We start from the raw sequence: 56,601 nt of genomic DNA, 5'->3' as shown, positions 1-56,601 counted from the left end.
CGTCGGCGTCGGTCTGCATGTTCGGCTTGCACCGCACCTGAGCGGCCAGGCTCTCCAGACTGCCGGTCGCGGTGGGCGGCACCTTCTCGCCGCCCTCGCCGCCCTCGCCGCCCGCGCCGCAGCCCGCCAGCGCCAGTACGGCCGCGGCGCCGAGCACCGCACGTGTCAACCTCATCGTTCCTCCGGTCCTGGTACGCCCCAGCATGCCGCGCGGGGGCACCGGTACGGGACCCCCGCCCCACGGATACGGCCACGGGGCCCGGTGCGCTCAATCCCGTGTGGCGACGGGCACGGGTGTGCGAGGGTGATCCGGTGGACAAAGACTGGGAAGACCGTGTGACCGCCGCCTGGGCCTCCTTCGACGACTACCCGGAGGAGCGCGCGCAGGAGTTCCGCGACCTGATCGGCAAGCTGGTCGCCGAACTGCCCGAGGGCAGCGCGCTGGGCCCGTTCGAGCAGGCCTGCGCCTGGGACTCCACCGGCCACTCGGACCGCGCGGTGCCGCTGTACCGGGAGGCTCTGGCGCGCGGCCTGGACGGCTACAAGGGCCGCCGGGCGCGGATCCAGCTCTCCAGCTCGCTGCGCAACGTCGGCCGGGCGGAGGAGGGCGTCGCCCTGCTCACCCCCGAACTCGACGCTCCGTCCGACGAGTTGGACGACGCGGTACGGGCCTGTCTCGCCCTGTGCCTGTCCAGCCTGGGCCGGGACCGCGAGGGCCTTGCCCTGGTGCTCGGCGCCCTCGCCCCGCATCTGCCCCGCTACCAGCGGTCGATGGCCCGCTACGCCCGCCTGCTGGTCGAACCGGAGGACTGAGCCGCCCGCCCGGCGGTGACCTGGCGAAGGCTCACTCGTTCACCGGGATGTGCAGTCACAGGATGTAGCCCAGCGTCACACAACCACCGCCGCCGGTCCCGGCATCGGCGTGGACCAGGCCGAGGCGGCTCTCGTCGAGCACTACCCGCGGCTGGTCCGGCTCGCCTACCTGATCCTGCCACCCGACCTCCACCGCGGCCGCCGGGTGCTGACGGCACACTCCCTCGCCCAGCGCGCCCTGCCCCGCGGCCGCCGGCGGAAGTCCGTGATCCCGGCCCAGTCCGCGGGCCGGGACGGCGACCCGGGGTACGCGTTCGTGCGGCAGGAGGTCGTGCGCACCGCGCTGGCGGCGACCCGCACCCGCCGGGGCCGGCCGCGCCGGGCGCAGCTCCCGCCGCTGCTCCCCCGGGTGTGGGGGCTGCGGCTGTTCCCGCGCTCCGGCGGGGCCGACGAACTCGCCCTGGACCAGCGGCTGTCCGCCCTGTCCGCCCCGGCCCGCGCCGCCTACGTGCTGCGCGGCCTGGAGCGGCTGCCGGACGCCGGCGTGCGCGGGATCCTCACGTCCGCCGGGGTCGTCCGGCCGGAGGCCGCGCTGTCCGAGGCCAACGGGGTGCCCGTGCAGGACGCCCTGCTCCGCTCCCCGGAGTTCGACCCCTGCTCGCTGCAGGCCAGGCCCACCGACCTGGTGCGCCGCCGCCGGCACGCCAAGGCGGCGCTCGCCGCGGCGGCCGCGCTCGCGGTGTGCGGGGCGCTGGTGACCCTGCCGGGCGACGGCTGGGGCCCCGACGGCGCCGCCGCGCCCAGCTACGCCGAGAACCCGGCCGCCCGAGCCGCGCTGGACCCCGCCAAGCTGGTCCGGATCGCCCCGGCCGCGTGGAAGTCCTCCTCCCGCACCGACTTCTCGGTGTGGCCGGCGCGCGGCACGCTCACCGGCGACCGGGCGCTGCTGCGCCGCGCCCTCGCCGTCTGGGCCCGGCCCGGCGACACGGTCCGCGTCTCGGCGACCCCGGGCACCCAGACGGGCGGGCCGGCGGGCCCGCCCCAGCTCCTCTACGCGGGCGACGTGGACAGCGCCCGCGTGGTGATCCTCTACGACGGTCTGCGCATCACCCGGTACGCCGAGCCGAGGGACGGCACGGCGGGCGCGGCGCTGGACTTCGCCCGGGTCGACGGCGCGACCGGCACCGAGGCGAGCGCGCTGGTGCTGGGCCGCTCCGACGGCAACGTGCGTTATCTGACGGCTCCCTGGGTGACCAGGGCCGCTCAGCGCGACCTGATGAAACCGGACGCGGCCCCGACGTCGCTGCCCCTCACCGACGGCGTCACCGCGCCGCTGGCCAGTCCCGCCCTGCGGACCGGCGACTGCACCTCGTGGAACGTGCTCCAGCTGACCGGCGTCTCGGGCGATCAGCTCCACACCGATCTCGGCGAGCTGGTGCCCGCCCATCTCACCGCCGGGCGTCCGGGGACCACCGCCGAGGCGGCCGGGGCGGAGGGGCTGCGGGCCTGGGCGCCGTTCGCCTGCTCGCTGGCGACGGAGCGTTCGGCGGGGGTGCGCGGTGTCAACGCCTGGGCGTTCGCCGAGCAGTCGCTGCCCGACGGGAGCGGTGCCGGCCGCTGGGCGTGTACCAGGGCGGAGACCTGGCGCGGCGGCGGTACGGCGGTGCTGGCGCAGTTCCGGACGCCGGGCCGGACCTCCGGGGCGGTGGTCGCCAAGGGCGCCGATGTCGCGGCCTGCGGTCCTCGCGATCCGCAGGTGCTGGCCGGGGTGCTGTGGAAGGCCAGGACCGGGGACTGGTACCTGCTGGCCGCGGGCGGGCCGGACGTCACCGGGATCCGGGCGAGCGGCGGGATCGCCGCGGCCGGTCAGGGGCCGCTGCTGGCGGTCAAGGCCGGGCAGGGGGCGCGGGCCGATCTGTCGGGGGCCCTGAAGGACCGCCGGACGATCGGCGGACTGCGCTAGCAGGCATCCGGCCGCGGACCCTAGTTGACACCGGCGTCAACAAGGCGGCGGCAAGGGGTTCTCAGGCGGACACCGCCTACTCCTGCGAGCAGGGCTTCTGCGGGACCTGTCAACAGCGGGTCCTGGAGGGCGAGGTCGACCACCGGGACGAACTGCTGACGGGCGCGGAGCGTGCCGACTCGATGCTGATCTGCGTGTCTCGGGCCAGGAGCGACCGGATGGTGCTCGACATGTGAACGCCTGCGGCCGATTTCGATCGGTAAGGTGTTCGTATGGGTACCGGGGTTCGCCGCAGGATGGGCGTCGATGAGCGACGGCAGCAACTGATCGCCGTCGCCCTGGAACTGTTCAGCAGGCGCTCGCCCGACGAGGTGTCCATCGACGAGATAGCGTCGGCGGCGGGCATCTCGCGCCCCCTGGTCTACCACTACTTCCCCGGCAAACTCAGCCTGTACGAGGCGGCGTTGAAGCGTGCGTCGGAGGACCTGGCGAGCCGCTTCGCCGAGCCGCACGAGGGCCCGCTCGGGGCCCGGCTGCTGCGGGTGATGCGCCGCTACTTCGACTTCGTGGACGAGCACGGCCCCGGCTTCTCCGCGCTGATGCGCGGGGGCCCGGCGGTCGGCTCCTCCACGACCAACGCGCTCATCGACTCGGTACGGCAGGCCGCCTACGAGCAGATGCTGGCGCACCTGGGCGTCACCGACGCTCCCCCGCGCCTGGAACTGGTGGTGCGCAGCTGGATCTCGCTCGCCGAGTCGACGGCGCTGATCTGGCTGGACGGCCGGCGCGTCCCGCGTGCCGAACTGGAGGTCCAGCTCGTGCACGACTTCGCCGCGCTGGCCGCCGTCAGCGCCACCCACGACGAGGACATGGCGCTGCTGCTGCGCACGATGGTGCGCGACGAGCCGGCCGACGGCCCCTTCGCGGAGCTCGTCGGCCGGCTCGTCGCCCTGGCCTCCTAGGCCGGTCCGTACAGACCCTTACCGGTCGAACTTCCGGTAGGAGGCGTCCAGGTCGCGGATCTCGGCGGACCCGTGCACGCTCGGGCCCCCTTCGCCGATGTGCTCGCGGAGCAGCTCCAGCACGGCCTCGGTGAGCCGCGCCTTCGTCTCGTCGCTGCGGCCGGCGAGGAGCCCGATGGTCACGTGCACGACGGCGTGCCCGTGTTCCGCCGGGTCCTCGTACCCGTACGCCGTCTCCGCGCTCGGCCGGAACTGCGTCTTGCAGGCCGCCGGCTTGGCCGCCGCGATGTCGACGGCCGCCTCGTGCAGCGCCCGGGCGAACCCGGCGCGGTCGAAGGCGTCCTCCAGCGTGCGGGAGTAGTCGACGGTGATCTGCGGCATGAGCACTCCTGTTCTCGGCGTCGGCCCTCACCCTAGGACCTGTGCCCGATCACCCGAGCCGGCACCCCTACAGCCACACTGTGCGCCGGTATGTCACGCGTTACCACGGCCCCGGCTCCGACCACCACACCTTCACCAACTTGCGCTCCCGCCAGGACGGTGACATGTGCGCCGAGCCACGTATCCTTGCCGATGGTGATCGGCGCGAGATCGTGCCCCTGATCACGGATGCGCCGTTTGCCGTCCGCGAAGCGATGATTGCCGCTGTTGATCACCGTGTAAGGGCCGATGAGGCAGTGGTCGCCCAGGGTGACCGGAGCCGGCGCCGTGATGTTCACCCCTCGGTTGATGAATACCTCCGTGCCAATGAGGATGTTCGATGGGTAGTGCATGGTGACGTCCGGGAACACACACAGCAGATCACCACAGCCGGGCAGTGTCCGGCCGTAGAACCACGACCGCATCTCGAGGTCGAGACCGACCGACGAGGTCCGGGCCAGGCGGTCCTGCAACAGGTGCCAACTGTGTGATCCAGTGCGCACCGATGCGATCAGCCGGCGCAGAACCAGGAATTCGAGGCGCCGCCGGACCTGATGTGCCTGATAGAGCGGTTGTCGCGGATGGCGGCCACTCTCGTAGGCGGCCATCTCCTTTCTCACGGGGACGGGATCCTGCCGACCGTGAGAGGCCGCAGATCGAGGCACAGCGGCTCAAGGAACGGAACTCCCTCGGTGAAGATCTCCTCGACACCGATCCGACCCAGGACGTACAGGGCCGTCCGGATCCATCCGTTGTGGCTGACTGCGGCGGGGCTGCCCTCCTGACTGACACCCGCCAGATCCCGGAGAAATGCGCGGATGCGCCTCTCGAAGGTGGCCAGGTCCTCACCACCGGGCGGAGTGAAACGCGGGTCGAGGACACCGTTGTCAAGGAAGGCCGCAGGATAGTCGGCTCGCACCCGCTCCTGGGACTGGCCGGCCCACTCACCGAGATCCCGTTCAGCGAGTCTGGAATCCGTCCGGATGAGTCCCGTGGGAAAGAGCGCCCGCGCCGTCGCCGAGGCCCGCTGCAGGGGTGAGGTGAAGATCGGTGTGCAGCCCAGTGCACTGAAGGCGGCCGAACGTGCCGCCGCCAGCCGAAGCCCGTCCGCCGTTGCCGGGACGTCCTTGCTGCCCATGAAGACATGAGCACCGTTGGACTCCGTGGGGGCGTGACGCACCATGGTGAGCGACTGACCGGTCATGAGCGGTCCCCCGACTTCGTCCGGAAGCCTGCGGCGAGGTGGGCCGCCACATCCTCGACCGCCTTCCGCGCCCGCGCGATGGCCCGGGTCTGCATGGCGAAGCCGTGCATCTGGTCGGCGAAATGCCAGTGCTCCGTCCGCACTCCAGCCTCCTTGAGTCGTTGGGCGTAGGCGATTCCCTCGTCCCGCAGCGGATCGAACTCGGCGGTGAGTACGAGCGCCGGAGGCAAGCCCGCCAGGCTGAGGGCTCGTAGCGGGAACAGGTGAGCGTCGTCCCGTGACCAGGTCGCCGGCAGGTAGTTGTCCCACGACCACTGCATGAAGGGCAGGTTGAGCGAATAGCCTGTTGCTCGTGTGACGTACGAGGCGGTCCGCGGGTCGAGGTAGTCGGTGACGGGGTAGAACAGCACTTGTTGGGTGATTGCGGGGCCGCCGTGATCGCGGGCCTTCAGCGCCAGCGCCGCGGCAAGGGTGCCCCCCGAACTGTCGCCGACCACCGCGATCCTGCTGCGGTTCACGGCCAGTCCGTGCTGGTCACCGGCAGCCCACAGGAGGGCAGTCCAAGCGTCGTCTGCGGCGGCGGGATATTTGTGTTCGGGTGCGCGCCGGTAGTCGACGGCGAGGACGACGCTGTGCGATCCGTTGGCAAGCAGAGTGCAGAGTCTGTCGTGTGTGTCGAGGTCGTTGACGGTCCAGCCACCGCCGTGGAAGAAGAGCACGAGCGGAAGGGTTTCGGCGGGAGCCGGATGATAGAGACGCGCCGGGATACCGCCGTGCTCCGCAGGGATACGGAGATCCTCGATCTTGTCGATGGGTTCCGGATCACCCTTGATGAAGGCGGCTCGCATCCTTTCGCGTGCCTCTTGATGCGGCAGTGTGTAGACGGGTGGCAGGCCGCTGGCCGCCGCCGCGTCGAGGAGTGCTTGGGCTTCTGGGTCGAGCGTGCTCATCGTTCCTCTTGGGTGCGGTGGTAGGAGTACACCTGGTGGAGTTCCGCCTCGACAGTGCCCGGGCAGTCATCGAGGATTCTCGGCAGATCGGTGTCCCGGTCGAAGTCTCGGATGGCCACGAAGTCGCGACCTGCGAGGGACTCATCCAGCTTCAAGCGCCGGCCGCCCATGACGAGGTGGTCGTCGTCGTAGGCGAGGTCCAGCGGTTCCAGCGCCCGGACTCCTAGGCCGTGCGGCGTCAGTGTCACCGGACCGTTCAGCGTGTTCGTGCGGTTGTCACCGTCCGTGTGGGCGCGAATCAGATAGAGCGGGGCGCCGGGGCGGGTGAGTAGCAGCGACCGCGGGTTGTCGTCGGACAGCCACTGACACCCGATGGCGACGGACGACGTATCCGGCATCCCGTAGTGGAGGATGGAACAGATCTCCTCTGTGATCCGGGCCTCCGCGCCGAGGATCAAGGCCGCGCACACCCGCTGCCGTTCATGCTGGTAATGCTCGATCATGGCGACCATGCGGGAGAAGCGTTCGGCAGGCTTTCCGCTGAGGTAACGCAGATACCGGCCATTCTTCCCGGAGAAGACACGCACCTCGTCGTGGTACCAGTTCCCAGGGGAGGGGTATAGGCCGTTGTACTGGTTCTTGAATTCTGCGGCCGATGCGTGGAGAACCAGGTAACGCCCTTCGGGCAGGACCCCCGGTGTGCGATTTTCCGCGAGTATCACGAAGTGGTTGCCGGTGGTGAAGTTCCACACGTAACTGGATTTATCCACCAAAACGGCCCGGGCGGCCTCCACACGCTGCCGGAAGTCCTGTTCGTCGGCGAAATCGTCCTCGACCCGAAACAGCGTCACACCGCACAGGTTGACGGTGGCGTCGACCGGCACCATGGGCACCACACTATCCCACCGATAGTAGGCACCCGTGAAGAACCCGCCGTGAATCCTACGCACGTTGTGCGGGAGCCCGAGATCAGGCATTGGGATGATTTCTGCGTCGCAGTCATGACCGGATACCAGGGTGGCCACCTGGGCCAGCAGGTGTTCGGTGGTACGAAGATGCCCGACAATCTCACGCTGGGTGGCATCCGGAGCCTGCAGCATTTTCACGACTGCCTCCTAGTGGGAGTTGCGCAGCTGATTTCCAGGGTCCGAGCTTGCGCGGCGCGTTCGACAAGACCGATTTTGCTGTAGAGATCGGCCGCCTGGCGAAGGAAGGCGCTGGCCACTCGGTGATTCTCCAACCGGTGGTGAGCCTGACCAAGTAGCCATTTATGGTCGGCTTGGTAGCGCTGATCCGCCACGTTGTCGAGCTGTGCGGTCCGCTCGTCGAGATCGCTGAGAATCTGCAGGGTGGCTTTTGGACTGCTGTCCATTGCCAGGCGCAGTTCTGCGACTTGCAGGTCAATGAGCAGTTCCGCGCGTCGGTAGCCGTGCCGCTGCGCGTGTGCCCGTGCCTGTTCGAACAGGTCGAGCGCTTCCTCGTTGCGGGTGCCTGTGCGGGCTAGGCAGACGGCGAGCCAGCGCAGATTCGCACTGTAATTCGCTGGTCCTAGCGCATCCGGGTTGGAAAGGTTGGCACGCCATTGCCGTTCGGCTTCGAGGAACCGGTACTGTGAGAGGAGGTGAAGAGCGAAGGCGTGTCGATATTCGCCGACTTGCTTCTCGTCAAGGCAGTCCGGATGATCCGACAACAGCTCGCGTACTCGCGACAACACTGACTGGGCACGTGCCTGGTTCTCCTGTTTGGCGGCGATGTTCATGTGGTAGACGAGGGCGTCGAACTCCTCCCCCGTATCCGCGATCCCGCGGGCGGCTTCCGCGCGCAGCATGTGGATGTCGGGCTGCGTCGCCCACAGCCCCCGTACGTAGTAGTAGTAGCGGGCACCCTTGGCGATGTCGATCACTTCTTGGTGGTGTTGGTGCTGGGCTGCCCAGGTGAGGGCGAACTCCAGGTTCTGGCGCCGACCGGGCACGTCCAACCGCCGTAGTCGGCTGACGTCGTCCGGGCAGAAGCCGATTTCCCCGGTGAGCTCAATGAAGTACCTCAGCCAGCGCTCTCTGACAGCCGTCATCTGCGGGGTCTGAAGTGTGGCTAATCTGCTCGCCGCCAGAGGGTAGGCGATGTACTGAGGCTCTGTGCAGTCGTTGTTCACTTGCCGGGAGACGAAGCAGTAGTCGGTGAGTTCGGCCAGTGCGTCTTCCAGGTCATCACTGCAGCCCGATACCTGGCGCAGGGCCTCGCGCTCCGCTCCGTAGGGGAAGCAGGCGAGCGTCCCGAGGACGCGGCGGGCCGGGCCACTCAGAGACGTCCAACTCTCTCGGAACAGATCACGTAGGACGACGTCACCACTGCGGTCACCGCCTGGTGCGTTGCCAATCTCCTCAGCCACCTCGCTCAGCGAACGGCCACGTCGCTTTACCTGCCCGATTCCCCACTCGATGAGTCGCGGATTGCCCTGGGCTACGCGCCACAAGACGTCGAGTTCCTTACGTTTGGCCAGAAGGTCGTGCAGTCCCATGCGGTTGAGACACTGTGCGTAGAAGTCATCAGCCTCCTCGGCCGTCAGCCCTGTCATCTCGACCTGGAAAGTGTGTGGGCTCAGGGCGCTCGCGTGCGTGATGCTGGTGACGAGCACCTTGCTCGGCTCTGGAACGGTGATCAGCCAGTCGTCGAGTTCCGGATCTTCGATAGTCTCGTGGTTGTCCACAATGAGCAGCACCGGGACGCGCCGTAGCAGACGACGCACCTGATGCTTTTTCTGCGGGATGTCTAGGGCGACGAGTCCGGAGTAGTCCGCGGTCAGTGCGATGGTGTCGAGCACCCTGCTCAGGGTGGTCGAGCCGGCCTGTTCCCCGTCCGAGACCCATACAGCGCCCTTGAACCGCGACGCTTCCTGCAGTTTCCGAACTGCGAACTCACGTGCGATGGTGGACTTGCCGGATCCCCCGATACCGAGCAGGCTGACCACGGGTAGCCCTTGAGCGACGGCTTCCTCCAGCCGCGCCCAGACCCGCTGGCGCATGACGAACTGCGCGTACGTCGCGGGCGGGATGTTGTCGAGCAGCAGACCGCCGCCCGATGCGTCCTGCGGCACCGGTTCAGACCGACTGGACGATGGCGCCTGTGCGACTGACGGCACGACCGGAAGCTCGTGATTGAGGACGCGTGAGGCCAGCGCCTTCCATTCGGGGGACGGATCGAGCCCCTGCTCGGCCATGTCCTCGCCGAACTGCCGCATCAGAGCGGAGGCGGCATGGCTTCCCCGAACCTGGTACAGCGCCTGAACCTTGATGTGGAGGACTTCCTCCCAGTAGGGGTCCTCCACGAGCAGTTGTTCCGCCGCGCCGAGCACCTCGCCGTGCGCGCCCAGCTCCAGCAGGGTTCTCATCCGTCTCAGATGGGTCGCGCGTCGCTGGTGTTCCAGTGCGGTGATCTCACTGCGGATCAATTGATCGGTCAGCTCGGGCAGTATGTCACCACGCCACAACTCAAGTGCTCGTGCGTAGATTTCGGCTGCACTGCGGAGTTCTGCGGCTGCGCCGTGGCTTTCCGCACGTCGTACCAGGTCGTGGAAGTGCTGGATATCGGTATCGGCCTCCAATTGGTAGGCAGAGCCCCGCGTTGTGATCACCTCATTAACGCCCAGCCTGAGCTTGGCTCGCACCACCCGGACCTTGCCCTCTACGACGTTGAGTCCGCCCTGACCGGACCAGATGATGTCGTGCAGCCGCTGCTTCTCCACAGGGCGCGGCGAGTGCAGTGCGAGCACGCCCAGCAATGCCGCCGTCTTCCCCCGCATGGCGACAGTCCCATCGGGTCCCCGTGCCTCGACCGAGCCAAGAATGCAGATTTCCACGCGCGTTCGCCTCCTCCAGCCCCCCAGGCATGGAACGTCGCGGCGGGAGGACCTGACGCTGCCATGTGTAGGCCGTGGCGCTGTCGGTTCGCTGACGATCGGCTGTCGCTACCCGCGCGAGTGAGGGGACATATTACCGTCCATCAGGGCGACGGCACCCTCAGTAATCGACAAACGCCCGGAACTCTCGCCCCAGCGGGTCACAGAGGCCACTTCCGCCGCCGAGTCAGCGATACGTCAGCCTGACCCACCGTCTCCGACAGCCACACGCAAGCAACCGGCGGCAGGCTGATCTGACCCTCGAACCGCCAGCAGGAGGAACCATGTCCCCCAAGCGCGCGGGCCTCAACGACGCGGCCACGCCTCAGCACAGCGACGACCACCGGCGCGGCAAGGAAGTGCGCATACACTTCCCGGTGCCCAGTTTCCGTCCGCCCGTCGGCACCGGCGTGGTCGGTGCCGGCACCCTCAGCGGGGTGCTGATCCAAGGCGGGATCCCCGCCGACTCCCCCGTCATCTGGCCGCTGGTCGCGCTCGTTCTCGGCAGCATGGCCTACGACGTCGCCCTTCGGGCCGTGAAGCGTCGGGACAGGGGCGTGCGCTCGCGATGAGACGAGGGGCGGACCGTACGGTCCGCCCCTCCGGGTGTGGCCGAAGTACCAGCCGTCAGCGTTCCGTCATGCGCCTCGGCTGAACACCGCCACGGTCCGCGCCGGGACGCTGAACGTGCCCGATCCGGTCGCGTAGGAGGCGGACCTCACCACCGGGTCGGCGCCCTTCGCCTGCACCGGGTGCAGCCGGAAGTGCGTGCCGGCGAGGGTGCCGACGCGCTGCTCCTGCCGCTCGGGGGTGGCGTTGAAGACGACGACCAGGTCACCGAGGCGCATGGTGATCACGCCGGGCGTCTCGTCCTTGCCCGACAGCGGGAAGGACAGCCGCTCCTGCACCCGTGCGGCGGTGCCGAGCGAGAAGGCCTGCTCCGAGGTGCGGATGCGCAGCAGGTCCTGGTAGGCGGCCGAGGCGCCGGTGATCTGCGGGCAGCCCACCTTCACCGTGCTGAGCAGCGGCTTCGCGTACGGCCACTTGGACTCGTTGTCGGCGGCCATGGGCAGTCCGCGCCCGAAGCCGTTGCCGTCCGCGCAGTTCCAGTGGATGGCGTTGAACCAGTCGCCGCTGTCGAAGGAGTTGCGGTCCAGCGACTTCGAGCGGAGCAGGTCGGTGCCCGCCTGGGAGAGCGCCGGGCCCTGCGAGAGGGCGGCCGTGGCCATCGCCAGGACCTGCATGCGGGCCCGGTCGGACGCGGAGGTGTCCTTGGGCAGCTTGTAGGCCAGGGCGTCGAACAGCGACTCGTTGTCGTGCGCGTCCACGTAGGCGAGGGCGTCGCCGGGCGCTTCCGCGTAGCCGGCCGGAGCGCCGTTGTAGTCGACCCCGGCGCCGGTGACCTCCTTGCCCGCCGAGTCGGTGAACCGGTACCCGGCGAGGTTGCCGCTAAGGCCGACCTTGATCAGGTCCTGGTAGTGCAGCAGCCTGGCCTTCTGCTCCTCCTTGGTGCCGTTGGCGGTGGAGGAGTTGGGGTCGGTGTACAGCCCGGAGGCGAAGCCCTGGACACCGGGGTCGGAGTCGAAGGGGCTGCCGCCGCGCACGGCGTCACGGGCCCGGTCGGAGAAGGTGGCGATGCCGGTGCCGGCCATGTTCTTCTGCGTGGCCTGCACGAAGCGCGCGTCGTCCGCGACCTCGCCGAAGTTCCAGCCCTCGCCGTACAGGATGATCTTCTTGCCGTCGACGCCGTCCTTCTTGGGGGTGAGCGCGTCGAGGGCCTTGCGGACCGCGAGGATGTTGGCCTTCGGGTGGTGGCCCATGAGGTCGAAGCGGAAGCCGTCGACCTTGTACTCCTTGGCCCAGGTGACGATCGAGTCCACGACCAGCTTGCCCATCATCGCGTTCTCGGTCGCGGTGTTGGCGCAGCAGGTGCTGTTGGCCACCGAGCCGTCGGCGAGGAGCCGCTGGTAGTAGCCGGGCACGATCCGGTCCAGCACGCTGGTGCCGGCCTGGCCGCTGGCGGCCGTGTGGTTGTAGACGACGTCCATGACGACCCGGAGGCCGTCCTGGTTGAGCGCCTGGACCATCTTCCGGAACTGGACCGTACGGGCGGTGCCGTCGGGGTCGGTGGCGTACGAGCCCTCGGGGACCGTGTAGTGGTACGGGTCGTAGCCCCAGTTGTAGGCGTCCTTGGCGGCCGTCTTCGCCACGCACTCCTGCTGCTTGTCGGAGTCGGCCGGGTAGGAGGCCAGGTCGCAGTCGGTGCTCGCCTGGTCGGACCTCTTCTCGGGGATGGTGGCGATGTCGAAGGCCGGCAGCAGGTGCACGTACGAGGTGCCGGACTTCGCCAGCGCGCGCAGGTGCCTGGAGCCGTCGCTGTTCTTGTCGGTGAAGGCCAGGTAGGTGCCCTGGTCACCGGCCGGGACGGTCTTGTCGGCGACCGAGTAGTCCCGGATGTGCAGCTCCTGGATCTGCGCGTCCTTCAGCGGCACGGCCTTGGGCTTGCGCAGGCCCGACCAGCCGCCCGGAGCGAGTTCGCGGTCGTTCAGGTCGACGACGAGGCTGCGCTCGGAGTCGGCGGTGAGGGCGACCGAGTACGGGTCGGTGACCTTGTTGGTGACCAGCTTGCGGACGCTGGGCGCCCACACCTTCACCACGTACCGGTAGGGCTTGCCCTTCCAGGACGCCGGGCCGGTGACGGACCAGACGCCGGTGGAGGCGTCGCGGCGCATCTTCACGGCCTTGCCGTCGAGGTCGAGACGGACGCTCTGCGCGGTCGGCGCCCAGACGGCGAGGGTCGGCCTGCCGTCGCGGAAGGTCGGCCCGAGGGCGGCCTTCGTCGCGCCGGGGTACAGGTCGTCCAGCACCCCGGCGATCTGCACGCCGGTCGCTGCGAGCACGGCGCCGTCGGCCGTCCGCTGCGAGGCCACGAGCTGCCCCTTCAGGGCCGCGCGCACCCGGTCCCGGTCACGCGGGTCGACGGACCAGGCGGTGTAGTCCTTCAGGTGCGGGAACTTCGCCTTCTGGGCGTCGGTGAGCGCCGTCTTGGTCAGGCGCAGCCAGTGCTCGTCGTCGCTGGTCAGCGTCCCGTCCTTGACGGCGATGGAGCCGTGCGGGGAGTACAGGAGCTGGGTGGAGGCGGCGCCGTCGGCGCCGTTCCAGGCGACGGTGTCCCGGTCGATCCAGACCGCCTTGGAGGTGGTCAGGTCGAGGGCGGCCGCGCTGCCCGCGGGCTGCGGCAGCAGGTACTTCTCCTGGCCGTTCAAGAGCCACACCTCGTGCCCGTCGGCCTTGAGGTCCAGGGACTGGTCGGTCGGCAGATCCTTGTCGTCGCCCTTGTGGATGATGTAGCTGAGGCTGGTGGCACCCTCGGTGAGCGGCACCTCGAAGACCGCGCCATAGGCGTCAGTCTTCACCGGCTTCAGGGGGTTCGACCAGTCGGTGGGGTTCGCGGCGCCCGTCCAGACGTGCAGGCCCCAGCCGTCGTAGTTCCCGTCGGCGCGGTGGTAGTGGACCACCGCCTTGCTCGTGTCCTGGGCCGGGTAGTCCGGCTTCTCGGTGAGCACGCCGTCCTTGCCCTGCTCGATCCAGACCTCACCCGTCCTGGTGACGTCGATGGACCGGTCGGCGGAGACGTCCTTGTCGCCGTCCTTGTCGATGACCAGGAAGCCGACGTCGGAGGCGCCGGGCTTGAGCTTGACGTAGGCGAAGGCGCCGTAGGCGTCGCGGCCCGTGAAGGGGTGGCTGGCGGGCCAGTTCGTCGCCTCGCCGTCGGCGAGGTCGCCCCAGGCGTACAGGCCCCAGTCGGCGTAGTCGCCGTCGGTGCGCTTGTAGTGGACGACCGCGTAGTCGCGCGAGGAGGCGGTGGGGATTTCGGGGGCGGGCGGGGCGCCGGTGGTGGTGCTCGCCGTGGCGCTCGCGGTGCGCCCGGCCGAGTCGATCACGACCGCCTTGTAGCGCAGGGCGGTGCCGGCCGGCACGTCGTCACCGATGACCTGGGTGACCTTGTACGGGGCGTGGTCGGCGGAGCCCAGCGTGCGCCACTTGCCGTTGCCGACCTGGGCGGCGAAGACGACGCGGTCGAGCCCGCCGCCCTCGACGTCCGCGCTCGGCTCGACGGTCCCGGTGGCGCCGGCGGCCGGCGCGCTCAGGGTGATCGCCGGCTTCGTGGCGGGCTTGGCGAGGGTGCCCGCGGCCTTGTAGACGACGGCGGTGCCGGCCGGGACGGTGACGGTGAGCCGGCGGTCGGCGTCCGAGGTGCGGGTGTCGCCGGCGCCGTGGACGCCCCGGTAGGACATGCCGGCCGAACCGGTGGCGAAGGTGGCCGTCTTCGCCTCGTCGGCGTTGTTGAGGGCGACGACGTACTCCTGGCCGGTCTTCGCGTCCGTACGGGTGAACGCGTAGATCCCGGCGCCGTCGGCTGCGTAGCGCTCGGTCTGCACTCCGTCGGTGAGCGCCGGGTTGGCCTTGCGGAGTTTGGCGAGTGCGGCGATCTGCCGGTACAGCGGGGCGCCGGTGTCGTAGGCGTCGCTCGCGTGGGTGCGGTCGGTGCCGATCTCGTCGTCGTCGAGGTAGTCGGCGACCTTGGAGGCGAACATCGTCTGGCGGGCGTCCTTGTCGCCGCCGGCGCCGGTGAAGCCCTGCTCGTCGCCGTAGTAGACGACCGGGTTGCCGCGGCTGAGGAACATCAGCTCGTTGGCGAGCTTGTCCTTCTTGAGGATCTCGGCGTCGGTGGCCTTGGGGTTGTCCTGCTTCAGGAAGTACCCGATGCGGCCCATGTCGTGGTTGCCGAGGAAGGTGACCTGCTCGTACGCGTTGGCCTTGTCGGTCGTGTACTTGTAGTCGTCGCCGAAGACGCCCGCCAGCTTCCGCGCGCTGCCGCCCTGGGAGGCGTAGGCGCGGGCGGCGTCCTGGAAGGGGAAGTCGAGGGTGGCGTCCAGCCGGCCCTGGGTGACGTACGGGGAGGTGACGGAGGTGTCGGCGGAGTAGACCTCGCCGAACATGAAGAAGTTCTTCCGCCCGTGCGCGGCCGCGTAGGCGTCCAGCGCGGTCGCCCACTGGGTCCAGAAGTCCATGTCGACGTGCTTGACGGTGTCGATGCGGAAACCGTCGATGCCGTAGTCCCTGACCCACCGCTGGTAGATCTTCTCCATGCCGCTCACGACCTCGGGACGCTCGGTCCACAGGTCGTCGAGGCCGGAGAAGTCGCCGTAGGTGGTGGACTCGCCGGCGTACGTCGAGTCGCCCCGGTTGTGGTACATCGTCGGGTCGTTGAGCCAGGCCGGGACCTTGCTCGCGCTGGCGGCCTTCGGGGTGTAGGGGAAGGAGCCGGCGTCGGTGGCCGGGAACTTCCTCCCGCCGTCGGCGTAGTCGGCGTCGTCGAAGGGCCTGCCGTCCTTCGTGAGGTACGGGAAGGCGCCCTTGGACAGGTAGCCGTAGGACTTCTCCTGGTAGTCGACGACGTCGGCGGTGTGGTTGGTGATGACGTCGAAGAAGACCTTCATGCCCTTGGCGTGCGCCTTGGCGATGAGGGCCGACAGGTCCTCGTTGGTCCCGAAGTGCGGGTCGACCTGGGTGAAGTCGGTGATCCAGTAACCGTGGTAGCCCGCCGAGGCGTTGTCACCGGTGCCCTGGACGGGGCGGTTCTTGAAGATGGGCGCCATCCAGATGGCGGTGGTGCCCAGCCCCTTGATGTAGTCGAGCCGCTTGGTCAGGCCCTTGAGGTCGCCGCCCTGGTAGAACCCCTTGTCGGTGGGGTCGTACCCGGTGCTCAGGCGCGAACCGGTCAGCCCGCCCCTGTCGTTGGAGGCGTCCCCGTTGGCGAAACGGTCCGGCATGACGAAGTAGAACTGCTCGCGCGTGTCGTCGTGCCGGGCGGCCTGGGCGGCGAGCACGGCGTCCGAGGGGGGCGCGGGCGGCGTGTCCGCGTGGGCGGACACCGGCTGCACGAGCGCGGCGGCGAGAGCGGCCGCGGTCACGACCGCGGCCCTCCGGCGGTACGGGGTGCGGCGCCTTGCGGGCGCCGGCCATCTCGGTATCACAGGCGGGAACTCCTAGCGATTACGGCTCTTCTGGGTCCGACCCCACGCCGCGGCTCGGCTCCGGTGCCGGGCGCCGGCGCGACCGTACCGCCCACGAAAGGGTTGCAGCAAGAGGCTTGAAAGCATCGGTAAGCAATTTCAACCGAGTTGGCCTGTGCCGCCGTGGACGCGGCGGCACAGGCGTCATCGACTCAGCAGCTCGACTTGCCGGCGTAGATGGCCAGCGCCGTGTTGGAGCCGAGGGTGGCCGAGAACTGGCCGCTGGAGTTCACCGTCACGGTGGTGTTGTTCTGCACGTTGCAGTACGTGCCCGCGGGCAGCGAGGTCTGGTAGGTGCGGGTCAGTGAGGAGGACTCGTGGTTGATGGCCACGTAGCCCTTGCCGCCCCGGCCGAACGCGATCGCGTTGTTGCCGTTGTCCCACCAGTTGACGACCGACTGGCCCCGGGTGGCGTTGCGGAAGCCGACCATGCCGATGATCTCGGGCCACTTGTGCTGGCACTTCCAGCCGTCCTGCCAGCAGGCGCTCACCTGGCCGCCGTTGGGCGGGCCGGCGTCCGCGTCGGACCACTCGTAGCCGGAGTTGATGTCCGGGGCGCCGTAGGGCCAGGCCAGCATGAAGACGTTGGCCAGGGTGTAGTTGGCGCCGCTCTTGTAGTTGAGGGTGGAGCCGTTGCGCTCGGTGTCGTGGTTGTCGACGAAGACGCCCGCCTTCGAGCTGCTCAGGTAGCCCCAGCCCTCGCCGTAGTTGGTGAGGTAGGCCAGCTTCTCGCTGTTGAAGACCCGCTTGAGGTCGTAGGCGTAGCGGAACTCCTGGACGTCCCCGTTGCCGGTGTACTCGGTGGGCTGGACGGCCTCGCCCGCGCCGTAGATGACCTCCTGCTTCCAGTACGCGCCCGGGTTGGTCAGCCGCGACTTGATGTTGGCGAGGTCGGCGCTGTCGATGTGCTTGGCCGCGTCGATGCGGAAGCCGTCGACACCGAGGGAGAGCAGGTCGTTCAGGTAGCCGGCGATGGTCTTGCGGACGTACTCCTCGCCGGTGTCGAGGTCGGCCAGGCCGACCAGTTCGCAGTGCTGGACGTTCCAGCGGTCCTGGTAGTTGCTGACCTGGGAGGTGCAGTCGTCGAAGTCGTAGGACGAGTACAGGCCCGGGTAGTTGTACTTCGTGTACGACGAGCCGCCGGTGCCGGTGCCGCTGCCCGCGGACATGTGGTTGATCACCGTGTCGACGACGACCTTCACGCCCGCCGAGTGGCAGGTGTTCACCATGTTCTGGAAGGTCGTGCGGTCGCCGAGGCGGCCGGCGATCCTGTAGCTGACGGGCTGGTACGACGTCCACCACTGCGAGCCCTGTATGTGCTCGGCGGGCGGGGAGACCTGGACGTAGCCGTAGCCGGCCGGGCCGAGGGTGCCGGTGCACTCGCGGGCCACCGAGGCGTAGTTCCACTCGAAGAGCACGGCGGTGACGTCCTTCGTGCCGGGCGGGGAGGCCTGCACGCTTGTCGGGGCCATGACAAGAACGGCCGCCGTGAGGGCGACCGCTCCGGAGAGGATTCTGCGTGCCATGTGGGGTTCCTTCTTCATCGAAGGGTGTGGGGTACCGCTGAGGGTGCTTGCTGCAAGGTTTCAGCAAACTTGCGGTGACGCAGATGTTAAAGGCCCGCTGCCTGAAAGGCAGCGGGCCGGTGAGAAGTTGATGCAAGAAATTTCAGCGGGGGCGTCAGTCCGCCGCGGTCCACCAGACGGTGGTGTCCGCCGGCACCTTCGCCTCGCCGCCCGCCTCGGTCACCTCGCCGCTGGAGAGCAGGACCCGGCCGTACGCGGGCATGGTCACCGACTCGCCGGTGGTGTTGGCGACGCACACGAACTCGCCGCGGCGGAAGGCCACCACGCCCTCCGGCGCGCGCAGCCACTCCACCGACTCGCCCGCGCCCAGACCGGGCTGGGAGCGGCGCAGGCGCAGCGCGGAGCGGTACAGCTCCAGCGTCGACCCGGCCACGCCGGTCTGCGCCTCGACGCTCAGCTCGGCCCAGCTCGCCGGCTGCGGCAGCCAGCTCCCGCCGTCGCCGAAGCCGTAACTGGAGCCCTCGCGGGTCCACGGGATCGGCACCCGGCAGCCGTCGCGGAAGCCGTCCTGGCCGGCGCCCCGGAAGTACGCCGGGTCCTGGCGCACCTCGTCGGGCAGGTCCACCACGTCCGGCAGACCCAGTTCCTCGCCCTGGTAGACGTAGGCCGAGCCGGGCAGGGCGAGCATCAGCAGGGAGGCCGCGCGGGCCCGGCGCAGGCCCAGCTCGCGGTCGCCGGCGGTGCGGATCTGGGTGCCGAGACCGGGCGGGTTGGCGAAGCGGGTGGCGTGCCGGGTGACGTCGTGGTTGGACAGGACCCAGGTGGCGGGGGCGCCGACCGGGCGCATCGCCTCCAGGGTGCGGTCGATCACCGCGCGCAGCTCCGCCGCGTCCCACTCGGTGCCCAGGTACTGGAAGTTGAAGGCCTGGTGCAGCTCGTCCGGGCGGACGTAGTTGGCGGTGCGCTCGACGGTGGGCGTCCACGCCTCCGCGACGAAGATGCGTCCGCCCGTCTCCCGCCCCCGTCCTTCCGCGGAAGGCCCTTCGGGCCCCATTGCGTCGGCGTACTCGTCGAGCACGGTGCGCCACTGCCGGTAGACCTCGTGCACGCCGTCCTGGTCGAAGAACGGCATGACATCGTTGCCCAGCAGCTTGAGCTGGTCGTGGGAGCCGAGGTCGGGCAGGCCCTCGGCCTTCACCAGGCCGTGGGCGACGTCGATGCGGAAGCCGTCCACGCCCATGTCCAGCCAGAAGCGCAGGATGGAGCGGAACTCGTCGCCGACGGCCGGGTGCTCCCAGTTGAAGTCGGGCTGCTCGGGGGCGAACAGGTGCAGGTACCACTCGCCGGGGGTGCCGTCCGGCTCGGTCACCCGGGTCCACGCCGGGCCGCCGAAGATGGACTCCCAGTCGTTGGGCGGCAGCTCGCCGTTCTTCCCCTTGCCGGGGCGGAAGTGGTAGCGCTCGCGCAGCGGGGAGCCGGGGCCCTCGGCGAGGGCGCGCTTGAACCACTCGTGCTGGTCGGAGGAGTGGTTGGGGACCAGGTCGACGATGACCCGCAGGCCCAGCCCGTGGGCGTCGCGGATCAGGGCGTCGGCGTCGAGCAGGTTGCCGAACATGGGGTCGACGGCGCGGTAGTCCGCGACGTCGTAGCCGGCGTCCGCCTGCGGGGAGGCGTAGAAGGGACTGAGCCACACGGCGTCGACGCCGAGGTCGCGCAGGTACGGGAGGCGGGAGCGCACGCCTTCCAGGTCGCCCATGCCGTCGCCGTTGCTGTCGGCGAAGCTGCGCGGGTAGACCTGGTAGATGACCGCGTCCCGCCACCAGTCACGGCTGGCGGCGACGGTGGCGACGGCGGAGTCGGTGGCCGGGGCTGCAGAATTCTGCTGGCTCATGGCGTCCTTGATGCGGTGGGGGTCCCCTGCCAGGGCGGGGCCGGGCACGGGGGAAGGGTCGGTGAGGGGCGTGCGTACGGCGGCGGGACCGGTGCTCTGCGAGGCGGCCGCGGTGCCGGCGGGGTCGGATGGACACCGCGGCCGCCTACCCGCGCGCACTGCGGCGCGCGGGAGCTCTTCTCCGGCGGGCGTCAGCCCTTGGTGCCGCCGGCGGTGAGGCCCGTGACGAGGTTCCTCTGCACGAGGTAGAAGAACGCGGACACGGGTATCGCGACCAGCACGGCGGTGGCCGCCATGAGGTTGCGCTGGGCGTCGTGCTCGCTGACGAAGCTCTGCAGGCCGACGGCGAAGGTGTACTTGCTGTCGTCGAGCATGAACGTCGAGGCGAAGGCGACCTCGCCGAACGCGGTGATGAAGTTGTAGAAGGCGGCGACCGCCAGGCCCGGCTTGGCGAGCGGCAGGATCAGCCGGAAGAAGGTGCCGAACGGGGTGAGGCCGTCGACCCGTCCCGCCTCGTCGATCTCGAACGGGATCGTGTCGAAGTAGCCCTTGAGCAGCCAGGCGCTGTAGGGCACCGCGGTCGAGCAGTAGACCAGGATCAGGCCGAGGTAGCTGTCGATGAGCTGCAGGTCCGACAGGATCTGGTACATCGGCACGATGAGCACGGCGATCGGGAACATCTGGGTGACCAGCAGCACCCACATGAGCTTCCGGTAGCCGGGGAAGCGCATCCGGGAGACGGCGTAGCCGGTGGTCGCGGCCACCATGACGCCGACGAAGGTGGTGCCCAGCGAGACGATCAGCGAGCTCTTCATCCAGTCGAAGAAGCCGGTGTGCTGCAGGACGAACGAGTAGTTGCTGAACGTCATCTTGTGCCAGATGCCGCCCGGGTGCAGGTAGTCGTCCTTGTCCGGGCCCAGCGAGAGGAAGACCAGCCAGGCGATCGGGAAGAGCGCGATCAGGCTCGCGACGACGAGGATGCCGTGGGAGGCGAGGGAGGCGAGGAGGCCGCGCCTGCCCCGGCGGGCCGCCGGGGGGCGGTTCAGGGCCTCGAGGACCTGGGGGGTCACCGGCTTCTGCGCGGTGGCCTCGGGAGGTGTCGTGGTGCTCATGGGGACTCCTGCCTCAGATCGCGAGCTGCTGCTCGTTGCGGTTCAGCCAGCGGCGGTAGAACGAGGTGAAGACGATCAGGACGGCCAGCAGCAGGATGCCGTAGGCGGCCGACTGCGCGAAGTCACGCGGCTGCTGTCCGAAGCCCAGGTAGTAGGCCCAGGTGACGAGGATCTGCGCGTCCGGGGCGGTGTTGCCGAACAGCAGGAAGATCACCGCGAACTGGTTGAACGTCCAGATGATGCCGAGCAGGACCACGGTGGAGCTGACCGACCTCAGCCCCGGCAGGGTGACGTAGCGGAAGCGCTGCCAGGCGTTCGCGCCGTCCATCTCGGCCGCCTCGTAGAGCGAGGAGTCGATGGACTGCAGGCCGCCGAGCAGGGAGACCATCATGAAGGGCACACCGCACCACGTGTTCACCATGATGGCGGCGAACCGCTGCCAGAAGGTGTCCTCGAGCCACAGCGGGGCCGGCAGGTGCAGCGCGTCGAGCGCCGAGTTGATGACGCCTCCGTCGGCGAGCATGAAGCGCCAGCCGAAGACGGTGACGAAGGTGGGCACGGCCCACGGCAGGACCAGCATCAGCCGGTAGAAGGTGCGGCCGCGCAGCTTCTGGTTGAGCAGCAGGGCGAGTCCCAGGCCGATGCAGTAGTGGAGCGCGACGCACAGGGCGGTCCAGACGATCGTCCAGACGAAGTGCGACCAGAAGCGGTCGTACGCCGTCGGGCCGAACAGGATGTCCTTGTAGTTGTCGAGCCCGATGAACTTGTAGGTGGCGTCGATGTGGTTGACGCCGATGGTGCGGGCGGTGTTCAGGCTGTTGGCGTCGGTGAGCGTCAGGTACAGGCCGTACACCAGGGGGTAGAGGACCAGCACGCCGAGCACGACGACCACCGGGGCGATCATCGCGTAGGCGTACCAGTGGCGCTGGTAGCCGTTCTTGATGCGCCGGCCCAGCCCGGGCCGAGGCGCGCGTTCACCGCGGCGCTTGCCGGTCGCGCGGTCGATGGCGACTGTCATGGTTCGACACCTTCTGGAAGATCAAGGGTTGGGCCGGGCACAGGGCGGTGGCCGCCGGATCCTTCCCCCCTTTCGAGGAGAGGATCCGGCGGCCACACGGGCTCACTTGCTGAAGTCGGGCACCAGCTTGGCGATGGCCAGCTCGGCGTTGCTCAGGCCCTTGTCCAGCGACTCCTTGCCGCCCGCGACCTTGGGCAGCTCGGTGTCCAGCGGACCCCACAGGGAGCTGTACTCGGGCAGCGCCGGGCGGGGCTGGGCGGCGGAGAGGACGCCCTGGTAGCCGGCGATGCCGGGGTCGGCCTTGACCGCGTCGGTGTAGGCGTCGCCGCGGGTCGGCAGGGTGGAGTTCTTCAGGGCGATGGTCTCCTGGGACTTCGCCGAGGTCATGAACTTCACGAACTTCAGCGCCGCGGCCTGGTGGGCCTTGTCGGAGCCGGCGTAGACCGAGAGGTTGTGACCGCCGGTCGGGGCGCCCGCCTTGCCGGCCGAGCCGGCCGGGACGGTGGCGATGCCGAGGTTGTTCTTGTCCTTGAAGGCGCTGCCCTTGTAGAAGTTCGTGATCTCCCAGGGACCCTGGATGATCGCGGCGACCTTGCCGTTGACGAACGCGTCCTGGATGTGGGCGTAGGCGTCGGCGGTGGTGTCGGCCTTGTGCAGGCCCTTGCCGGAGAACAGGCTCAGCCAGGTGCCGTAGGCCTTCTTGGCGGCCGCCGAGTTCACGGTGACCTTCTTGGCGGTGGCGTCGACGGTGTCGGTGCCCTCGCCGTACAGGAAGGACTGGGCGTAGTAGGCCTGGGTGGAGCCCCAGTAGCCGGGCACGCCGGCCTTGGCCTGGACCTTGGCGGCGTCGGACTTCAGCTCGTCCCAGGTCTTGGGGGCCTCGGTGATGCCGGCCTTCTTGAACAGGGCCTTGTTGTAGACCAGGGCGAGGGTGTCGGTGACCAGCGGCGCGCCGTAGGTCTTGCCCTCGTACTGGGCCTGCTTGATCAGGTTCGGCTGGAACTTCGCCTGGTCGGCGAGAGCGTCGGTGCCGTCCAGCGGCAGGAAGTAGCCCTTCTTGGCGAAGGCCGGGGTCCAGCCGACCTCGGAGCGCAGCACGTCCGGGGCGCCCTTGGAGCCGGCGGCGGTGTCGAACTTGTTCTGCGCCTGGTCGAAGGGCACGTTGACGTACTTGACCTTGACGTCCTTGTTGGCGGCCTCGAACTGCTGGACCAAGGCCTTGTACGTCGGCGCCTCGTTGGTGGCGTTGGAGGTGTCCCACCAGGTGATGGTGACCGGGCCGTCCGACTTGCTGTCGCTGTCGCCACCGCCGCACGCCGTCGCCGCCAGGGCGAGGGACGCCACCAGCGCGGAGGCCGCTATGCCACGCCGCATGAGTTCTCCTTGAGGGTTAAAGCCCGTGTGATGCAGGGGCGGTCCCGTCTGCCGGCCCTGCTGTCTTGCCGACTGCGCCGTTGCCGCGGCCGGGCGACCAGGAACGTAACAGCGATGTAAGCCGCGCGAAAGACCTTGCAGCAAAAAAGTGCAAGACGACACGGGGGTTACCTCGCCGTGACCTGCGGTAGACCCCCACGAAACCCTGAGACGTCGCCGGTACACGGGTTGACGGACACTTGTGCAAGACTCTGCAAGGCCTTGCCATCCGCCTTCGCCGCCGGGATCATCCCTTGCGAGCGGACACCGGCTCGACAAGGACCTCACAAGGGACCGCGAAGGACGAGGAGCGCGATGACGCAGCAATCCACGGCAGGCCGTTCAGCGGCCCGCGCACGGCGTCCCGTCGGTGGGCAAGGGGGAGTCCGGCCGGTACAGTCCGGTGCCGTGACCACACGGCTTGCGGACATCGCTGCGCAGGCGGGGGTGAGCGAAGCGACCGTCAGCCGCGTTCTCAACGGCAAGCCCGGCGTCGCGGCCACCACCCGCCAGTCCGTGCTGGCGGCGCTGGACGTGCTCGGCTACGAGCGTCCGGTGCGGCTGCGGCAGCGCAGCGAAGGGCTCGTGGGGCTGATCACCCCCGAGCTGGAGAACCCGATATTCCCGGCCCTGGCCCAGGTCATCGGCCAGGCGCTGACCCGGCAGGGCTACACCCCGGTGCTCGCCACCCAGACCCCGGGCGGGTCGACGGAGGACGAGCTGACCGAGATGCTGGTGGACCGCGGGGTGGCGGGGATCATCTACGTCTCGGGGCTGCACGCGGACACCACCGCCGACATGCAGCGCTACGAGCGGCTGCGGGCGCAGGGCGTGCCTTTCGTGCTGGTGGACGGGTTCTCGCCGAAGGTGCAGGCGCCGTTCATCTCGCCGGACGACCGGGCCGCGATGTCGCTGGCGGTGACGCACCTGGCGTCGCTGGGCCACACCCGGATCGGGCTGGCGCTGGGCCCGAAGCGGTTCGTGCCGGTGCAGCGCAAGATCGAGGGCTTCGTGCTGGCGATGCGGGAGCAGCTCGGGCTCGCCGCGCAGACGGTGGAGACCGAGCTGATCCAGCACTCGCTGTACACCCTGGAAGGCGGGCAGGCGGCCGCGACGGCGCTGATCGGGCGGGACTGTACGGCGGTGGTGTGCGCGAGCGACATGATGGCGCTCGGCGCGATACGGGCCGCCCGGCAGCTCGGCCTGGAGGTGCCGCGGGACGTCTCGGTGGTCGGCTTCGACGACTCCCCGCTGATCGCGTTCACCGACCCGCCGCTGACCACGGTCCGCAAGCCGGTCCCGGCGATGGGGCAGGCGGCGGTGCGCACGCTGCTGGAGGACATCGGCGGGACGCCCGCGCCGCACAGCGAGTTCGTGTTCATGCCGGAGCTGGTGGTACGCGGTTCGACCGCCTCCGCGCCCGGGGACCGCGTCCGCGGCTGAGCCGGTGCGGGCACGCGCGGCGGCCGGGCCCGGGTCGTCGCCGGGGGTCCCGGACGCGCCGTTGGAGGTGCGGCCCGGAACCGGGCTTGGGATGATCTGTCGGAGAAGTCTTTTCTGGCAGACTCTGTGACCATGAGTGACTCGACCGTGACAGATTCGGAAGGTCGCGAGGAGGTGGCCGCTCCGCGGGCCGTCACGGGCGAGGGCAGGCAGGGCCCGTGGAGCCGCGCGCGCGGTCCGCGCCGGCCCCGGCTGTGGTTCGAGATCCTGCTGATCGCGATGAGTTACTGGACGTACTCCCTGATCCGCAACGCGGTGCCGGAGCAGCGGGCCAAGGCGCTGCGCAACGCCGACTGGGTCTGGCGGGCCGAGCACCGGGCGGGCATCGCCGTCGAGCAGTACGTCAACCACGCCGCCGACTCGGTGACTTGGCTGATCGTCGGGATGAACTACTACTACGCCACGCTGCACTTCGTGATCACCATCGGGGTGCTGGTGTGGCTCTACCGGTGGCATCCGGGGCGCTACTCGGCCGCCCGGCTGGCGCTGTTCGCGACCACGGGCGTGGCCCTGGCCGGCTACTACCTGTTCCCGCTGGCCCCGCCCCGGCTGATGAACGGCGGGCGTTTCGTCGACACGGTGATGGTCCACCACACCTGGGGTTCGATGGCCTCGGGCGACCTGAAGCACATGTCGAACCAGTACGCGGCGATGCCGTCGATGCACATCGGCTGGTCGCTGTGGTGCGGTCTGACGGTCTTCGCGCTGGCGTCGGTGCCGTGGGCGCGGGTGCTGGGGCTGGTGTACCCGGTGGCGACCCTGCTGGTGATCGTGGCCACCGCCAACCACTTCTGGCTGGACGCGGTGGGCGGCACCGCCTGCCTGGCCGTCGGCGTCACGGCGGCCAGGCTCTGGTACGGCGGCCTGCCCCACGAGCTGCCGAGGCGGGTGCCGGCGCGGGCCGCGGCCCGGGCTCAGGCGCCGTCCGCGTAGAACTGCTGCTCCACCACCGCGCGCGCCCTGCGGGTGGTGCGGCGGTACGCGTCCAGCATGTCGCCGGCGTGCCCGGAGCCGTAGCCGAGGTAGCGGCCGACGGCGGCCAGCTCGCGCGGCTCGGTGGGGAAGGTGTCGCCGGCCCGGCCGCGGACCAGCATGACCGCGTTGCGCACCCGGGTGGCCAGCACCCACGCCTCGTCCAGCACGTCGGTGTCCTCGGCGGACAGCAGCCCGGCCGCCCGGGCGGCGGCGAGGGCCGCGCGGGTGCGGGTGGTGCGCAGGCCGGGCTCGCGCGCGCCGTGCCGCAACTGGAGCAGCTGCACGGTCCACTCGACGTCGGAGAGGCCGCCCGGGCCCAGCTTGGTGTGCAGTTTGGGGTCGGCGCCGCGCGGCAGCCGCTCGGACTCCATACGGGCCTTGAGCCGGCGGATCTCCCGGACCGCGTCATCGCCGAGCCCCGCGTGCGGGTAGCGCAGCGGGTCGATCAGCTCGGTGAAGCGGCGGCCGAGGTCGGCGTCCCCGGCGACCGGCTCGGCCCGCAGCAGGGCCTGCGACTCCCAGACCAGGGACCAGCGGCGGTAGTAGGCCTCGTACGACTTCAGGGTGCGCACCATCGGCCCCGACTTGCCCTCGGGGCGCAGGCCGGCGTCGATGAGCAGCGGCGGGTCGGCGCTGGGGAGCTGCAGCAGCCGGCGCATCTCGGCGACGACCTTGTTGGCGGCCGCGGCGGCCTCGTGCTCGGCGACGCCGTCCTGCGGTTCGTGCACGAACAGCACGTCGGCGTCGGAGCCGTAGCCCAGCTCGTTGCCTCCGAAGCGGCCCATGGCGATGATCGCGAAACGGGTCGGCAGGGTGTCGCCCCAGCCCTCGCGGACCACCGCGCGCAGGGTGCCGGCCAGGGTGGCGGCGGTGAGGTCGGAGACTGCGGCGCCGACCCGGTCCACCAGGGCGCCCTGGTCGGCCTCGGCGGCGCTGGTCTCGGTGCCGTAGGAGCCGACGATGTCCGCGGCGGCGGTGCGGAACAGCTCGCGGCGGCGGACGCCGCGGGCGGCGGTGACGCCCTGGGCGGCGTTCTCCGCACGGCGCACGGCGGCGAGCACCTCCTGCTCGAGCTGGCCGCGCTCGCGCGGCTCCAGGCCGCCGGCGTCGCCGTCGCCGAGCAGCGCCACCGCCTCGGGGGCGCGCATCAGCAGGTCGGGTGCGAGGCGGCCCGCGGACAGCACCCGGGCCAGGTTCTCGGCGGCCGCGCCCTCGTCCCGCAGCAGCCGCAGGTACCAGGGGGTCTTGCCGAGGGCGTCGGAGACCTTGCGGAAGTTGAGCAGGCCCGCGTCCGGGTCGGCTGAGTCGGCGAACCAGCCGAGCAGAACGGGCAGCAGGGTGCGCTGGATGGCGGCCTTGCGGGTCACTCCGGAGGCGAGGGCCTCCAGGTGGCGCAGGGCGGCGGCCGGGTCGGCGTAGCCGAGGGCGACCAGGCGCTCGCGGGCCGCCTCCGCCCTGAGCCGGGTCTCGCCGGGCGCGAGCTGGGCGACCGCGTCGAGCAGCGGGCGGTAGAAGAGCTTCTCGTGCAGCCGCCGTACGACGCCGGCGTGCCGTCTCCACTCGCGTTGCAGGCCGGTCACCGGGTCGGTGCGCAGGCCCAGCGAGCGGCCGAGACGGCGCAGGTCCGTCTCCGCCTCGGGGACGAGGTGGGTGCGGCGCAGCCGGTAGAGCTGGATGCGGTGCTCCATGGAGCGCAGGAAGCGGTAGGCCTCGTCGAGGCGGGCGGCGTCCTCGCGGCCCACGTAGCCGCCCGCCGCGAGGGCCCGCAGGGCGTCCAGGGTGGTGCCGCTGCGCAGGGTGGCGTCGGTGCGGCCGTGCACCAGTTGCAGGAGCTGTACGGCGAACTCGACGTCGCGCAGCCCGCCCGGGCCGAGCTTGAGCTGGCGGTCGACCTCGGCGGCGGGGATGTTCTCGATGACGCGGCGGCGCATCCGCTGCACGTCGGCGACGAAGTTCTCCCGCTCGGCGGCCTGCCAGACCAGCGGTCCGAGGGCGTCGGCGTAGGCCTGCCCCAGCTCGGCGTCGCCGGCGACCGGGCGGGCCTTGAGCAGGGCCTGGAACTCCCAGGTCTTGGCCCAGCGCTGGTAGTAGGCCAGGTGGCTGCTGAGGGTGCGCACCAGGGGGCCGTTGCGGCCCTCGGGGCGGAGGTTGGCGTCGACGGGCCAGATGGAGCCCTCGACGGTGGTCTCCGAGCAGATCCGCATCATGTGCGAGGCGAGTCTGGTGGCGGATCTGAGCGCCTTGTCCTCGTCCGCGCCGTCGGCCGCCTCGGCCACGAAGATCACGTCCACGTCGGAGACGTAGTTCAGCTCGTGGCCGCCGCACTTGCCCATCGCGATCACCGCCAGGCGGCAGACGGCGGCGTCCTCGGGGGCGGCCTGACGGGCCAGCGACAGGGCGGCGCGCAGGGTGGCGGTGGCGAGGTCGGCCAGCTCGGCGGCGGTCTCGGCGACGTCGATGGTGCCGCAGACGTCCCGGGCGGCGATGGAGAGCAGGCAGCGGCGGTAGGCCACGCGCAGGGAGACGGGGTCGGTGGCCTCCGCGAGGCCCCGCTCGAACTCCTCCACTCCGGGGTGCAGGTCACGGGGCTCGTAGGTGACCAGCGCCTGCCAGTCGCCGGCGTGCCGGGCGAGGTGGTCGCCGAGCGCGGCGGAGGCGCCGAGTACGCCGAGCAGCCGGTCGCGCAGCGGCTTCGCGGCGGTCAGGGTGTCCAGCAGTTCGCGGCGCGCGGTCGGGTCGGGCTGCGCCTCCAGGAGCCGGACCAGTCCGTGCAGGGCGAGGTCGGGGTCGGCGGTGGCGCCGAGGGCCTCCAGCAGCACCGGGTCGTCCCGCACCGGCGCGAGCTCGACGCTGTCAAGGAGGCGCTCGGCGTCGGACGGATCGGTGAAGCCGTGCCGCAGCAGCCGCGTGAAGGTACTGCTCCTGCGCCCCGGCGTCATGCCCGGCCTCCCCTGCCATCCGTCCACCTTGTCCTGCGCCGAGCCTAACCGCAGTGGGCCCGGCCCCGCCCGGCACCTGCGGCTCGGTCACCGGGCGGGACTCGGCGGGACCCGGAGCCGGGAGCCTCCGCGACGCGGGTCCGCACGCCGGCCCCTGCCCCCGGCCCACCGTGCCGGCCGGGGCCCGTGGGCGGGCACGACGGGCCGGCCGGGGCGGGTCAGCGGGCCGCTCGTCCGGACGGGCTGGGGGCGGGGTGGGCCGTCTGGTGGGGCACCGAGGTGTCCAGCAGGCGCCGCATGGTGTCCGCCGCCATCGCCGCCGCGTCCGCGCAGCAGTTGTTGAACAGCAGGTGCACCTCGTCGGCGCCGGCCGCGAGCGCCCGGACGCGGGGCAGCCAGCCGGCCAGTTCGCGTTCGGTGTAGTCGTGCCGGAAGCGGTCCTCCTTGCTGCCGGTGCCCCAGTGCGGGCTGCGGCCGTGGAAGCGGACGACCGCCAGGCGCGCGGTGGTCACCGGGGCGGCCGGGGGCATGGAGGCCGGCAGGCCCTGCACCGTGTCGACGGCGACGGCGGTGGCGTCCAGGTCGGCGAGCAGCGCGGCCGTGGCGCGTTCCCGCTCCGGCCGCCACCAGTCCGGGTGCCGGAACTCCACCGCGAAGGGCCAGCCGCGGGCCCGTTCGCGGCAGCCGCTGACGAAGGCCTCGGCACGCGGGCCCGGGGCGAGCGAGGGCGGGTACTGGAAGAGCAGGGTGCCCAGGCGGCCGGACTCGCGCAGCGGCTCGACCGCCTCGGCGTAGCGGGCCCACACCTCGTCCAGCAGGCCCTCGTCACGGGCGCGGCCCCGCAGGTCGGCGGGGAGCGCCGCCGGCCGGGTGGGATGGCCGGTGAGGAGCGAGTGCGCCTTGACGTCGAAGCGGAACCCGGCCGGGGTGCGCTCCGCCCACCGCCGGGTGGTGGCGGGGGCCGGGAGCGCGTAGTACGGCGAGTCGGCCTCGACCACGGGGAAGCGGCCGGCGTAGTAACGCAGCCGGCCCTCGGCGTCCCGGTGGCCGGGCGGGTACCAGCCGCTCGTCACCAGTGCCCGGTCGGTCCAGCCGCAAGTGCCCATGAGAATACGCGCCATGGGCGCGTGGGTACCCGTGCCGACGGGACCGGCACCCAGCAGTTCACCCGCTCTTCATCCCCGGGGTTCGGGCCCGTGGGCCACGGGCATATTGGCGTGTGCATGCTCTGTCCGCACCGCCAGCCCCGCACCCCCTCCCGGAGGTTGATGTGTCCGGCAGTCCCGTGTCCCGCCGTGCCCGTACGCTCATGGCCTCGGTCACCGCTCTCGCCGCGGCCGCGGTCGGTCTGTGGACCGGGCTCGGCGGTGAGTCCGCGCATGCCGCGGGCGCCGTGCCGAGCCCGGACCACGTGGTCGTCGTGGTCTTCGAGAACCACGCCTACAGCCAGGTCATCGGCTCCTCCAGCGCCCCGTACATCAACTCGCTCAAAACCGGCGGCGCCAACCTCAGCCAGGCGTACGCCGAGACCCACCCGAGCCAGCCCAACTACTTCGCCCTGTTCTCCGGTTCGACGCAGGGCATCACGGACGACAGCTGCTACACCCCGGGGTTCTCCTCCGCGCCGAACCTGGCCTCCGAGATGATCGCGGCCGGCCGCAGCTGGGCCAGCTACAACGAGACGCTGCCCAGCCAGGGTTCGACCACCTGCAGCAGCGGCGATTACGCGCGCAAGCACAACCCGTGGTTCGGCTTCTCCAACGTGCCGACGTCGAGCGCCAAGACCCTCGCCCAGTTCCCGTCGGACTACTCGACGCTGCCCCAGCTCTCCTTCGTGATCCCCAACCTGTGCAGCGACATGCACGACTGCTCGGTGTCGACCGGTGACACCTGGCTGCAGAACAACCTTGGCGCGTACGCGACTTGGGCCAAGGCACACAACAGCCTGCTCGTCGTCACCTTCGACGAGGACAACCGGCTCAGCGGCAACCGCATCCCGACGGTCCTGTACGGACAGCCGGTCACGCCGGGCTCGTCGTCCGCCACCACCTACAACCACTACGACCTGCTGCGCACCCTGGAGGACTCCCAGGGTCTGAGCACGCACGCGGGCAACGCCGCCTCCGCCAAGGACATCACCGGCGTCTGGGCGTCCTGACGTGTACGTAGCGGACAGCCGCGCCACCACGCCGGCGTCCGCGGAGGGCGCCGCCCGGCCGTCGGCCGGGAACCTCGTACCGGCCCTGCACGGCGCCTTCTACGCGGCCACCGACGGGGTGCTGATGGCGGCGGCCTCGGACGGCGCGCCGGAGGCGCTGCGCTCCTCGGGCCCGGCCGTGGTGCGGACCGGGCAGGCGCCGGCACGGTTCGCCCGCTCGCTGCTGTTCGGCGCGGCCTGGACGGTGTGGGGCGACCGCGCGGCGCCGGCCGGGGCGACGGTGGCGCCGGCCGGGTGCGCGGCGTTCTCCCTCACCCTGCGCACCGGGCGCCCGCCCCGCGCCCCCCGCACACCGGAAGGCACCGCGACCGCATGACCGCACGCACCCGCATCCTCATCCTGCTCACCGCCGTCGCGGTGCTGGCGGCGGTGGCCCTGGCGTCCGTGCTGCACGCGTCGGCGCGCGCCGACCGCCGGGACCGCGCCCAGGCCGGCGGACCCAGGGTCACAGCAGGCCCGGTGACGCTGGCCGGGCCCGGCCGCATGATCTTCCGCAACATGGCGTGGGGCCCGCACCGCGACGAGCTGACCGCGGTCCGGGCCGCCGACCCGTCCGGACCGCGCACCGCCTCCGGCGTCAAGTGCCTGCGCTTCTACGCCGCCGCCGGCACCGGAGTGTGCCTGCAGGCGGTGCACGGCCCCGTCTCGGACACCTACCGCGCCCTCGTCCTGGACGCCCGCCTGAAGGAACGGGCGCGCTACGACGTCCCCGGCATCCCCTCCCGCGCCCGGGTCTCCCCCACCGGGCACTTCGCCGCCTGGACGGCGTTCGTGGGCGGCGACTCGTACGCGGGCACCGACTTCTCCACCCGGGCGGCGATCGTGGACACCCGTACGGGCAGGCTGATCCCCACCCTGGAGTCCTTCCGGATCCTCAAGGACGGGCGCCCCTACCGGGCGGCCGACGTCAACTTCTGGGGCGTGACCTTCGCCCGGGACGACCGCGCGTTCTACGCGACGCTGGCGACCGGGGGCAGCACCTACCTGGTGCGCGGCGATCTCCGCACCCGCACGGTGACCACCGTGCACGCGAACGTCGAGTGCCCGTCCCTCTCCCCCGACGGCACCCGCGTCGCCTACAAGAAGCGGGTCAAGGGCCTGCCCGCGGACGCCCCTTGGCGCCTGTACGTGCTGGACCTGCGCACGATGCGCGAGACGCCGCTGGCGGAGACCCGGAGCGTGGACGACCAGGCGGTGTGGCGCGACGACCGCACGGTGGTGTACGCGCTGCCCGGGGACTACGGGGCCGACCTGTACTCGGTCCCGGCGGACGGGACCGGCGCCGCCCGGCGCCTGCTGACGGCGGGCGTGTCCCCCGCGTATCCCCGTTGAACGACCTTTTAACGGAGTATTCGACTCTTCATCACAAATGAAGTCGTCAATGTTGTATCCGGACCGGACTCACTCGAATGCCGCGCATCCGGAGGACTCCGGCCGCGTTAGCGGAATATGACCAACGCAAGGCGCTTGAGGGTGCTCGAAGCGGCCCAGGGGGACCTCGGCCGGCGCCGGAACGACCAGGGACGCTCCGGCTGCCACGCGGCCGGCTGACGGGGGCGAATCTTTTCCGTGAACAACGAATACGCGGATTTCTATTCGACGGCTCCCCTGGAGGAGGGCTGGGACCCGGTCGAGGAACTCACCTATCTGCTGCAGGACGCCGCGAGCGCCCAGGCGGCACAGCAGGCGGCCGCCGTGCCGCCACCGCGCGGCGAGCCGCCGTACGGAACCGAGCCGCTGTACGGCACGGGGGCGCTGTACGGCACTGGTTCGCTGTACGGCACCGGGCCGCTGTACGGGGCCCAACCGGCGTACGCGGCGGAGCCGTTGTACGGGACCGAGTCGCCGTACCGGGCCGAGCCGGGGTACGCGACCGAGCAGTCCCACGGCGCCGAGTCTGCGTACCGGGCCGAATCCACGCACCGGGCCGAACCGCCTTACGGCGCCGAGAACTCCTACGGGCCGGAACCGCCGTACGGAGCCGAGGAGCACGCAGCCGGCGACCCGCTGGAGAACCTGGCGCCGCTCACCAGCGAGCTGCCGCCCATCCGGCGCCATCCCGCCGGACACCGCAAGGTGCGGATGCGGACGTGGCGCATCACCTGGCTGGAGACGGTCAGTTGCCTGATCGCCGCGCTCGCCGCCGTCATCGTGGCGATGGTGAGCGTCTTCGGCGGCCTGGCGGCCTACGCCCCGCTCCAGCACATCGCGGCCAGGACCCAGAGCGGTCCGCTGCACTGGTGGCCGCTGCTCGTCTACGGCCCCTGGACGGTGGCCTCGCTCTCCATCCTGCGGACCGCGCTGCACCGGCGGCGCGCCCTGCACTCCTGGTGCGTGGTGCTGCTGTTCTCCTCGGTCGCGATGGTCCTCTGCGTGGCCGAGTCCGAGAGGTCCTTCATCGGGGTGGCCGCCGCCGTACTGCCGGCCCTCGCCGCGCTGACCTGCTTCCAGCAACTGGTCCGGCAGGTCACCCTGACCCGGCCCCCGCGCCAGCGCATCTCCCGCCACCGGCAGCGCACCGCCCAGGGGGTCCGGGCCAGGTGACCCACGGGACGGGCCGCCGGTGCTCGGCGGCCCGTCCCGTGGGTCACCCGGACGGTGGCGCCACCGTGGGCGCCGGATTGCGATCGCGAGATCCCCATGAATCATTTCATTACATGATCAGTCACGTATTGCGCACACTCAGCGCCGCCGCCCTCCTGGCCGCTCCTCTCGCCCTGACCGCGACGCCCGCACAGGCCGTGACGTCGTGCACGGTCAACGGCCGCGTCGTGTCCGGCGCCACCGTCAACGGCACCACCGGCTCCGACTACATCAGCTGCGGCGCCCTCGCCCCGGGCGACACCGTCAACGGCCTGGGCGGCAGCGACTACATCGTGATCAACGGCCCCGTCGCCGGCACGGTCGACGGCGGCGCCGGCGGGGACTCCGTCACGGCCGTCGCCGGCACCACGGCGAGCGGCAGGGTCCTCGGCGGCGACGGCGGTGACTCGCTCTTCGTCGGCCCGAACGCCGGCACCGTCGACGGCGGTCCCGGCGCGGACTTCTGCCGGGTCGCCTCCGGCAACCCGCCCGTCAACTGCTGACCCCGTACGGCAGTCCCCGCCCCTGCGGTCACTCCTCCGGTTCCCAGGCCCGGAGCAGATCGAGGAGCCTCGCGTCCCCGTCGATCCGCACGGAGTCCGCCGGGATGCGGTCGTAGAGGAAGAGGACCAGCTCACCGGCCGTGCCCCGGACGGAGACACCGGCCGTGCCCGCAACCCCGCCCGCGCCGTCGGCGGGCAGCCGGGCGGCCCGGGCGCCGTCGCCGTCGACGGTGAGGCGCCAGGAGCGGCCCTCGGCGGCGTGGAAGTCGAAGGCGGTGGGCTCGTGCGGCCAGGCGCCGGTGTTCGCGCAGCAGGTGGACAGGAACTCGTCGACACCGTCGAGCGCCACCTCCTCCGGCAGCGGCCGCGGGGCGTCCTGGGCGAGCTGGGCGTCGTAGGTGTGCACCGCGCTCTCCTGGACCCGGTGCCGGGCCACGCCGCCGGCGGTCCGCGGCGACTGCGACCGACCCCACCACGTCCAGCAGCCGCGCTCGGGGCCCGCCTCGCGCAGCGCGCCCAGCAGCAGCTCCGTCGACTCGGCCAGCCAGGCCGTCAGGGCCTCGGTCTCACGCGGCGCTGCCAGGGCGGCGCGCGCGACGACGGCCTCGGCCGGCGGAACGTCGGCGGGGCCCGCGCCGACGACCCCGGCCCAGAAGCGGTCTCCCCCGCCCAGGTGCTCGGCCAGGTCGAACAGCGTCCACTCGGGACAGCCCGGCACCCGCGCGTCGAGACCGGGCGCGGCGGCGACGGCGTCCCGAAAGGCACCCGACCGCTCGTCGATCAGCCGCAGCAGACCGGAGAACTCCAGATCGTCTTCCACAGCGGCTGTCTATCACCGCGCTTCGCCACCCGGACACCGGTTTTCCCCGCCCCGGCACCCAGGGCACCGCTCACGCGGAGCCCGGCCCGGCCCGGTCGAAGGTGCACCAGTTCATGTCGTCGGGGTCCCCCACGGTCAGCCCCACCACCAAGCGCCCGTTGTCCCGGTAGAGGTCGAACGGCGTCGTCTCGTCGTCGACGACCACATCGAGTTCCCGTCCAGCGCCGGACTCGTCGATCTCCCAGGCGCCGCGCCCGTCGATCCTCCGCGTGACCCGGCTGTCGAGTCCCATCTCGGCGGGGACGCCGGCGAGGGACGCCGTTCCGTCCGCCTTCAGGGTCACGGTGGCGGCGCACTCACGGGCACGCCAGGTCCCGACGAGCTGAGCTTCGCGGACGTTCGTCGCGGGCGGATAGCCGCCCCATCCCACACACGCGGAGACCGACAGCACGACCGGAGCGGCGAGCAGCGCCCACTTCCCTGCCCGACCGCCCATCCTCCGCCCCCTTCGCACCGGTGACCTGATCCTAGGCGCGCGACGGACCTGCGCAGCACGCGGTGCCGTCTCGCACCTCATGCCGAGTGGCGACGCGAACGGCCCGGTGGCGGTGAGAGGCGATGGGGCCGGCGGTCCCTGACCGCCGGCCCAAGGGATCGCTTCCGCAGAACCGCCCGACCTGCGACTACAGCACCGGCAGGTTCTTCCGCAGCTCGAAGGCCGTGACCTCGCTGCGGTACTCCTCCCACTCGCTCTTCTTGTTGCGCAGGAAGAAGTCGAAGACGTGCTCGCCCAGGGTCTCGGCGACCAGGTCGCTGCTCTCCATGAGGCTCAGGGCCTCGCCGAGGTTCTGCGGGAGGGGCTCGATGCCCATCGCGCGGCGTTCGGCGTTGGACAGGGCCCAGACGTCGTCCTCGGCGCCGGGGGGGAGCTCGTAGCCCTCCTCGATGCCCTTGAGGCCGGCCGCCAGCAGGACCGCGTAGGCCAGGTACGGGTTGGTGCCGGAGTCCAGTGAGCGGACCTCCACGCGCGCGGAGCCGGTCTTGCCGGGCTTGTACATGGGCACGCGGACCAGGGCCGAGCGGTTGTTGTGGCCCCAGCAGATGTAGGAGGGGGCCTCGCCGCCGGCGCCCGCCGTGCGCTCGGAGCCGCCCCAGATGCGCTTGTAGGAGTTCACCCACTGGTTGGTGACCGCGGAGATCTCCGCCGCGTGCCTGAGCAGGCCGGCGATGAAGGAGCGGCCGACCTTGGAGAGCTGGTACTCGGCGCCGGACTCGTAGAACGCGTTGCGGTCGCCTTCGAAGAGGGACAGGTGGGTGTGCATGCCGGAGCCGGGGAACTCCGAGAACGGCTTCGGCATGAAGGTGGCCTGCACGCCCTGTTCCAGGGCCACCTGCTTCATGACCAGGCGGAACGTCATGATGTTGTCCGCCGTGGACAGAGCGTCGGCGTAGCGCAGGTCGATCTCCTGCTGGCCGGGGGCGCCCTCGTGGTGGGAGAACTCCACCGAGATGCCCATCGACTCCAGCATGGTGATCGCCTGCCGGCGGAAGTCCATGCCGACGTTCTGCGGGGTGTGGTCGAAGTAGCCCGAGTTGTCGGCCGGGGTGGGGCGGGTGCCGTCCACCGGCTTGTCCTTCAGCAGGAAGAACTCGATCTCGGGGTGGGTGTAGAAGGTGAAGCCCAGGTCGGAGGTCTTGGCCAGGGCGCGCTTGAGGACGTAGCGCGGGTCGGCGAAGGACGGGGAGCCGTCGGGCATCAGGATGTCGCAGAACATGCGGGCGGTGCCGGGGCCCTCGGCGCGCCAGGGCAGGATCTGGAAGGTGGAGGGGTCCGGCTTGGCGATCATGTCGGACTCGTAGACCCGGGCGAAGCCCTCGATGGCGGAGCCGTCGAAGCCGATGCCCTCGTCGAAGGCCTGCTCCAGCTCGGCCGGAGCCACGGCCACGGACTTGAGGAAGCCCAGCACGTCCGTGAACCACAGGCGTACGAACCGGATGTCGCGCTCCTCCAACGTCCGAAGCACGAACTCCTGCTGCTTGTCCATCTTCCGCTTCCCCATCCTTGCTGGTCAGGCCGCCCGTTCACCCGCATGGCGGGGGCGGGCGGTCGGGCACCCGAGCATCACACCACAACACCGTTTCACGTGCGTTGCGGACCTTGATCGCCCGGGCGTCCCGGGCCTGAACGCCTCACATACGGCAGGTGTACCGCGCTGCCGCCCATCTTGCCTGTCCGGGACGGCATCCGTAACGGCCGGTCCGATCCGGGCGTGACCGATACCACGGCTCTTTGCATCCCAGATGCAAGTCTCCAGACCGTTCTGATCATGTTCGGCCCCGACCTCTGGCTCGCCGGGGCGGCCTGATCCGGGCGCGGAGCCCCGGCACGGCCGGGCCAGGGCGACGAGGGCGCCCCGCGGGACCGACGAGGTCCCGCGGGGCCCCTTCCGCTCGACGGGCGCGGGGACACGCCCCCAGCGGCGCCGCGCCCCCACCGCGGCTGCGGCGCCCTGCCGATGCTCAGCAGCAGCGGAGCCGTCGGGCTGACGACGATGTCCTGCACCGTCACCGGGTCCAGCGCCGCGTAGAGCGCCTCCTGCGCCTGGCGCAGCGCGCCCCGCAGCCGGCAGCCCGAGTTCAGCGGGCAGGGGGTGACGCCCTGGCCGGCGCCGTCGCAGTCGACGACGTCGCCGTCGCCCTCGAAGGCGCGCACCACGGCGCCCACCGACGCCGTGCCTCCCCTTTCGGTCAGACTCAGGCCGCCGCCCCTGCCGCGGCGCGCGTCGACCAGGCCCATGTGCTGGAGTTCGGCGACCACCTCGGCGGCGTGGGTGTAGGGCACGTCCAGGTTCACATTATTTCGGTTTCCCGTGCCCTCACTGCGGAAGAGCCCCCGGGGCCCATTACGATCGGCGAGCCCCATCGTCCACGCCCCTTTCCCCAGAAGGACACGCCTCATGGGATCCGCCAAGAACAGCAGCGCCGCCGCGCGCAAGGCACGCGTCGAGGAGATGCGGCGTGCCGAGCGAGCCCGCGCACGCCGCAACCGGGTGATCGCCATCGCCGCCAGCGTGGTCGTCGTCGCCGGCCTCGCCGTCGGCGGTGTGGTGCTGGTGAACTCCCAGTCCGGCAAGAAGGACGCGGCCGCGAGCGGTGACGCCAAGAACGCCGGCGACTCGGGGCACTTCACCACCGGCGCGGACGGGGTGCGGACCTGGTCCGGGAAGCTGTCGCGGACGCACGTCACCAGCAAGGTGTCGTACCCGATGCACCCGCCGGTCGGCGGCAACCACAACCCGGTGTGGCTCAACTGCAACGGCGACGTCTACACCGAGCCGGTGCAGGACGAGAACGCGGTGCACGCGCTGGAGCACGGCGCGGTGTGGGTGACGTACACCAAGAAGGCCGGCAAGGCGGACGTGGACGCGCTCGCGGCGAAGGTGAAGAAGACGCCGTACTCGCTGATGAGCCCATACGAGAACCAGGCCGCCCCGCTGATCCTGTCCGCGTGGGGCCACCAGGTGACCGTGAAGAGCGCGAGCGACCCGGAGGTGGACAAGTTCTTCGCCGCCTACGTGCAGGGCAAGCAGACGCCCGAGCCGGGCGCCTCGTGCACCGGCGGGGCGATGAAGTGAGGCGGCAGCACGTCGGCTGGGCGGCGGGCGCGGCCGCGGCGGTGCTCGTCGCGGCCGGGGCGATCACCTACGCGGTGGCCGAGGACTCCGGCGGGTCGGACGCGAGGACGCCGGCGGCCGATTCCGCCGACGCCGGGTTCGCCCGGGACATGGCCGTCCACCACCAGCAGGCCGTGGAGATGTCGTACATCGTGCGCGACCGCACGAAGAACGAGGAGGTGCGCCGCCTCGCCTACGACATCGCGCAGACCCAGGCCAACCAGCGCGGCATGCTGCTGGGCTGGCTGGACCTGTGGGGGCTGCCGAAGGTGTCCGCGGACCCGCCGATGACCTGGATGGGCATGGGCGACATGCCCGCCGGCGAGGACGGGGCGCTGATGCCGGGGATGGCGACCAACGCCGAGATGAAGAAGCTCGGCACGCTCAACGGCAAGCGGGCCGAGGTCTTCTTCCTCCAGCTGATGACGGATCATCACAAGGGCGGCGTCCACATGGCGCAGGGCTGTGCCGCCAAGTGCACGGTCGGGGTGGAGAAGCGGCTCGCGCAGGGCATGGTCGAGGCGCAGCAGTCGGAGATCGAGCTGATGGCCGGAATGCTCAAGGAGCGGGGCGCGCAACCCCGTTCGTAGCGTCGCCATCCGGGCCGAAAATAGTGAAAGCCTCAAATCGCCCTGAATGAAGGTTCTTTGAGCTTCTCTTGACCCTTGCGTTCCCCTGGCATGAACGGTTCATCGCAAGAGTGGCCATCGTCGTGTGATCCATTCGCCGGTCCGAACCGCCGCGGGCCGGTGCGTTCCTCCACGACGTACCAGCCACTACGTGCATGCGAACCGCATCGCAGGGGGTTCTATGAGATCCAACCGCGCCAAGGTGCGCGCCGGCGTGAGCATGGCAGCGACGCTGCCGATGATCGCCGGTGCGCTGGCGCTCGGCATACCCGCGGCGCACGCCGCGGACAGCCCGGCCCGTGACGCGCTGAAGGGCACCAGGCCCGCGTGGGCCACCGCCAAGGCGGACAAGGGTGCCACCGCGAACAACGCCCAGGTCAAGGCCCGGGTCTACCTGGCGGGACGGGACTCGGCGGGACTGGCGGCCTACGCCAAGGCCGTGTCCGACCCGAACTCGCCGCTGTACGGCAAGTTCCTCAAGCCCAAGCAGGCCGAGGCCCGCTTCGGCGCCACCAAGGCCCAGGTGGCCGCCGTCAAGTCCTGGCTGCGGTCGGCCGGTCTGACGGTCACCGAGGTCACCTCGCACTACGTCGCCGTCTCCGGTGACGTGGCCGCCGCCGAGAAGGCGTTCGGCACCCAGCTCCACAACTTCGCCAAGGGCTCGAAGACCTACCGCGCCCCGGCGAGGACCGCGTCCGCGCCGGCCGCCCTGAAGGGCGCCGTCCTGACCGTCACCGGTCTGGACAACGCCCCGCACAAGGCGCAGCACAAGGACCAGCTCCCGCCGCCGGACGCCGTGTTCAAGAACTCCGGGCCGTTCTCCTCGTACTACGGCTCGAAGATCGCGAGCACCCTGCCGGACGCGTACGGACAGAAGACCCCGTACGCGATCAAGGGCTACACCGGCGAGCAGCTCCGCTCCGCCTACGGCGCGGGCAAGTACACCGGCAAGCACGTGCGCATCGCCATCACCGACGCGTACGCCTCGCCGACCATCGCCTTCGACGCGGCCAAGTACGCGAAGAAGAACGGTGACGCGGCCTGGAAGAGCGGCCAGCTCCACCAGTCGCTGCCGAAGAACTACACGAAGACCGAGGAGTGCGGCGCGGCCGGCTGGTACGGCGAGGAGACCCTCGACGTCGAGGCCGTGCACGCCGTCGCGCCGGCCGCCGACGTCACGTACGTGGGCGCCGCGTCCTGCTACGACGACGACCTGCTGGACTCGCTCAGCAAGATCGTCGACGGTCACCTGGCCGACATCGTCTCCAACTCCTGGGGCGACATCGAGGCCAACCAGACGCCGGACCTCGCGGCCGCCTACGACCAGGTGTTCCAGCTCGGCGCGGTCCAGGGCATCGGCTTCTACTTCTCCTCCGGCGACAACGGCGACGAGGTCGCCAACACCGGTGTGAAGCAGGTCGACACCCCGGCCAACTCGGCGTGGGTGACCGCGGTCGGCGGCACCTCGCTGGCCGTCGGCAAGGGCGACAAGTACCAGTGGGAGACCGGCTGGGGCACCGAGAAGGCGTCCCTGTCGGCCGACGGCAAGAGCTGGACGAACTTCCCCGGCGCCTACACCTCGGGCGCGGGCGGCGGCACCAGCAGGACCGTGCCGCAGCCGTACTACCAGAAGAACGTCGTCCCGAAGGCGCTCGCCACGGCCAACAACGCCGCGGGCAACCGTGTCGTCCCGGACATCGCGGCGATCGCCGACCCGAACACGGGCTTCCTGGTCGGCCAGACCCAGACCTTCCCCGACGGCACCGAGAAGTACAGCGAGTACCGCATCGGCGGCACCTCGCTGGCCGCTCCGGTGATCGCGGCGGTCCAGGCCCTGGCCCAGGAGGCGCGCGGCGGCAAGGCGCTCGGCTTCGCCAACCCGGCGATCTACGCGAAGTACGGCAAGAAGGGCGTGTTCCACGACGTCACCGACAACCCGACGGGCTCCGGCCTGGCGGTCGTCCGGATCGACTTCGTGAACGGCGTCGACGCCGCCGACGGCCTCGCGACCTCGGTCCGCAGCCTCGGCAAGGACAGCTCGCTGTCCGCGGTGAAGGGCTACGACGACGTCACCGGCGTGGGCTCGCCCGCGAACGGCTACGTCCAGTCGTACCGGCGTCACTGATCCACTGACCCGGTAGGAGGGGCGCGGGGTGCGTGCACCCCGCGCCCCTTCGCCGTCCACGCGGGCGGCTCGCACCCCCCGCGCCCCCATCGTGTCGCTCTGACGATTACACTGGGCCCGTGTCTGCGACGAACTTCTGGTCGATCTATCAGCACGGCTTCGCACGGGTCGCCGCGTGTACGGGTCACACCGTCATCGCGGACCCGCACGCCAACGCCGAGACGGTCCTGCGCCACGCCCGCCGGTGCGCCGAGGACGGCGTCGCCGTAGCCGTCTTCCCGGAGATGGTGCTGTGCGGCTACTCCATCGAGGACCTGCTGCTCCAGGACGCGGTGCTCGACCAGGTCGAGGAGGCGCTCGAGGCCGTGGTGGCGGGATCGGCCGGGCTGCTGCCGGTCCTGGTCGTCGGCGCCCCGCTGCGCCACCGCAACCGGGTCTACAACTGCGCGGTGATCGTGCACCGCGGCCGGGTCCTCGGCGTCGCGCCGAAGTCGTACCCGCCGAACTACCGCGAGTTCTACGAACGCAGGCAGATCGGCGACGGCGCCGACGAGCGCGGCGGGTCGATCCGGCTCGGCGGCGAGACGGTCCCGTTCGGCGTGGACCTGCTGTTCGCCGCCGAGGACGTGCCCGGCCTGGTGCTGCACGCGGAGATCTGCGAGGACATGTGGGTGCCGGTGCCGCCCAGCGCGGAGGCGGCCCTGGCCGGCGCGACGGTCCTGGTCAACCTCTCGGGCAGCCCGATCACGGTCGGGCGGGCCGAGGACCGCAAGCTGCTGTGCCGTTCGGCGTCCTCCCGCTGCCTCGCCGCGTACGTCTACGCGGCGGCCGGCCTCGGCGAGTCGACCACCGACCTGTCCTGGGACGGCCAGGCCATGGTCTACGAGAACGGCCTGCTGCTCGCCGAGACCGAGCGGTTCCCGCTCGGCGACAGCCAGGCGGTGGCCGACGTGGACCTTGACCTGCTGCGGCAGGAGCGGCAGCGGATGGGTACGTTCGACGACAACCGCCGCACCCACCGGGCGCGCACCGGTGACTTCCGGACGGTCGCCTTCGAACTCGACCCGCCCGTCGCCGACCTGGGGCTGCGCCGACGTCTGGAGCGCTTCCCGTTCGTGCCGGCCGATCCCGGCCGCCTCGCCCAGGACTGCTACGAGGCGTACAACATCCAGGTCGCGGGCCTCCAGCAGCGGCTGGCGGCGATCGGCGGCCCGAAGGTGGTCATCGGGGTCTCCGGCGGTCTGGACTCCACGCACGCGCTGATCGTCGCCGCCCGAGCGATGGACCGCGCGGGCCGCCCGCGCAGCGACATCCTGGCCTGGACCCTGCCCGGCTTCGCCACCAGCGACCACACCAAGGACAACGCCCACAAGCTGATGCGCTCGCTCGGGGTCACCGCGGCCGAGCTGGACATCACGCCCACCGCGCGGCTGATGCTGAAGGAGATGGACCACCCGTTCGCCGCCGGCGAGCCCGTGTACGACGTCACCTTCGAGAACGTGCAGGCTGGCCTGCGCACGGACTACCTCTTCCGGCTGGCCAACCAGCGCGGCGGCATCGTGCTCGGCACCGGCGACCTCTCGGAGCTGGCGCTCGGCTGGTCCACGTACGGCGTCGGCGACCAGATGAGCCACTACAACGTCAACTCCGGTGTGCCGAAGACTCTGATGCAGCACCTGATCCGCTGGGTCATCAGCAGCGGCCAGTTCGACGAGGAGACCGGCCGGACGCTCGCCGCGATCCTCGACACCGAGATCAGCCCGGAGCTGGTGCCGGGTGAGGAGATGCAGTCGACGGAGTCGAAGATCGGCCCGTACGCGCTGCACGACTTCACGCTCTTCCACGTGCTGCGGTACGGCTTCCGGCCGTCGAAGATCGCCTTCCTGGCCTGGCACGCCTGGCACGACCCGGACGCCGGCGACTGGCCGCCGAACTTCCCGGAGGCCAAGCGGGTGGCGTACGACCTGCCGGAGATCCGCCGCTGGCTGGAGGTCTTCTGCCGCCGCTTCTTCGCGTTCGCGCAGTTCAAGCGCTCGGCCATGCCGAACGGGCCCAAGGTCTCGGCCGGCGGCTCCCTGTCCCCGCGGAGCGACTGGCGGGCCCCGTCCGACGGCAACGCGCGGGCCTGGCTGCGGGACCTGGCCCGGTTCGACGCCCCTACGGCCTGAGCGCGTCCACGAAGTGAGCCCAGGCGGCCGCGCCGAGGAGGAGGGCGGGGCCGTCCGGGACCTTGGAGTCACGGACGGGGACGAGGCCGGGGATGTTGTCGGCGACTTCCAGGCAGTTGCCGCCGTCGCCGTTGCTGTAGCTCGACTTGCGCCAGAGGGCGGCGCCCGGGAAGTCGCCGGCCACTTCCACGCACTCCCCGCCATCGCCATTGCTGTAGCTGCTCTTGAGCCAGAGCGCGTCACTCAAGTCGATCCGGTCGCTTGCCATTTCGGTAATCCTCTGCGGCTGCCTTGATCATGGCGAGGGACGCGCCTGGTGACAGCGCGACGGCCCTGAGCCGATCGTATGCCTTGCGGTACTGCTTCACGAGAGCCGGATCATCGATGGTGTCTCCGCTGTACGACGCCTCGGTGTAGATCAGCGGCGGAGCGTCCGGGAAGGTCATGACCATGACGGAGGCGGCCATGAGGGGATACGGGCCGCTCCTCCGCGAAACGATCTGCGGAACAATCCGGCGCCGGTCCGTCAGTTCAGCGATGCGGTCGAGCTGCTCAGCCATGTCCTCGGACGACACGATGACGTCCATCAGCAGCGACTCGTGCAGGATGGCCCAGTACTCCGGAACCGCGTGATCGCCCTCGAAGAGGCGCGCCCGATCGAGCCGCGCCCGGACCTTCTCCTCGACCCACTCATCCGAGGCGGAAGGGTGAGCGGAATGGACCAGCGCGCGTGCGTAGGGTGCCGTCTGCAACAGCCCAGGCAAAGTACTGGGAGACCATTCCTCGATGGACTCGGCGTGCTTCTCGGCCTCCAGAACTCGCTCGAAGTAGGCGGCGTGCGGACCCCGCCTGGCCCGCCGCACGTCCTCGCAGTGCCGCTCGAAGTAGCCGTCGGTGCCCAGTACCCGGTCCACGTGGCGGGCCAGGTCCATCGGCATGCGCCGCTTGCCGTGCTCGATGTCGCTGAGGTGCGACTTGCCGTAGAAGCTGCCCTCGACCAGCCGCTCAAGGGAGAGTCCCGCCGCCTCCCGCTGCCACCTCAACTCCTTGCCGTAGAAGTCGGGGACGCTGATCGAACCGTCGATGTCCTTGCGCCGGACCACGTGCTCACCGCCGTAACTCACCTTGCCGATTCCGCTGCTCGCGTCGCGGACGCGAAGCCTCTTCCACGGTACCGAGCCGGGCGACACTGTGTGAGGTGTTCGTAACTCACCGCACAGAAGGCCGGAGCCTCCCATGCCCGACCACTCCCCCACCGCCTACGACGTCACCCTCTGCGTGGAGAACCTGCGCGCCGCCCTCGCCCTGCACGGCATCACGCTGCCCTCGCTCCGGGTGGAACTGGCGAGCCTCGCCGGTAGGTACACACCGCCGGCGGGCCTCGTCGCGCTCGGGAACTGCAACACGGCGACGGCCCAGGCGCTCGCCGCCGCCCTGCGCGGAACGGCGGCGGAGGGATGACGTTCGAACTCGACCTGCTCGCCACCCCGGAGGCGGTACCGGAGCTGCGCCACCGCCTGGCGGCCCACTGCCACGAAGTGCGCCTGTGCGTCACGGAGTTGCTGACGAACGTCATCGACCACCTCGGCGCGGGCACTCCGGTGACGGTCCGGGTGACCGGCACGCCCCACGGCAGCGCGCGCGTCGAGGTCACCGACCCCGACGCGCGCGCCCTGCCCGTGCTGCGGGCGGCCACCGACACCGCCGAGTCCGGCCGGGGCCTGGTCCTGGTCGACGCCCTCGCTCAGCGCTGGGGCGTCGACCGGGGTCCGGACCACAAGACGGTCTGGTGCGAACTGGCCGGAGCGGTGACGGGTCACGACTTCGACACGGTCCCGAACACCCCCGGAACTGTGGCCTCCACCACGGCGGACAACGCCCTGTCCTGGTGAGATCACCGCATGCTCGGTCTACTCCTGCGCGTCCTGCCGTTCTGGGTGCGCGAGCCCCTGATGATCCTGGTCGGATCCGTTTTCGGCGTGCGCATCATGTATCTCGCCGTCCTCGAACGCAGCTGGGTCGCGGCCGGCATCGGCGCGGTGTTCCTCGTGTTCACCGCGATACGGGTCCGCATGGTGGTCCGGGCACTCCAGGCACGCCGCGAGGCGCAGGTCCCGGCCCAAGCCCCGGTCCCGGCTCCGGCTGCGGTTCCGGCTGCGGTCCCACCTCCGGCTGGGGCTCCGGCTCCGGCTGCAACTCCGGCTCCGGTGCCTGCGCAGGTCCCGGCCCCGGCCCTCGCCGCCGCGCAGGCGCCGGCCCAGGTCCCCGCTCAGGCAGGGGCCGGGCCGCGCCCCGCCACCGGTGCGCCGGAGAAGGACCACAACGCATGGGGCCAGGCGCTCGCGGCGCTCGGCGTGTTCGGCGCGCTCGCGGCGGCGCTGTGGCTGGGCCCGCGTCTGATGCCGGCCGACGACAACTCGCCCGAGCCCGCATCGTGTTCGCACGCGGAGGACGAGAAGCCGTCGAAGGCGTACCAGAGGACGCCCCGGGCCGTGACCGGCGACGAGCTGTGCGAGGCGCTCAACCGGCCCGACCTGGCCCGGCTCCTCGGAACGCCCCGGGAGATCGCGAACACGGCTTCCGGCAGCAGCGGCACCGCTCTCCTCACCGACGACAAGGTCGCCGAGCCGGAGGCGCAGGTCTCGTTCGACACGTACACCGTCAATCTCTCGGCCACCTACAACCACTTGACGACCGCCCAGTACGTGAGGCTGTTCGACATCGCCGGCGACCGGGTGGAGAAGGACGTGAAGACGCTCAAGGTGCTCGGCCGGCCCGCGTTCCTCTCCTCGGACCACACCATGAAGTTCGAGATCGACTTCAGCAAGGAGCACAACGGCGGGCCGGTCCAGCAGGGTCCCCTGGCCAGGACGCTGTCCATCGCCCTCGACCAGAAGGACCGGGGCGGCTACTACGACATCACCGTGTGGAGCCAGTCCGGCGCCCTCCCGCAGGACGGCGCTCTCGTCGACATCGCCGAGAAGGTCCTCCCGCCGGTCCTGGAACGGAGCGCTCGCTGACCCGGTGGCTCTCCGCGCCGCGCGTCAGCGCGATTGCTTCCGGCGCCACCTGACCAGGGCCGCCGCGAGGAGGCGTACCGCGAGGACGGTCGCCGCAGCCACGTAGCGGCCGGAAGTGGCCGAGGAGGGGCCCGGCCAGACCGCCACGGCCACCTCTGTGGACATCACGTCCGTGCATCGGCGCTGTCCCGCGGCGCCGCCGTGCGCGGGGACCTGCCCGGCGGATGCCGCCGGGCAGGCCCCTGGTCCCGGTGAGGGTTCAGCGCTTGAGCGTGAAGGTGAAGTCGCCGGAGATCCGGCCGCTCAGCCGGACCGGCGACACGAGCCTCCCCTCCTCGATCAGCCGCTCGGCCCCGGCCCGTGAGAGACCGCACCCTTCGGCGATGAGCCGTACCGGCCGGACGGGGATCGGCGCCGCGAAGCGGACCCGTACGTCGATCACCTCGCGGTCCAGGTGGTCCGATCCCCCGGTGTCGAGACGCCAGGAGCCGTCCCAGTCGAGGGCGATGCGATTACGGCGCCGCACGACCGGGTCCTGGAGCAACTCGGCAGCCAGCACGGGGTCGTTGTCATGGGCCCGGTCCAGCAGTTCGGGCCGTACGGAGCGCACGTTCGCCCGCTCCAGGACCGTGAGCTTCGTCGTCGCCCCGCAGGTGGTGCAGAGCGCGAGGAGCCAGACGTCGATGAGCTTGTGGTTGGCGTTGACACGGAACTTGCCGCTCGTCCGGAAGCGTCCGGACGCACACGCGTGGCAACGGCGGAGAACGAGAGGCAGGCAGGTGGGCATGACCACCCAGCTATTGAGCACAGAAGTACACCGTCTTCAGTGAGAAATCCGCAGCAGGAAGCAGCGCGGCGCGAATGCGCGACGCGCGACCGATCAGCTATCGGGGGGTCTCACACGGTGTACAACGGCACGTCCTTGCCTGGGCGACTCGATCCGGCAGCACGGTAGTGGGAGCCGGCGGCGCCGCTCCACCGGTTTTTCGGGATGCCGACGGCGCCGTCACCCGTTCCGGGGGGTCGAACTTCGGCCATCCCTGATCCAGCGGGCTCCGGTACAAGTTCGGACGGAACGTCGCGGTTGCAAGGGTTCCGGGATGGGCCAAGGCCACCGGCGCGAAGGATGACTTCGTCGTCTTCGCGAACATCCCTCAGGGACTCCACTCCGAAGAATTGATCGTACAAAAGCTGGAAGAAAAGGGATTCAGCAAGAATCAGATCGCGGAACTCTACAGCGAACGCAGCCCCTGTAAAGAAAAGTGCTCGCCTCTCGTGCAAGGCATCCCGGTAACCTACTCAACTCCAGACGGGCCCGGCGCAGCCGAAATGATCAAGTACATGCTCGACACGTTCGAGCGTGGAAAGTTTGCCCGCTCCGCTCAACCACGTCCGTCTGAGTGACGCATGGAGGGGCGCAGGAGATGTCCAGTGACTGACATAGACCCCGAGAGTCGGCCCGGAGCCGCTGGGTACGACCTGGCAGATCAGGTCTGCGAAGAACTCCGCCGCGCCGGTCTTCCCGCGTACGTCGAACGTCCAGGCGTGCCGAGACAACCCGGCGTCTGGGTGGAAGTCAACGATGAGGGCGAGTACGCCGGAGGCGTCTACATCCGTTGGAGCGCCCCCGAACTGGCGGAGACCGGTTTGCAGGCAGTGACGGTGCTGCAGAACCCGGCAGCGCCGGAATGGAAGCGTTACACCGAGGTCGTTGTACTCATGCAGACGGCATTGATCGGGATTCTGCGGCTGGCCGGTTTCTCCGTCGTACGGGCCGAGGAGGTCGACGACGTAGCCAAGGGCGATATGTACGTTCACGCCGGTACGCCCTCGTGACAGAAGAAGTCGCCGACCGGCGGCTACCCGCTCCGACAGGTACTCCCAAGGTCTGGCATTACGCCGTCGGCCATCGCAGGCCGCTCCTCCTCAGCAGCGGGGAACAGGCCGCCGGAGACCCGGATCGACATCCACCTCGCCAACGTCGACCCGATGCTGCTCCGTCCCAGCTACGACGGCCTGGTCATCCACCGGGCCGACGACGAGGAATGCGGGAAGGTCGGCCTCGACCACGGGGTGAAAGTGAGCCCGGGCGTCTGATCCTGCTGGGGGGCGGTCTGAGGATCTTCGTCGTCTCGGCGCCTCCCCAGTGGCATGAGGACGAGGGCGCGACGGACGATCCATCACGGTGCGGCCCCTTGCGGGAAACGCGCTGAAAACCGGTCGGAAGGCCCCCTTGATGAAGGGGGCCTCCCGATGCCGTCCGGCCGCCGCTCAGCGGTGCAGCGCCCCCGTCTGCTCGGGCACGTGCGTCGCGATCACGCGGCCCTCGTGGGCGACCTCGTGGCGGCGGTCGACCGCGTAGGCCACGCCCGCCACGCCGAGGCCCAGTACCGCCAGGACCGCTCCCGCCAGCGCGGGCGCCGTCGGGCCGAAGCCCGCCGCCAGGGCGAGGCCGCCGATCCAGGCGCCGCCGGCGTTCGCGAGGTTGAAGGCCGCCTGGTTTGCGGAGGAGGCGAGGGAGGGGGCCGACGCGGCCTTCTCCATGACCATGAGTTGGAGGGGGGAGCCGGTGACGAACGCGGCCATGCCGAGGAGGGCGACGGACAGGGCCGCGCTCCACTCCGCCCGCATGAGCACCGGGAAGGCCAGCAGTACCGCCGCGAGGGCGGTGAGGCCGCCGAAGAGGGTGCCGCGCAGGGAGTGGTCCGCGAGGCGTCCGCCCAGCAGGTTGCCGGCCGTCGCGCCGACGCCGAACAGCGCCAGCAGCAGCGTCACGTTCGTCTCGGCGAAGCCCGCCGCGTCCGTGAGCATGGGGGTGATGTAGCTGTAGGCGGCGAAGAGGGCGCCGAAGCCCGCCACCGTCGTGCCCAGGGCCAGCCACACCGGCACCGACCGCAGCGCCGCCAGCTCGCCGCGCAGGCCGGTCGTGGAGGCGGCGGCCCGGTCGTGCGGGATCAGCAGGGCCAGCGAGGCTATCGCCGCCAGGCCGATCGCGCTCACGCCGAGGAAGGTGGCCCGCCAGCCCAGGTGCTGGCCCATCAGCGTGGCGGCGGGGACGCCCGCGATGTTGGCGACGGTCAAGCCGAGGAACATCAGGGACACCGAGCGGGCCTTGCGCTCCGGCGCCACCATGCCGGTGGCGACGACCGCGCCGACGCCGAAGAACGCGCCGTGCGGCAGGCCGCTGAGGAAGCGGGCGGCCAGCAGGGCGCCGTCGCCCGGGGCGAAGGCGGAGAGCGCGTTGCCCGCCACGAAGAGGGCCATCAGGCCGATGAGGACCGCGCGGCGGGACATGCGGGCGGTCACGGCGGCCAGCAGCGGCGCCCCGATGACCACCCCAAGCGCGTACGCCGAGACCAGGTGCCCGGCGGCCGGAATGGAGACGTGCAGGTCGTCCGCGACGTCGGGGAGCAGCCCCATCATCACGAACTCGGTGGTGCCGATACCGAAAGCGCCGACGGCCAGTGCGAGCAGGGCCAGGGGCATGGAGGGCCTGTGCCTTTCGAAGGGAGAGCGGAGTTCCGTGCGCAGCGTATGTTCTGGTTCGGAACAAAGTCTCCCGGGCGCAGCATTCCGGCCGGTTACGCGGACGTGTCCAGGTTCACACGGGCGGCGATCGGAAGGTGGTCGCTGTCGGTGCGCGGCAGCGTCCAGGAGCTCTCCGGCTGGACGCCCTTGACCAGGATCTGGTCGATCCGCGCCATCGGGAACGACGCCGGCCAGCTGAACCCGAAGCCGCTGCCGGCCGCGCCCTGGGTGGAGCGGAGCTGGGAGGTGACGGCGTTCAGCGCGCGGTCGTTCATGGTGCCGTTGAGGTCGCCGAGCACCACCACCCGCTTCAGCGTCTCGTCGGCGATGGCCTCGCCGAGCGCGTCGGCGCTCTTGTCCCGCTGGCGGGCGGTGAACCCGGCCTCCATCTTGACCCGCACCGAGGGAAGGTGGGCGACGTAGACGGCGACCGGGCCCTCGGGGGTCGTCACCCGGGCGTGCATCGCGCGCTTCCAGCCGAGCTTGATGTCGACGGCCGTGACGTCGCTCATCGGGTACTTGCTCCACAGGCCGACCGTGCCCACCACCGCGTGGTACTTGTACGTCGCCGCGAGCGCCTTCTCGTACACCGGGACGGCCGAGGCGGGCAGCTCCTCGAGGGCCAGCAGGTCGGCGCCGGAGGAGGCGACGTCCTCGGCGGTCGCGGCCGGGTCGGGGTTGTCGGCGTTGACGTTGTGGGTGGCCACCATGAGGTCGCCGCCCTGTCCCGCCTTGTCGGAGACCAGGCCGCCGAAGAGGTTCAGCCACACGAACGCCGGGAGCAGCACCGTGATCAGGGCGGTCGCCGACCTGCGCACCAGGCCGAGGACCAGCAGCACCGGAATGGCCAGCCCCAGCCAGGGCAGGAAGGTCTCGGTGAGACTGCCGAGGTTGCCCACCCGGTTGGGGACGCGCGAGTGCGTCAGCATCACCAGGGCGAGCAGCAGCGCGAGGGCGGCGAGCACGATGCCCCGCCGCCAGATGCCCGGGTCGCCGCGCCAGTCGGCGAAGAGGCGGTGCGCCAGGCGCCGAAGCCGGGATCCGGGTCGCTCGGGCCCCGAGCCGCCGTTGTCCGTCTCCGTCATGTACGCCTGCTGCGCCATACCGTCTGCCTCACTGACTGCCGTGCACGCCGTCGTTCCCCCGTGCTGCTTCCGACCCTAGGGGATGATCGGCTCGTTCCCGCCGTCCCATGACGGCCGTACGCAAGACGAGGACGAACGGGGCGGCGCACGGGGTTCCGGTTACCCCGGACAGCGGCGGTGTCTGTGACGAAACGCGCACATTAGGCCGGCGGAGCCGCGGGGCTGACGGGGCGTAGTCCTTCCAGGACCGCGTCCACGATCTGCTCGGAGAGCCCTTCGGGCAGATCGGCGTCGGGGCGCATGACGGAGCGGACCAGCATGGGGCCGACGAACATGTCGTTGACCAGGTCCAGGTCGACGTCCGGCCGGAGTTCGCCGCTGCGCTGCCCGCGGCGCAGCACATCCATGACCAGCACGCGCCGGGGCGCTATGACGCTCGCGTGGTACGCGACCCAGATCTTGGGGCTGGACTTCATCTGCGCGTACACGTTGTGCAGGATCGCCGAGGAGCGGCTGACGAGGCCGCGCCGGCGCAGCGCCTCCACCAGGACGACGAGGTCGTCGCGCATGGAGGTGCCGGGGAGTTCCGGGTCGGGGGGTTCGGCGGCGCGGATGACGTCGACGAACAGTTCCTCCTTGCCGCTCCAGCGGCGGTAGATCGTGGCCTTGCCGACCCCGGCCGTGCGCGCGACGCGCTCGATGGAGAGCTCGGCGAGGGGTACGCCGTCCTCCAGGAGCTTCATCACGCCCTCGATGATGGCGCGTTCCACGGCTTCGCTGCGCGGACGGCCCCGTGCGGGGCCGTCCGGCCGCGGCCGGCCTTCGGCAAGGCTCACGTCGTCCGTCCTTCCACTGTGCTGCGGGAATTCTCCCGCAGCCGCCTCCTTCCCCCGTGGAACCGCTGACCGTGGTCCGCCCGGTCAGTCCGCGGCCGCCACCAACTGCGGCTCCCGTTCGCCCTGCTGACCGGCCGGCGGCCTGCCCGGCAGGAACAGTGCCACCACCACGGCGCCGATGAGCGCGACGCCCGTACCGCACAGGGCGGTGACGTGCATGGCGTGCAGGAAGGCGTCGTTGGCGGGCGTGACCAGGGCCTGTCCGCGCGGCCCGAGCTTCTCGGCGATGCCGAGGGTGGCCTCGATGGACTCGCCGGCGGTGTCCCGCAGGGCGGGCGGGAGCACGTTCAGCTTGCCCTCGACGCCGTTGCGGTAGGCGGTGGAGAGCACCGAGCCGAGGACGGCGATGCCGAGTGCGCCGCCCACCTGGCGGAAGGTGTTGCTCAGCGCGGAGGCGGAGCCGGCCTTCTCCCGGGGCAGGGCCTGCATGATGACGACGGAGGTCGGCGTCATGATGTGCGCCATGCCGGTGCCCATGAGGAAGAAGACGACCTCCAGCAGCCAGATGGGCGTGTCGGCCTGGAAGGTGGCGAACGCGGCCAGGGTCGCCGCGACCAGTACCAGGCCCGCGGTGGTGGTGGCCTTGTTGCCGAACCGCTCGACGACCAGCCGGGCCCGCGGCGCGAAGACCATCTGCGCGGCGGCCAGCGGCAGCATCATCACACCGGACTGCAGCGGCGAGTAGCCGCGCACGCTCTGCATGTAGAACACGGAGAAGAACGTGACGCCCATCAGCGCGAAGAAGACCAGCGCGATGGCGGCCATGGCGGCCGAGAAGACCTTGTTCTTGAAGTAGGTGACGTCGAGCGACGGGTGGTCGCTGCGCTTCTCGAAGATCACGAAGCCGGTGAGCACGGCGAGGCCGGCGATGACCGTCGCCAGCACCTTGGCGTCGGTGAAGTCGGCCAACTCGCCGCCCTTGATGATGCCGTAGACCAGCAGCACCAGGCCGACGACGGACAGGACCACGCCGACCGGGTCGAGGCGGCCGGGCTTCGGGTCGCGGGAGTCGGGCACCAGCCACACCATCAGGACCACCGCGAGGATCACGATCGGCACGTTGATGAGGAAGACCGAGCCCCACCAGAAGTGGTCGAGGAGCGCGCCGCCGGTGATCGGGCCGATGGCGATGCCGAGCCCGACGCCGCCAGCCCAGATGCCGATGGCCTTGGGCTGCTCGTCGCGCTCGAAGACGTTCATCAGCACGGCCAGGGTGGCCGGCATCACGAAGGCGGCGCCGAGGGCCATCACGGCGCGGTAGGCGATGAGTTGGCCCGGGGAGCCGGACTCGGCCGCCAGGGCCGAACCGATGCCGAACAGCACGATGCCGCCGAGCAGGACCTTCTTTCGGCCCAGCCGGTCGCCGATGAGACCGGCGGTGAACAGCAGGCCCGCGAAGACCAGGGTGTAGCTGTTGATCGCCCACTCGATCTCGCTCTGGGTGGCGCCCAGGCCGGTGGGCGCCGGGGTCGAGATGGTCTTGATGGCGACGTTCAGGATGGAGTTGTCGAGCACCACGATGAGCAGGCTCAGCATCAGCACGCCGAGGATCGCCCAGCGGCGCCGGTGCACCGCTTCCGGTATCCGGGAGGCAGGGACGGATGTTGTCATGCGTTCGAGCCTAGGGGCATTCCAATACGGAACCGTCTCGTATTTTATTTTCTTTACCGAGGTCTTACGCACCGGACTCTTCCGTTCCGCGCCGGCGGGGCCGTTCGGCGGGATCACCCGGGGGTCCCCCTGGCCCTCGACGGCACCAGGTGCCACCATGGAGGCGATCCGGGGACGCCGTCAGGGCGCCTCGAGATACCGAAGGAGCCGTTGCAATGACGCAGCTTTCGGCTGCCCGCACCAAGCCTTCCGACGGCAGCAAGGCGCTGTACGGGGGGAAGGGCACCCGCCGCATCACCGTCCGCGACATCGCCCTCGCCAAGGAGCGGGGCGAGAAGTGGCCCATGCTCACCGCCTACGACGCGATGACCGCGTCCGTGTTCGACGAGGCCGGCATCCCGGTGATGCTCGTCGGCGACTCGGCGGGCAACTGCCACCTCGGGTACGAGACCACCGTGCCCGTCACCCTCGACGAGATGGCCGTGCTGTCCGCGGCCGTCGTACGCGGCACCCAGCGCGCCCTGATCGTCGCCGACCTGCCGTTCGGCTCCTACCAGGAGGGCCCGGTGCAGGCGCTGCGCTCGGCGACCCGGCTGGTGAAGGAGGCCGGGGTCGGCGCGGTGAAGCTGGAGGGCGGCGAGCGCTCGCACGAGCAGATCCGCCTGCTGGTGGAGTCCGGCATCCCGGTCATGGCCCACATCGGGCTGACCCCGCAGTCCGTCAACGCGATGGGCTACCGCGTGCAGGGGCGCGGCGAGGAGGCGGCCGCGCAGCTCCTGCGGGACGCGAAGGCGGTGCAGGACGCGGGCGCGTTCGCCGTCGTCCTGGAGCTGGTCCCGGCCGAGCTGGCGGCCGAGGTGACCCGGGTGCTGCACATCCCCACCGTCGGCATCGGCGCCGGGCCGGAGACGGACGCGCAGGTGCTGGTGTGGACCGACATGCTCGGTCTCACCTCCGGCCGGGTGCCGAAGTTCGTCAAGAAGTACGCGGACCTGCGTGAGGTCATGGGCAACGCGGCGAAGGCGTTCGCCGAGGACGTCGTCGGCGGGACGTTCCCCGCGGAGGAGCACTCCGTCCACTGACGGCTCCGTCCACCGAGCCACTGCGGAAACACCAGGCAGCCCGCCGACATCCCCCATCGGCGGGCTGCCGCCTCGTGTGGGCGGCGAGGTCCGCCGGCAACGGCTGTCGGCGGTTCGCAGGCGGCTGTCGGCGCTCTGTCGGCCGTTTGTCGGTGGCGGCTGGCACTGTCTTGTCCATGACGCGAATCGATGACAACCCCGCCGGCGGACGCCCCGCCGTGACCGTACGGGGACTGGTCAAGCACTACGGCGAGACCAAGGCGCTGGACGGTGTCGACCTGGACGTCAGGGAGGGCACCGTGATGGGGGTCCTCGGGCCGAACGGCGCCGGGAAGACCACCCTGGTACGCATCCTGTCCACCCTGATCACGCCGGACGCCGGCGAGGCGGTCGTGGCCGGCTACGACGTCGTGCGCCAGCCCCGGCAGCTGCGGCGGGTGATCGGGCTCACCGGGCAGTACGCCTCCGTGGACGAGAAGCTCCCCGGCTGGGAGAACCTGTACCTGATCGGGCGGCTGCTGGACCTGTCCCGCAAGGAGGCCCGCGCCCGGGCCGACGAACTGCTGGAGCGGTTCTCACTGACGGAGGCCGCACGGCGGCCTGCCGGGACCTACTCCGGCGGTATGCGGCGGCGGCTCGACCTCGCCGCCTCGATGATCGGCCGGCCCGCCGTGCTCTACCTGGACGAGCCGACCACCGGGCTGGACCCGCGCACCCGCAACGAGGTGTGGGACGAGGTCAAGACCATGGTCGGGGACGGTGTCACCGTGCTGCTGACCACCCAGTACATGGAGGAGGCCGAGCAGCTCGCCTCCGAGCTGACCGTCGTGGACCGCGGGAAGGTCATCGCGAAGGGCGGCATCGAGGAGCTGAAGGCCCGCGTCGGCGGGCGCTCGCTGCGGGTGCGGCCGGTGGACCCGCTGCAACTGCGGCCGCTGGCCGACATGCTGGACGAGCTGGGCATCACCGGGCTCGCCTCCACCACCGTGGACTTCGAGACCGGCACGCTGCTGGTGCCCATCCTCAGCGACGAGCAGCTCACCGCGGTGGTCGGCGCGGTCACCGCGCGCGGCATCACCATCTCCTCCATCACCACCGAACTCCCCAGCCTGGACGAGGTGTTCCTGTCCCTCACCGGCCACCGCGCCAGCGCCCCGCAGGACACCACGCCCGCCGACTCCCCCGAGGAGGCCGCCGCATGAGCGCCCAGCCGTCCCCCACCGCCACCCTGACCGAGACGCACCGCGCCACCCCTGCGGACGCTCCCCCCACGGCCGCCCGGCCCAAGGGCGACACCCCGATCTCGTTCCGCGCGCACCTGCGGCACACCGGCGCGCTCATCCGCCGCAACCTGCTGTGGATCCGGCAGGACCCGGAGTCGATGTTCGATGCCATCCTGTTCCCGGTGATCTTCACCCTGCTGTTCGTGTACGTCTTCGGCGGCTCGATCGGCAAGTCCCTGGGCGGCGGCCAGGAGCAGTACGTCCAGTACGTCGTGCCGGGCCTCATGGCCATGATGGGCATGAACATGGCCCAGGGCGTGGGCACCGGCTTCAACCAGGACTTCAACTCCGGTGTCATGGATCGCTTCCGGTCCCTGCCCATCGGACGCGGATCCGTGCTCTTCGCCAAGATCGCGGTGGAGCTGATGCGGATGCTGTTCGCGACCGCGGTGCTGATGGTGGTCGCCGTCCTGGTGGGCTACGACATCAACGACTGGGGCGGCCTGCTGGCCTCCGTGGGCCTGTCGGTGGTGTTCGGATCGGCGCTGATGTGGGTGTTCCTCACCCTCGGCGTGATCATGAAGAACGCGCAGTCCGTGCAGGCGATGGGCTTCCTGGTGCTGATGCCGCTGCAGTTCGGCTCCTCGATCTTCGCGCCGACCGCCTCGATGCCGGGCTGGCTGCGGAACTTCACCGACTACAACCCGCTCTCCGCGCTGGCCGACACCGCGCGCGGCCTGATGGAGGGCGGCCCGGTCGCGCACGACCTGTG

The 56,601-nt window shown here is 70.7% G+C and carries 47 protein-coding genes and 3 pseudogenes (2 of these 50 running past the window's edge); 24 read left to right on the top strand and 26 right to left on the bottom strand.

The genetic code is table 11. The features are described 5' to 3' along the window. On the bottom strand, window positions 1-175 hold the start of the coding sequence (locus ACFQ9Z_RS06025; protein WP_383011345.1) for a hypothetical protein. 230 nt of this gene lie to the left of the window's left edge; 175 of the gene's 405 nt are visible here — the first part of the coding sequence; its start codon is at window positions 173-175; its stop codon lies beyond the left edge, outside the window. A gap of 119 nt (window positions 176-294) precedes the next feature. On the opposite strand from ACFQ9Z_RS06025, the gene ACFQ9Z_RS06020 reads away from it, so the two are divergent. From ACFQ9Z_RS06020 to ACFQ9Z_RS06005, 4 genes and pseudogenes are all read left to right on the top strand, one after another. Continuing rightward, window positions 295-813 (top strand): tetratricopeptide repeat protein, encoded by a 519-nt coding sequence (locus tag ACFQ9Z_RS06020; RefSeq protein ID WP_383011842.1) that lies wholly within the window; start codon window positions 295-297, stop codon window positions 811-813. A 49-nt stretch (window positions 814-862) separates the two neighbouring features. Beyond that, window positions 863-2,776: a hypothetical protein gene (locus ACFQ9Z_RS06015; RefSeq protein ID WP_383011342.1), complete on the top strand. Its 1,914-nt coding sequence runs from the start codon at window positions 863-865 to the stop codon at window positions 2,774-2,776. A gap of 44 nt (window positions 2,777-2,820) precedes the next feature. After that, window positions 2,821-3,012 (top strand): annotated as a pseudogene (locus tag ACFQ9Z_RS06010) (2Fe-2S iron-sulfur cluster-binding protein); the annotation flags it as partial. A gap of 36 nt (window positions 3,013-3,048) precedes the next feature. Then, window positions 3,049-3,738: a TetR/AcrR family transcriptional regulator gene (locus ACFQ9Z_RS06005; RefSeq protein ID WP_383011339.1), complete on the top strand. Its 690-nt coding sequence runs from the start codon at window positions 3,049-3,051 to the stop codon at window positions 3,736-3,738. An 18-nt stretch (window positions 3,739-3,756) separates the two neighbouring features. Here ACFQ9Z_RS06005 and ACFQ9Z_RS06000 read toward each other — a convergent pair whose 3' ends face one another. Genes ACFQ9Z_RS06000 through ACFQ9Z_RS05975 form a run of 6 tightly spaced genes read right to left on the bottom strand, consistent with a single transcriptional unit; the run spans window position 3,757 to window position 10,168 of the window. Beyond that, window positions 3,757-4,119, bottom strand: coding sequence for a 5-carboxymethyl-2-hydroxymuconate Delta-isomerase (locus ACFQ9Z_RS06000; RefSeq protein ID WP_383011336.1), 363 nt, complete (start codon window positions 4,117-4,119; stop codon window positions 3,757-3,759). Between the two features lie 32 nt (window positions 4,120-4,151). Further along, window positions 4,152-4,766 carry an acyltransferase gene (locus tag ACFQ9Z_RS05995; protein ID WP_383011331.1) on the bottom strand — a complete coding sequence of 205 codons (615 nt, stop codon included), beginning with the start codon at window positions 4,764-4,766 and terminating at the stop codon, window positions 4,152-4,154. Between the two features lie 8 nt (window positions 4,767-4,774). Further along, window positions 4,775-5,362 (bottom strand): histidine phosphatase family protein, encoded by a 588-nt coding sequence (locus ACFQ9Z_RS05990; RefSeq protein ID WP_383011328.1) that lies wholly within the window; start codon window positions 5,360-5,362, stop codon window positions 4,775-4,777. Next, window positions 5,359-6,312, bottom strand: a complete 954-nt coding sequence (locus ACFQ9Z_RS05985; protein WP_383011324.1) for an alpha/beta hydrolase — start codon at window positions 6,310-6,312, stop codon at window positions 5,359-5,361. The genes ACFQ9Z_RS05990 and ACFQ9Z_RS05985 overlap by 4 nt, the downstream gene beginning before the upstream one ends. Continuing rightward, window positions 6,309-7,418 carry a hypothetical protein gene (locus tag ACFQ9Z_RS05980; protein WP_383011321.1) on the bottom strand — a complete coding sequence of 370 codons (1,110 nt, stop codon included), beginning with the start codon at window positions 7,416-7,418 and terminating at the stop codon, window positions 6,309-6,311. Before ACFQ9Z_RS05980 ends, ACFQ9Z_RS05985 begins: the two co-directional genes overlap by 4 nt. After that, entirely contained in the window at window positions 7,415-10,168 is a 2,754-nt protein-coding gene (locus ACFQ9Z_RS05975; RefSeq protein WP_383011318.1) for a BTAD domain-containing putative transcriptional regulator, read from the bottom strand. Before ACFQ9Z_RS05975 ends, ACFQ9Z_RS05980 begins: the two co-directional genes overlap by 4 nt. A 323-nt stretch (window positions 10,169-10,491) precedes the next feature. Between ACFQ9Z_RS05975 and ACFQ9Z_RS05970 the strand changes: the two genes are divergently transcribed. Beyond that, the gene (locus ACFQ9Z_RS05970) at window positions 10,492-10,779 is read left to right on the top strand and encodes a hypothetical protein (protein WP_383011315.1); all 288 of its coding nucleotides are present in this window, start codon (window positions 10,492-10,494) and stop codon (window positions 10,777-10,779) included. A gap of 66 nt (window positions 10,780-10,845) precedes the next feature. On the opposite strand, the gene pulA is transcribed toward ACFQ9Z_RS05970, so the two are convergent. From pulA to ACFQ9Z_RS05940, 6 genes are all read right to left on the bottom strand, one after another. Beyond that, window positions 10,846-16,248 (bottom strand): pullulanase-type alpha-1,6-glucosidase, encoded by a 5,403-nt coding sequence (gene pulA, locus ACFQ9Z_RS05965; RefSeq protein ID WP_383011312.1) that lies wholly within the window; start codon window positions 16,246-16,248, stop codon window positions 10,846-10,848. 191 nt (window positions 16,249-16,439) lie between these two features. Continuing rightward, window positions 16,440-17,813, bottom strand: a complete 1,374-nt coding sequence (locus ACFQ9Z_RS05960) for an alpha-amylase family protein (protein WP_383011309.1) — start codon at window positions 17,811-17,813, stop codon at window positions 16,440-16,442. Between the two features lie 154 nt (window positions 17,814-17,967). Continuing rightward, entirely contained in the window at window positions 17,968-19,704 is a 1,737-nt protein-coding gene (locus ACFQ9Z_RS05955; RefSeq protein ID WP_383011839.1) for a glycoside hydrolase family 13 protein, read from the bottom strand. 191 nt (window positions 19,705-19,895) lie between these two features. Beyond that, window positions 19,896-20,816, bottom strand: coding sequence for a sugar ABC transporter permease (locus ACFQ9Z_RS05950; RefSeq protein WP_383011306.1), 921 nt, complete (start codon window positions 20,814-20,816; stop codon window positions 19,896-19,898). A 13-nt stretch (window positions 20,817-20,829) separates the two neighbouring features. Further along, complete coding sequence (locus ACFQ9Z_RS05945; RefSeq protein WP_383011302.1) at window positions 20,830-21,834, bottom strand: carbohydrate ABC transporter permease; 1,005 nt, start codon at window positions 21,832-21,834, stop codon at window positions 20,830-20,832. Between the two features lie 102 nt (window positions 21,835-21,936). Further along, window positions 21,937-23,208 (bottom strand): extracellular solute-binding protein, encoded by a 1,272-nt coding sequence (locus tag ACFQ9Z_RS05940; protein WP_383011298.1) that lies wholly within the window; start codon window positions 23,206-23,208, stop codon window positions 21,937-21,939. A 447-nt stretch (window positions 23,209-23,655) separates the two neighbouring features. Here ACFQ9Z_RS05940 and ACFQ9Z_RS05935 point away from each other — a divergent pair, with 447 nt between their 5' ends. Next, entirely contained in the window at window positions 23,656-24,690 is a 1,035-nt protein-coding gene (locus ACFQ9Z_RS05935; protein ID WP_383011294.1) for a LacI family DNA-binding transcriptional regulator, read from the top strand. A 132-nt stretch (window positions 24,691-24,822) separates the two neighbouring features. Continuing rightward, window positions 24,823-25,683 (top strand): phosphatase PAP2 family protein, encoded by an 861-nt coding sequence (locus ACFQ9Z_RS05930; protein ID WP_383011291.1) that lies wholly within the window; start codon window positions 24,823-24,825, stop codon window positions 25,681-25,683. Here the strand turns inward: ACFQ9Z_RS05930 and ACFQ9Z_RS05925 are convergent. Together ACFQ9Z_RS05925 and ACFQ9Z_RS05920 are read right to left on the bottom strand one after the other, a co-directional pair. After that, a complete protein-coding gene (locus ACFQ9Z_RS05925; protein WP_383011288.1) occupies window positions 25,665-28,664 on the bottom strand; it encodes a bifunctional [glutamine synthetase] adenylyltransferase/[glutamine synthetase]-adenylyl-L-tyrosine phosphorylase in 3,000 nt (999 codons plus the stop codon). The genes ACFQ9Z_RS05930 and ACFQ9Z_RS05925 overlap by 19 nt on opposite strands. A gap of 218 nt (window positions 28,665-28,882) precedes the next feature. After that, the gene (locus ACFQ9Z_RS05920) at window positions 28,883-29,785 is read right to left on the bottom strand and encodes a DUF72 domain-containing protein (RefSeq protein ID WP_383011285.1); all 903 of its coding nucleotides are present in this window, start codon (window positions 29,783-29,785) and stop codon (window positions 28,883-28,885) included. A gap of 149 nt (window positions 29,786-29,934) precedes the next feature. Between ACFQ9Z_RS05920 and ACFQ9Z_RS05915 the strand changes: the two genes are divergently transcribed. From ACFQ9Z_RS05915 to ACFQ9Z_RS05895, 5 genes are all read left to right on the top strand, one after another. After that, window positions 29,935-30,822: an alkaline phosphatase family protein gene (locus tag ACFQ9Z_RS05915; protein WP_383011281.1), complete on the top strand. Its 888-nt coding sequence runs from the start codon at window positions 29,935-29,937 to the stop codon at window positions 30,820-30,822. Between the two features lies 1 nt (window position 30,823). Continuing rightward, entirely contained in the window at window positions 30,824-31,198 is a 375-nt protein-coding gene (locus ACFQ9Z_RS05910; protein WP_383011277.1) for a hypothetical protein, read from the top strand. After that, on the top strand, window positions 31,195-32,214 hold the full coding sequence (locus ACFQ9Z_RS05905; RefSeq protein WP_383011274.1) for a TolB family protein: 1,020 nt from the start codon (window positions 31,195-31,197) through the stop codon (window positions 32,212-32,214). Before ACFQ9Z_RS05910 ends, ACFQ9Z_RS05905 begins: the two co-directional genes overlap by 4 nt. Before the next feature lie 237 nt (window positions 32,215-32,451). Further along, window positions 32,452-33,426, top strand: coding sequence for a DUF2637 domain-containing protein (locus ACFQ9Z_RS05900; RefSeq protein ID WP_383011272.1), 975 nt, complete (start codon window positions 32,452-32,454; stop codon window positions 33,424-33,426). A gap of 113 nt (window positions 33,427-33,539) precedes the next feature. Next, complete coding sequence (locus ACFQ9Z_RS05895) at window positions 33,540-33,968, top strand: hypothetical protein (RefSeq protein ID WP_383011269.1); 429 nt, start codon at window positions 33,540-33,542, stop codon at window positions 33,966-33,968. A gap of 28 nt (window positions 33,969-33,996) precedes the next feature. Here the strand turns inward: ACFQ9Z_RS05895 and ACFQ9Z_RS05890 are convergent, their stop codons facing one another. From ACFQ9Z_RS05890 to ACFQ9Z_RS05875, 4 genes and pseudogenes are all read right to left on the bottom strand, one after another. Then, complete coding sequence (locus ACFQ9Z_RS05890; protein ID WP_383011266.1) at window positions 33,997-34,788, bottom strand: maleylpyruvate isomerase family mycothiol-dependent enzyme; 792 nt, start codon at window positions 34,786-34,788, stop codon at window positions 33,997-33,999. A 70-nt stretch (window positions 34,789-34,858) separates the two neighbouring features. Continuing rightward, window positions 34,859-35,284 (bottom strand): hypothetical protein, encoded by a 426-nt coding sequence (locus ACFQ9Z_RS05885; RefSeq protein ID WP_383011263.1) that lies wholly within the window; start codon window positions 35,282-35,284, stop codon window positions 34,859-34,861. 187 nt (window positions 35,285-35,471) lie between these two features. Continuing rightward, complete coding sequence (gene glnA / locus ACFQ9Z_RS05880) at window positions 35,472-36,833, bottom strand: type I glutamate--ammonia ligase (RefSeq protein ID WP_143631607.1); 1,362 nt, start codon at window positions 36,831-36,833, stop codon at window positions 35,472-35,474. Window positions 36,834-37,291: 458 nt separating this feature from the next. Beyond that, window positions 37,292-37,639: pseudogene (locus ACFQ9Z_RS05875) on the bottom strand (Rrf2 family transcriptional regulator); the annotation flags it as partial. A 106-nt stretch (window positions 37,640-37,745) separates the two neighbouring features. On the opposite strand from ACFQ9Z_RS05875, the gene ACFQ9Z_RS05870 reads away from it, so the two are divergent. The 4 genes from ACFQ9Z_RS05870 (at window position 37,746) to ACFQ9Z_RS05855 (ending at window position 43,384) form a co-directional block, all read left to right on the top strand. Then, window positions 37,746-38,423 carry a DUF3105 domain-containing protein gene (locus ACFQ9Z_RS05870; RefSeq protein WP_383011258.1) on the top strand — a complete coding sequence of 226 codons (678 nt, stop codon included), beginning with the start codon at window positions 37,746-37,748 and terminating at the stop codon, window positions 38,421-38,423. Further along, entirely contained in the window at window positions 38,420-39,052 is a 633-nt protein-coding gene (locus tag ACFQ9Z_RS05865; protein ID WP_383011255.1) for a DUF305 domain-containing protein, read from the top strand. The genes ACFQ9Z_RS05870 and ACFQ9Z_RS05865 overlap by 4 nt, the downstream gene beginning before the upstream one ends. 220 nt (window positions 39,053-39,272) lie before the next feature. After that, window positions 39,273-41,216, top strand: coding sequence for a protease pro-enzyme activation domain-containing protein (locus tag ACFQ9Z_RS05860; RefSeq protein WP_383011252.1), 1,944 nt, complete (start codon window positions 39,273-39,275; stop codon window positions 41,214-41,216). A gap of 119 nt (window positions 41,217-41,335) precedes the next feature. Continuing rightward, window positions 41,336-43,384 (top strand): NAD(+) synthase, encoded by a 2,049-nt coding sequence (locus ACFQ9Z_RS05855; RefSeq protein WP_383011249.1) that lies wholly within the window; start codon window positions 41,336-41,338, stop codon window positions 43,382-43,384. Here ACFQ9Z_RS05855 and ACFQ9Z_RS05850 read toward each other — a convergent pair. Both ACFQ9Z_RS05850 and ACFQ9Z_RS05845 read right to left on the bottom strand, forming a co-directional pair. Next, complete coding sequence (locus ACFQ9Z_RS05850; RefSeq protein WP_383011246.1) at window positions 43,374-43,652, bottom strand: DUF397 domain-containing protein; 279 nt, start codon at window positions 43,650-43,652, stop codon at window positions 43,374-43,376. The two genes, ACFQ9Z_RS05855 and ACFQ9Z_RS05850, sit on opposite strands and share 11 nt — an antisense overlap. After that, window positions 43,624-44,487, bottom strand: coding sequence for a helix-turn-helix transcriptional regulator (locus ACFQ9Z_RS05845; RefSeq protein ID WP_383011243.1), 864 nt, complete (start codon window positions 44,485-44,487; stop codon window positions 43,624-43,626). Before ACFQ9Z_RS05845 ends, ACFQ9Z_RS05850 begins: the two co-directional genes overlap by 29 nt. A gap of 133 nt (window positions 44,488-44,620) precedes the next feature. On the opposite strand from ACFQ9Z_RS05845, the gene ACFQ9Z_RS05840 reads away from it, so the two are divergent. From ACFQ9Z_RS05840 to ACFQ9Z_RS05830, 3 genes are read left to right on the top strand one after another with little or no spacing between them, the layout of a single operon-like run. Beyond that, window positions 44,621-44,845: a hypothetical protein gene (locus ACFQ9Z_RS05840; protein WP_383011240.1), complete on the top strand. Its 225-nt coding sequence runs from the start codon at window positions 44,621-44,623 to the stop codon at window positions 44,843-44,845. Beyond that, window positions 44,842-45,276 (top strand): ATP-binding protein, encoded by a 435-nt coding sequence (locus tag ACFQ9Z_RS05835; RefSeq protein WP_383011237.1) that lies wholly within the window; start codon window positions 44,842-44,844, stop codon window positions 45,274-45,276. The genes ACFQ9Z_RS05840 and ACFQ9Z_RS05835 overlap by 4 nt, the downstream gene beginning before the upstream one ends. 9 nt (window positions 45,277-45,285) lie before the next feature. After that, on the top strand, window positions 45,286-46,404 hold the full coding sequence (locus tag ACFQ9Z_RS05830) for a DUF6215 domain-containing protein (protein ID WP_383011234.1): 1,119 nt from the start codon (window positions 45,286-45,288) through the stop codon (window positions 46,402-46,404). 259 nt (window positions 46,405-46,663) lie between these two features. Here the strand turns inward: ACFQ9Z_RS05830 and ACFQ9Z_RS05825 are convergent, their stop codons facing one another. After that, window positions 46,664-47,212, bottom strand: coding sequence for a DUF1062 domain-containing protein (locus tag ACFQ9Z_RS05825; RefSeq protein WP_383011230.1), 549 nt, complete (start codon window positions 47,210-47,212; stop codon window positions 46,664-46,666). A gap of 272 nt (window positions 47,213-47,484) precedes the next feature. On the opposite strand from ACFQ9Z_RS05825, the pseudogene ACFQ9Z_RS05820 reads away from it, so the two are divergent. Beyond that, window positions 47,485-47,808 (top strand): annotated as a pseudogene (locus ACFQ9Z_RS05820) (nucleic acid/nucleotide deaminase domain-containing protein); the annotation flags it as partial. A gap of 27 nt (window positions 47,809-47,835) precedes the next feature. Next, the gene (locus ACFQ9Z_RS05815; RefSeq protein ID WP_383011225.1) at window positions 47,836-48,240 is read left to right on the top strand and encodes a hypothetical protein; all 405 of its coding nucleotides are present in this window, start codon (window positions 47,836-47,838) and stop codon (window positions 48,238-48,240) included. A 435-nt stretch (window positions 48,241-48,675) separates the two neighbouring features. Here ACFQ9Z_RS05815 and ACFQ9Z_RS05810 read toward each other — a convergent pair whose 3' ends face one another. From ACFQ9Z_RS05810 to ACFQ9Z_RS05795, 4 genes are all read right to left on the bottom strand, one after another. Then, window positions 48,676-49,890, bottom strand: a complete 1,215-nt coding sequence (locus ACFQ9Z_RS05810) for an MFS transporter (protein ID WP_383011222.1) — start codon at window positions 49,888-49,890, stop codon at window positions 48,676-48,678. Between the two features lie 95 nt (window positions 49,891-49,985). Next, window positions 49,986-51,035, bottom strand: coding sequence for an endonuclease/exonuclease/phosphatase family protein (locus ACFQ9Z_RS05805; protein ID WP_383011219.1), 1,050 nt, complete (start codon window positions 51,033-51,035; stop codon window positions 49,986-49,988). Between the two features lie 182 nt (window positions 51,036-51,217). Then, entirely contained in the window at window positions 51,218-51,853 is a 636-nt protein-coding gene (locus tag ACFQ9Z_RS05800; protein WP_383011215.1) for a TetR/AcrR family transcriptional regulator, read from the bottom strand. Window positions 51,854-51,937: 84 nt separating this feature from the next. Next, window positions 51,938-53,524 (bottom strand): MFS transporter, encoded by a 1,587-nt coding sequence (locus tag ACFQ9Z_RS05795; protein WP_383011212.1) that lies wholly within the window; start codon window positions 53,522-53,524, stop codon window positions 51,938-51,940. A 215-nt stretch (window positions 53,525-53,739) separates the two neighbouring features. On the opposite strand from ACFQ9Z_RS05795, the gene panB reads away from it, so the two are divergent. From panB to ACFQ9Z_RS05780, 3 genes are all read left to right on the top strand, one after another. Next, complete coding sequence (gene panB, locus ACFQ9Z_RS05790; RefSeq protein ID WP_383011209.1) at window positions 53,740-54,606, top strand: 3-methyl-2-oxobutanoate hydroxymethyltransferase; 867 nt, start codon at window positions 53,740-53,742, stop codon at window positions 54,604-54,606. A gap of 176 nt (window positions 54,607-54,782) precedes the next feature. Continuing rightward, window positions 54,783-55,808: an ATP-binding cassette domain-containing protein gene (locus ACFQ9Z_RS05785; RefSeq protein ID WP_383011206.1), complete on the top strand. Its 1,026-nt coding sequence runs from the start codon at window positions 54,783-54,785 to the stop codon at window positions 55,806-55,808. Next, window positions 55,805-56,601, top strand: partial view of an ABC transporter permease gene (locus tag ACFQ9Z_RS05780; RefSeq protein ID WP_383011203.1) — the 5' portion only. It continues 79 nt past the right edge of the window; 797 of the gene's 876 nt are visible here — the first part of the coding sequence; its start codon is at window positions 55,805-55,807; the stop codon falls past the right edge of the window. Before ACFQ9Z_RS05785 ends, ACFQ9Z_RS05780 begins: the two co-directional genes overlap by 4 nt.

The organism is Streptomyces sp. NPDC056580 (assembly GCF_042793175.1).
Lineage (GTDB): Bacteria > Actinomycetota > Actinomycetes > Streptomycetales > Streptomycetaceae > Streptomyces.
Note: the sequence above shows the minus strand (reverse complement) of the source record. Positions and strands in the feature narration are given on the sequence as shown.

Excerpts from the sequence above, each read along its gene's own strand:
- ACFQ9Z_RS05850 (WP_383011246.1), bottom strand. The coding sequence starts at position 43,652 with ATGGCAAGCGACCGGATCGACTTGAGTGACGCGCTCTGGCTCAAGAGC.
- ACFQ9Z_RS05930 (WP_383011291.1), top strand. The coding sequence starts at position 24,823 with ATGAGTGACTCGACCGTGACAGATTCGGAAGGTCGCGAGGAGGTGGCC.
- ACFQ9Z_RS05990 (WP_383011328.1), bottom strand. The coding sequence starts at position 5,362 with ATGACCGGTCAGTCGCTCACCATGGTGCGTCACGCCCCCACGGAGTCC.
- ACFQ9Z_RS05835 (WP_383011237.1), top strand. The coding sequence starts at position 44,842 with ATGACGTTCGAACTCGACCTGCTCGCCACCCCGGAGGCGGTACCGGAG.
- ACFQ9Z_RS05830 (WP_383011234.1), top strand. The coding sequence starts at position 45,286 with ATGCTCGGTCTACTCCTGCGCGTCCTGCCGTTCTGGGTGCGCGAGCCC.
- ACFQ9Z_RS05895 (WP_383011269.1), top strand. The coding sequence starts at position 33,540 with ATGATCAGTCACGTATTGCGCACACTCAGCGCCGCCGCCCTCCTGGCC.
- ACFQ9Z_RS05960 (WP_383011309.1), bottom strand. The coding sequence starts at position 17,813 with ATGGCACGCAGAATCCTCTCCGGAGCGGTCGCCCTCACGGCGGCCGTT.
- glnA (WP_143631607.1), bottom strand. The coding sequence starts at position 36,833 with ATGGACAAGCAGCAGGAGTTCGTGCTTCGGACGTTGGAGGAGCGCGAC.
- ACFQ9Z_RS05925 (WP_383011288.1), bottom strand. The coding sequence starts at position 28,664 with ATGACGCCGGGGCGCAGGAGCAGTACCTTCACGCGGCTGCTGCGGCAC.
- ACFQ9Z_RS05945 (WP_383011302.1), bottom strand. The coding sequence starts at position 21,834 with ATGACAGTCGCCATCGACCGCGCGACCGGCAAGCGCCGCGGTGAACGC.
- ACFQ9Z_RS05920 (WP_383011285.1), bottom strand. The coding sequence starts at position 29,785 with ATGGCGCGTATTCTCATGGGCACTTGCGGCTGGACCGACCGGGCACTG.
- ACFQ9Z_RS05795 (WP_383011212.1), bottom strand. The coding sequence starts at position 53,524 with ATGACAACATCCGTCCCTGCCTCCCGGATACCGGAAGCGGTGCACCGG.
- ACFQ9Z_RS05840 (WP_383011240.1), top strand. The coding sequence starts at position 44,621 with ATGCCCGACCACTCCCCCACCGCCTACGACGTCACCCTCTGCGTGGAG.
- ACFQ9Z_RS05805 (WP_383011219.1), bottom strand. The coding sequence starts at position 51,035 with ATGGCGCAGCAGGCGTACATGACGGAGACGGACAACGGCGGCTCGGGG.
- ACFQ9Z_RS05970 (WP_383011315.1), top strand. The coding sequence starts at position 10,492 with ATGTCCCCCAAGCGCGCGGGCCTCAACGACGCGGCCACGCCTCAGCAC.
- ACFQ9Z_RS06005 (WP_383011339.1), top strand. The coding sequence starts at position 3,049 with ATGGGTACCGGGGTTCGCCGCAGGATGGGCGTCGATGAGCGACGGCAG.
- ACFQ9Z_RS05870 (WP_383011258.1), top strand. The coding sequence starts at position 37,746 with ATGGGATCCGCCAAGAACAGCAGCGCCGCCGCGCGCAAGGCACGCGTC.
- ACFQ9Z_RS05905 (WP_383011274.1), top strand. The coding sequence starts at position 31,195 with ATGACCGCACGCACCCGCATCCTCATCCTGCTCACCGCCGTCGCGGTG.
- ACFQ9Z_RS05885 (WP_383011263.1), bottom strand. The coding sequence starts at position 35,284 with ATGGGCGGTCGGGCAGGGAAGTGGGCGCTGCTCGCCGCTCCGGTCGTG.
- ACFQ9Z_RS05950 (WP_383011306.1), bottom strand. The coding sequence starts at position 20,816 with ATGAGCACCACGACACCTCCCGAGGCCACCGCGCAGAAGCCGGTGACC.
- ACFQ9Z_RS06000 (WP_383011336.1), bottom strand. The coding sequence starts at position 4,119 with ATGCCGCAGATCACCGTCGACTACTCCCGCACGCTGGAGGACGCCTTC.
- ACFQ9Z_RS05955 (WP_383011839.1), bottom strand. The coding sequence starts at position 19,704 with ATGAGCCAGCAGAATTCTGCAGCCCCGGCCACCGACTCCGCCGTCGCC.
- ACFQ9Z_RS05860 (WP_383011252.1), top strand. The coding sequence starts at position 39,273 with ATGAGATCCAACCGCGCCAAGGTGCGCGCCGGCGTGAGCATGGCAGCG.
- ACFQ9Z_RS05985 (WP_383011324.1), bottom strand. The coding sequence starts at position 6,312 with ATGAGCACGCTCGACCCAGAAGCCCAAGCACTCCTCGACGCGGCGGCG.
- ACFQ9Z_RS05810 (WP_383011222.1), bottom strand. The coding sequence starts at position 49,890 with ATGCCCCTGGCCCTGCTCGCACTGGCCGTCGGCGCTTTCGGTATCGGC.
- ACFQ9Z_RS05940 (WP_383011298.1), bottom strand. The coding sequence starts at position 23,208 with ATGCGGCGTGGCATAGCGGCCTCCGCGCTGGTGGCGTCCCTCGCCCTG.
- panB (WP_383011209.1), top strand. The coding sequence starts at position 53,740 with ATGACGCAGCTTTCGGCTGCCCGCACCAAGCCTTCCGACGGCAGCAAG.
- ACFQ9Z_RS05995 (WP_383011331.1), bottom strand. The coding sequence starts at position 4,766 with ATGGCCGCCTACGAGAGTGGCCGCCATCCGCGACAACCGCTCTATCAG.
- ACFQ9Z_RS05785 (WP_383011206.1), top strand. The coding sequence starts at position 54,783 with ATGACGCGAATCGATGACAACCCCGCCGGCGGACGCCCCGCCGTGACC.